Origin of the sequence: Paenibacillus antibioticophila (assembly GCF_000455265.1) — a bacterium.
In the GTDB taxonomy this organism is placed as follows: Bacteria; Bacillota; Bacilli; order Paenibacillales; family Paenibacillaceae; genus Fontibacillus; species Fontibacillus antibioticophila.
This window is the reverse complement of the sequence record NZ_HG005143.1, coordinates 237,362-295,032: the sequence shown is the minus strand read 5'-3', so window position 1 is coordinate 295,032 and position 57,671 is coordinate 237,362. Positions and strand designations below refer to the sequence as shown.

At 49.9% G+C, this 57,671-nt stretch carries 49 protein-coding genes and 1 pseudogene (1 of these 50 cut by a window edge); 39 read left to right on the top strand and 11 right to left on the bottom strand.

The window, feature by feature from the left end; genetic code table 11:
* The 4 genes and pseudogenes from TX85_RS24045 to TX85_RS28275 form a co-directional block, all read left to right on the top strand.
* On the top strand, window positions 1-1,219 hold the 3' portion of the coding sequence (locus TX85_RS24045; protein ID WP_049895220.1) for a CdaR family protein. 179 nt of this gene lie to the left of the window's left edge; the window shows 1,219 of its 1,398 coding nt (coding positions 180-1,398); its start codon lies beyond the left edge, outside the window; the stop codon is at window positions 1,217-1,219.
* A gap of 24 nt (window positions 1,220-1,243) precedes the next feature.
* Window positions 1,244-2,584, top strand: a complete 1,341-nt coding sequence (gene glmM, locus TX85_RS24040) for a phosphoglucosamine mutase (protein ID WP_044482450.1) — start codon at window positions 1,244-1,246, stop codon at window positions 2,582-2,584.
* An 842-nt stretch (window positions 2,585-3,426) separates the two neighbouring features.
* On the top strand, window positions 3,427-5,259 hold the full coding sequence (glmS, locus tag TX85_RS24030) for a glutamine--fructose-6-phosphate transaminase (isomerizing) (RefSeq protein WP_044482448.1): 1,833 nt from the start codon (window positions 3,427-3,429) through the stop codon (window positions 5,257-5,259).
* Window positions 5,260-5,334: 75 nt separating this feature from the next.
* Window positions 5,335-5,562, top strand: a pseudogene (locus TX85_RS28275) (GNAT family N-acetyltransferase); the annotation flags it as partial.
* Between the two features lie 233 nt (window positions 5,563-5,795).
* On the opposite strand, the gene TX85_RS24025 reads toward TX85_RS28275, so the two are convergent.
* On the bottom strand, window positions 5,796-6,305 hold the full coding sequence (locus TX85_RS24025) for an SRPBCC family protein (RefSeq protein WP_044482446.1): 510 nt from the start codon (window positions 6,303-6,305) through the stop codon (window positions 5,796-5,798).
* Window positions 6,306-6,333: 28 nt separating this feature from the next.
* Window positions 6,334-6,663, bottom strand: coding sequence for an ArsR/SmtB family transcription factor (locus TX85_RS24020; protein ID WP_044482444.1), 330 nt, complete (start codon window positions 6,661-6,663; stop codon window positions 6,334-6,336).
* Between the two features lie 431 nt (window positions 6,664-7,094).
* Between TX85_RS24020 and TX85_RS24015 the strand changes: the two genes are divergently transcribed.
* The 5 genes from TX85_RS24015 (at window position 7,095) to TX85_RS23995 (ending at window position 10,266) form a co-directional block, all read left to right on the top strand.
* Entirely contained in the window at window positions 7,095-7,526 is a 432-nt protein-coding gene (locus TX85_RS24015; RefSeq protein ID WP_316244908.1) for a VOC family protein, read from the top strand.
* A gap of 139 nt (window positions 7,527-7,665) precedes the next feature.
* The gene (locus TX85_RS24010) at window positions 7,666-8,145 is read left to right on the top strand and encodes an SRPBCC family protein (protein WP_044482441.1); all 480 of its coding nucleotides are present in this window, start codon (window positions 7,666-7,668) and stop codon (window positions 8,143-8,145) included.
* Between the two features lie 162 nt (window positions 8,146-8,307).
* Window positions 8,308-8,709: an NAD(+)--rifampin ADP-ribosyltransferase gene (arr, locus tag TX85_RS24005; RefSeq protein WP_044482440.1), complete on the top strand. Its 402-nt coding sequence runs from the start codon at window positions 8,308-8,310 to the stop codon at window positions 8,707-8,709.
* Window positions 8,710-9,030: 321 nt separating this feature from the next.
* Window positions 9,031-9,513, top strand: coding sequence for an SRPBCC family protein (locus TX85_RS24000; RefSeq protein ID WP_044482439.1), 483 nt, complete (start codon window positions 9,031-9,033; stop codon window positions 9,511-9,513).
* Window positions 9,514-9,585: 72 nt separating this feature from the next.
* Window positions 9,586-10,266 (top strand): hypothetical protein, encoded by a 681-nt coding sequence (locus TX85_RS23995; protein ID WP_044482438.1) that lies wholly within the window; start codon window positions 9,586-9,588, stop codon window positions 10,264-10,266.
* 120 nt (window positions 10,267-10,386) lie between these two features.
* Here TX85_RS23995 and TX85_RS23990 read toward each other — a convergent pair whose 3' ends face one another.
* Together TX85_RS23990 and TX85_RS23985 are read right to left on the bottom strand one after the other, a co-directional pair.
* Complete coding sequence (locus tag TX85_RS23990; protein ID WP_044482437.1) at window positions 10,387-11,724, bottom strand: ATP-binding protein; 1,338 nt, start codon at window positions 11,722-11,724, stop codon at window positions 10,387-10,389.
* Window positions 11,721-12,434, bottom strand: coding sequence for a LytR/AlgR family response regulator transcription factor (locus TX85_RS23985; protein WP_044482436.1), 714 nt, complete (start codon window positions 12,432-12,434; stop codon window positions 11,721-11,723). Before TX85_RS23985 ends, TX85_RS23990 begins: the two co-directional genes overlap by 4 nt.
* Window positions 12,435-12,678: 244 nt before the next feature.
* Here TX85_RS23985 and TX85_RS23980 point away from each other — a divergent pair, with 244 nt between their 5' ends.
* From TX85_RS23980 to sstT, 9 genes are all read left to right on the top strand, one after another.
* Entirely contained in the window at window positions 12,679-13,290 is a 612-nt protein-coding gene (locus TX85_RS23980; RefSeq protein WP_044482435.1) for a hypothetical protein, read from the top strand.
* Between the two features lie 32 nt (window positions 13,291-13,322).
* A complete protein-coding gene (locus tag TX85_RS23975) occupies window positions 13,323-16,265 on the top strand; it encodes a glycoside hydrolase family 3 protein (RefSeq protein ID WP_049895218.1) in 2,943 nt (980 codons plus the stop codon).
* Window position 16,266: 1 nt separating this feature from the next.
* The gene (locus tag TX85_RS23970) at window positions 16,267-16,689 is read left to right on the top strand and encodes a hypothetical protein (RefSeq protein WP_044482434.1); all 423 of its coding nucleotides are present in this window, start codon (window positions 16,267-16,269) and stop codon (window positions 16,687-16,689) included.
* A gap of 17 nt (window positions 16,690-16,706) precedes the next feature.
* Window positions 16,707-19,094, top strand: coding sequence for a glycoside hydrolase family 2 protein (locus tag TX85_RS23965; protein ID WP_044482432.1), 2,388 nt, complete (start codon window positions 16,707-16,709; stop codon window positions 19,092-19,094).
* Window positions 19,091-19,714: a hypothetical protein gene (locus TX85_RS23960; protein WP_044482430.1), complete on the top strand. Its 624-nt coding sequence runs from the start codon at window positions 19,091-19,093 to the stop codon at window positions 19,712-19,714. Before TX85_RS23965 ends, TX85_RS23960 begins: the two co-directional genes overlap by 4 nt.
* A gap of 19 nt (window positions 19,715-19,733) precedes the next feature.
* Window positions 19,734-20,750 (top strand): glycosyltransferase family 2 protein, encoded by a 1,017-nt coding sequence (locus TX85_RS23955; RefSeq protein WP_044482429.1) that lies wholly within the window; start codon window positions 19,734-19,736, stop codon window positions 20,748-20,750.
* 158 nt (window positions 20,751-20,908) lie between these two features.
* Window positions 20,909-21,832: a ketopantoate reductase family protein gene (locus tag TX85_RS23950; protein WP_044482428.1), complete on the top strand. Its 924-nt coding sequence runs from the start codon at window positions 20,909-20,911 to the stop codon at window positions 21,830-21,832.
* 138 nt (window positions 21,833-21,970) lie between these two features.
* Window positions 21,971-22,207 (top strand): FAD-dependent oxidoreductase, encoded by a 237-nt coding sequence (locus TX85_RS28270; RefSeq protein ID WP_392391863.1) that lies wholly within the window; start codon window positions 21,971-21,973, stop codon window positions 22,205-22,207.
* A gap of 103 nt (window positions 22,208-22,310) precedes the next feature.
* Window positions 22,311-23,552 (top strand): serine/threonine transporter SstT, encoded by a 1,242-nt coding sequence (gene sstT / locus TX85_RS23940; RefSeq protein WP_044482426.1) that lies wholly within the window; start codon window positions 22,311-22,313, stop codon window positions 23,550-23,552.
* A 72-nt stretch (window positions 23,553-23,624) separates the two neighbouring features.
* On the opposite strand, the gene TX85_RS23935 is transcribed toward sstT, so the two are convergent.
* A complete protein-coding gene (locus TX85_RS23935; protein ID WP_044482425.1) occupies window positions 23,625-24,350 on the bottom strand; it encodes a type II toxin-antitoxin system prevent-host-death family antitoxin in 726 nt (241 codons plus the stop codon).
* A 319-nt stretch (window positions 24,351-24,669) separates the two neighbouring features.
* Here TX85_RS23935 and TX85_RS23930 point away from each other — a divergent pair, with 319 nt between their 5' ends.
* The 14 genes from TX85_RS23930 to TX85_RS23870 all read left to right on the top strand — a co-directional run bounded on the left by TX85_RS23930 (window position 24,670) and on the right by TX85_RS23870 (window position 41,891).
* On the top strand, window positions 24,670-25,227 hold the full coding sequence (locus TX85_RS23930; RefSeq protein ID WP_044482482.1) for an RNA polymerase sigma factor: 558 nt from the start codon (window positions 24,670-24,672) through the stop codon (window positions 25,225-25,227).
* The gene (locus TX85_RS23925; protein ID WP_044482424.1) at window positions 25,220-26,539 is read left to right on the top strand and encodes a hypothetical protein; all 1,320 of its coding nucleotides are present in this window, start codon (window positions 25,220-25,222) and stop codon (window positions 26,537-26,539) included. Before TX85_RS23930 ends, TX85_RS23925 begins: the two co-directional genes overlap by 8 nt.
* Before the next feature lie 459 nt (window positions 26,540-26,998).
* The gene (locus TX85_RS28110; protein WP_316244907.1) at window positions 26,999-27,136 is read left to right on the top strand and encodes a hypothetical protein; all 138 of its coding nucleotides are present in this window, start codon (window positions 26,999-27,001) and stop codon (window positions 27,134-27,136) included.
* A gap of 265 nt (window positions 27,137-27,401) precedes the next feature.
* Window positions 27,402-28,370 carry a LacI family DNA-binding transcriptional regulator gene (locus tag TX85_RS23920; RefSeq protein WP_044482423.1) on the top strand — a complete coding sequence of 323 codons (969 nt, stop codon included), beginning with the start codon at window positions 27,402-27,404 and terminating at the stop codon, window positions 28,368-28,370.
* A gap of 154 nt (window positions 28,371-28,524) precedes the next feature.
* Window positions 28,525-29,478, top strand: a complete 954-nt coding sequence (locus TX85_RS23915; RefSeq protein ID WP_044482422.1) for an ABC transporter permease — start codon at window positions 28,525-28,527, stop codon at window positions 29,476-29,478.
* 12 nt (window positions 29,479-29,490) lie between these two features.
* On the top strand, window positions 29,491-30,387 hold the full coding sequence (locus TX85_RS23910; protein ID WP_044482421.1) for a carbohydrate ABC transporter permease: 897 nt from the start codon (window positions 29,491-29,493) through the stop codon (window positions 30,385-30,387).
* 132 nt (window positions 30,388-30,519) lie between these two features.
* Window positions 30,520-32,142: an ABC transporter substrate-binding protein gene (locus tag TX85_RS23905; protein WP_044482420.1), complete on the top strand. Its 1,623-nt coding sequence runs from the start codon at window positions 30,520-30,522 to the stop codon at window positions 32,140-32,142.
* Between the two features lie 28 nt (window positions 32,143-32,170).
* Window positions 32,171-34,636 carry a PfkB family carbohydrate kinase gene (locus tag TX85_RS25620; RefSeq protein WP_049895215.1) on the top strand — a complete coding sequence of 822 codons (2,466 nt, stop codon included), beginning with the start codon at window positions 32,171-32,173 and terminating at the stop codon, window positions 34,634-34,636.
* Window positions 34,633-36,933, top strand: coding sequence for a GH32 C-terminal domain-containing protein (locus TX85_RS23895; protein ID WP_044482419.1), 2,301 nt, complete (start codon window positions 34,633-34,635; stop codon window positions 36,931-36,933). Before TX85_RS25620 ends, TX85_RS23895 begins: the two co-directional genes overlap by 4 nt.
* A gap of 1 nt (window position 36,934) precedes the next feature.
* Entirely contained in the window at window positions 36,935-38,599 is a 1,665-nt protein-coding gene (locus TX85_RS23890; protein ID WP_044482417.1) for a glycoside hydrolase family 172 protein, read from the top strand.
* Window positions 38,596-40,026: a glycoside hydrolase family 32 protein gene (locus TX85_RS23885; RefSeq protein WP_044482416.1), complete on the top strand. Its 1,431-nt coding sequence runs from the start codon at window positions 38,596-38,598 to the stop codon at window positions 40,024-40,026. The genes TX85_RS23890 and TX85_RS23885 overlap by 4 nt, the downstream gene beginning before the upstream one ends.
* A 175-nt stretch (window positions 40,027-40,201) precedes the next feature.
* Entirely contained in the window at window positions 40,202-40,768 is a 567-nt protein-coding gene (locus tag TX85_RS23880) for a TetR/AcrR family transcriptional regulator (RefSeq protein ID WP_044482415.1), read from the top strand.
* Window positions 40,769-40,947: 179 nt separating this feature from the next.
* Entirely contained in the window at window positions 40,948-41,274 is a 327-nt protein-coding gene (locus tag TX85_RS23875; protein ID WP_233500852.1) for an Asp23/Gls24 family envelope stress response protein, read from the top strand.
* Entirely contained in the window at window positions 41,271-41,891 is a 621-nt protein-coding gene (locus TX85_RS23870) for a GNAT family N-acetyltransferase (RefSeq protein WP_044482413.1), read from the top strand. The genes TX85_RS23875 and TX85_RS23870 overlap by 4 nt, the downstream gene beginning before the upstream one ends.
* Before the next feature lie 118 nt (window positions 41,892-42,009).
* On the opposite strand, the gene TX85_RS23865 is transcribed toward TX85_RS23870, so the two are convergent.
* From TX85_RS23865 to TX85_RS23840, 6 genes are all read right to left on the bottom strand, one after another.
* Complete coding sequence (locus TX85_RS23865; RefSeq protein WP_044482412.1) at window positions 42,010-43,008, bottom strand: LacI family DNA-binding transcriptional regulator; 999 nt, start codon at window positions 43,006-43,008, stop codon at window positions 42,010-42,012.
* A 43-nt stretch (window positions 43,009-43,051) separates the two neighbouring features.
* Complete coding sequence (locus tag TX85_RS23860; protein WP_044482411.1) at window positions 43,052-44,140, bottom strand: glycoside hydrolase family 172 protein; 1,089 nt, start codon at window positions 44,138-44,140, stop codon at window positions 43,052-43,054.
* A gap of 21 nt (window positions 44,141-44,161) precedes the next feature.
* Complete coding sequence (locus TX85_RS23855) at window positions 44,162-44,995, bottom strand: carbohydrate ABC transporter permease (RefSeq protein WP_044482410.1); 834 nt, start codon at window positions 44,993-44,995, stop codon at window positions 44,162-44,164.
* 1 nt (window position 44,996) lies between these two features.
* Complete coding sequence (locus tag TX85_RS23850) at window positions 44,997-45,872, bottom strand: carbohydrate ABC transporter permease (protein ID WP_044482409.1); 876 nt, start codon at window positions 45,870-45,872, stop codon at window positions 44,997-44,999.
* A gap of 106 nt (window positions 45,873-45,978) precedes the next feature.
* Entirely contained in the window at window positions 45,979-47,328 is a 1,350-nt protein-coding gene (locus TX85_RS23845; RefSeq protein WP_044482408.1) for an ABC transporter substrate-binding protein, read from the bottom strand.
* Between the two features lie 66 nt (window positions 47,329-47,394).
* Complete coding sequence (locus TX85_RS23840; RefSeq protein WP_044482407.1) at window positions 47,395-48,858, bottom strand: glycoside hydrolase family 32 protein; 1,464 nt, start codon at window positions 48,856-48,858, stop codon at window positions 47,395-47,397.
* A 258-nt stretch (window positions 48,859-49,116) separates the two neighbouring features.
* Between TX85_RS23840 and TX85_RS23835 the strand changes: the two genes are divergently transcribed.
* From TX85_RS23835 to TX85_RS27885, 7 genes are all read left to right on the top strand, one after another.
* Window positions 49,117-49,989 carry an ROK family protein gene (locus TX85_RS23835; RefSeq protein ID WP_044482406.1) on the top strand — a complete coding sequence of 291 codons (873 nt, stop codon included), beginning with the start codon at window positions 49,117-49,119 and terminating at the stop codon, window positions 49,987-49,989.
* 68 nt (window positions 49,990-50,057) lie between these two features.
* Window positions 50,058-51,665: a response regulator transcription factor gene (locus TX85_RS23830; protein ID WP_044482405.1), complete on the top strand. Its 1,608-nt coding sequence runs from the start codon at window positions 50,058-50,060 to the stop codon at window positions 51,663-51,665.
* 9 nt (window positions 51,666-51,674) lie between these two features.
* Window positions 51,675-53,456: a cache domain-containing sensor histidine kinase gene (locus TX85_RS23825; protein ID WP_044482480.1), complete on the top strand. Its 1,782-nt coding sequence runs from the start codon at window positions 51,675-51,677 to the stop codon at window positions 53,454-53,456.
* A 189-nt stretch (window positions 53,457-53,645) separates the two neighbouring features.
* Window positions 53,646-55,052 (top strand): ABC transporter substrate-binding protein, encoded by a 1,407-nt coding sequence (locus TX85_RS23820; protein ID WP_044482404.1) that lies wholly within the window; start codon window positions 53,646-53,648, stop codon window positions 55,050-55,052.
* A 174-nt stretch (window positions 55,053-55,226) separates the two neighbouring features.
* Window positions 55,227-56,075 carry a carbohydrate ABC transporter permease gene (locus TX85_RS23815; protein ID WP_044482479.1) on the top strand — a complete coding sequence of 283 codons (849 nt, stop codon included), beginning with the start codon at window positions 55,227-55,229 and terminating at the stop codon, window positions 56,073-56,075.
* The gene (locus TX85_RS23810; protein ID WP_044482403.1) at window positions 56,072-56,905 is read left to right on the top strand and encodes a carbohydrate ABC transporter permease; all 834 of its coding nucleotides are present in this window, start codon (window positions 56,072-56,074) and stop codon (window positions 56,903-56,905) included. Before TX85_RS23815 ends, TX85_RS23810 begins: the two co-directional genes overlap by 4 nt.
* A gap of 30 nt (window positions 56,906-56,935) precedes the next feature.
* A partial coding sequence (locus TX85_RS27885) for a glycoside hydrolase family 172 protein (protein ID WP_233500851.1) occupies window positions 56,936-57,671 on the top strand: 736 nt, incomplete at its 3' end.

The window sequence follows — 57,671 nt, the reverse complement described above, 5'->3', positions numbered from 1 at the left end:
TGTCCTTTATGACCTAGAGCCGGATAATGTAACCATGGAAGTAAAGGGGAAGCGCACAGATCTGACGATGAGCTTTTCCGATTATCGGGTGAAGCTGGATCTGAAAAATATAGGACCGGGAACAACGACATTGCCGCTTTCGCCGGAGGTTCCTCCCGGAGTCACGCTAATCTCCATGTCGCCTTCTTATATCAAGGTAACTATCGAGGCGAAGGAAACGATTGAAATGCCGGTTACCATCGTGACGAAAGGCACGCCTGCAGAGGGCATGCAATTGGGCAGTCCTGTACTGACGGGAGCAGATCATGTGAACGTGACCCTTCCGCAGAGCGAGCTGCAGGAGATCCATAAGGTGCAAGGAACGGTTGATGTAACGGATCTGACGGAGTCTGTAAAAGGCAAGACGGTAAAGCTAACCGCATATGATAAGCATGGGCAGGAAATGAAGAATGCGGAGATCGAGCCGGCTTCTGTAGAGGTCGATGTTCCGATCAATAAGCTGTATAAAAGCGTACCGCTAGAAGTGAATCATACGGGAAGTCTGCCAGCGGGCTATGTTCTCTCAGGGATCAGTACCGATGTGGAAGGGGTGGCTCTATACGGCCCCAAACAAAGCCTGGATGCCATTACCTCTTTTCCGGTGACGGTGGATCTGGGACAGTTCGTCGGGACCAGTGAGACGAACTATACGGTGAATCTCGCGCCTCCCGAGGGGATTGATGCAATTGAGCCCACCACGGCGCAAGTAACGGTGAAGATCGAGCCGGCAGCCAGCAGAACGATTGACAATATTTCGGTGAATCTGCTAAATTTGAGCGAAAGCCTGGAGGCGAAATTCCTCAATGCTGCAGATCAGCACATTTCGTTAACCGTGCTTGGCTCACAGGATCAACTGGGAAGGCTTGGGACAGAGGACATTCTCGCAACTGCTGATCTATCCGGTTTGGTTGCAGGCACACATACTGTCCCCATAGCGATCAAGCTTCCGGATTATATCGATTTGGCTGAGCCGGGCTACAACCATTCTATTCAAATTGAATTGACCGAGATTGCAGATCCGGCCGCGACGGTTCCGGATGACCCGAATGCGGAGACAGGAAATGGCGGTGCCGACAATTCTGTTCCTCCAACGGAGCCTGCGGATAATACTGAGACAGATACTCAGGATGACGGGGGAACTGCGGGAACAAACGGAACGCAATCGGAAAGCAAGCTATAGGAACAACACTGAAGGAGTGTAATTATGGGGAAATATTTTGGAACAGATGGAGTCAGAGGGATTGCAAATCAAGAGCTAACACCAGAAATGGCTTATCAAATTGGCCGCTGCGGAGGGTATGTGCTGGCTGGCCAGGTTCCGAAGCCTAAGGTCGTGATTGGGATGGATACCCGGATCTCCGGCGTTATGCTGGAATCTGCCCTTGTGGCAGGCATGCTCTCGATTGGAGCGGATGTCATCCGGATCGGGGTTGTCTCTACTCCGGCAGTGGCTTATTTGACGCGCTTGCTGAATGCATCGGCGGGAGTCATGATCTCGGCCTCGCATAATCCGGTGGAGGATAACGGAATCAAGTTCTTTGGAAACGACGGCTTCAAGCTGTCGGATGAGACCGAGCTCTTGATCGAAGAGCTGATGGACAAGGAGACAGACGAGCTGCCGCGGCCAATTGGCGCTGATCTGGGCTCAGTTACGGTAGATATCGAATCCAAATTCAGATACCTTGATCATTTGAAGACAACAATCTCCCATTCCTTTGAAGGGCTAAAGATTGTCCTTGACTGCGCGAACGGGGCAGCCTATGAGTTGGCTCCGCAATTATTCAAGGAGCTGGGCGCCGAGGTGTACAGCATTGGCTCCGAACCGAACGGGCTGAATATTAATGATCACTGCGGCTCGACCCATCCGGAGAAGCTCAAGGAAGAGGTCAGACGACTTGGTGCCGATATTGGACTGGCATTTGACGGAGATGCGGATCGTCTGATTGCGGTTGATGAGAATGGCGAGGAAGTTGATGGCGACTATATCCTCTGCATTTGCGGCGATGCGATGAACCGCGCAGGCAAGCTGAAGGACAGCACGATCGTCTCGACGGTGATGAGTAATTTCGGCTTCTATAAGGCGACCAAGAAGCTGTCGCTTAACACGCAGCAGACAGCGGTTGGAGACCGTTATGTCATGGCTGAGATGATTCGCGGCGGCTACAATCTGGGCGGAGAGCAGTCGGGCCATGTAATTTTTCTGGATTATAATACGACTGGGGACGGCATTCTGACAGCGATTCAGCTGGTTGATACGATGAAGGCGGCCGGCAAGCCGCTTAGCGAGTTGAAGAAGGTCATGAAGCAATATCCGCAGGTGCTGGTGAATGTGCGGGTTCAGGATAAGAGCAAGTATGTAGGCAATACAGCGATTGAGGAAGCGATTGTGTCCGTGGAGCGCCAGCTTGGCGATAACGGGCGGGTGCTGGTTCGTCCTTCCGGGACAGAATCCCTGATTCGCGTCATGGCTGAAGGACCGGAACTGGCGGAGCTTGAGCAACTGGTAGCCAGCATCGTTTCGGTTGTAGAGAAGGAACTAGTTTAAGTTGAACTAGTAATTGCGTATGCAGTGGGCAACGTGTAAAGTGTGCCTTCGATCACTGTTGTTCACGGATTTCTTGATTGAATGAAAGTATACACTTATGCCCTATTCTACGCAGCTTCTTTAATTCAACTTATCTAGTTTAATGTTGTATTTGAAAAATTGTGAGCTGCCGTTCTCTGAGGAGAAGTGGCAGTTCTTTTTTTGTGTAAGGTGGGGCGGGGAGAGAAAGGTTGAAGAAGGACGTGCTTTTTAACTTGGTTTAGGGTAAAATCAGTGAGTATGCATGAAGATGAGAAGAGACGAATTGCCAAACCTTCCTCAAGTGCATATAATAGACATTATTCAAGAAGCGAAAGTGAGGATCGTGAGGTAACTGCAAGTTAAGCGCCAGAGCTTGATTTCGCGCGTGAAGCTGATTCGGAATACTGTCATAGGCAAATTGTGCGCAACCTCAGGGTTGACGCAAGATCCGAACGGAGAGAGCGGCAAAGGCAAGCTGACGAGGTGGAGGTGTTCGAATTGTTCGGCGGGGGCCTCCCGGTGATTCATCACATCGTAACTGTAAGGACAAAAGGAATGGGCGACCGTTCTGCCAAACCTTTCAGGCTGATGACCTTATTAAGACGTAATTATTTCATGAGTGTGGACAGGAGTGCGGGAGAACCGCGGTGTACGGAGAAGATGGACATTCATGAGCGATATTTTAGGATTGAGCTATGTTATTTGTGATGAATTCATAACTGAATAGACCTGTCTCTGTGGACCGTGCGAGCGTCTTCCGCTTCTTTCCTCCTGTCCTGAACTTTTAAAATTCGGAGAGAATGAAACGGAGGATATAAATTATGTGCGGTATTGTGGGATATATTGGGGACAGAGATACACAGACGGTATTGCTGGATGGACTTAAAAAGCTGGAGTATCGGGGATATGATTCGGCGGGAATCGCGGTATATACCTCGAAGGGGCTGCAGGTAGCCAAGTCGATCGGACGTTTGGCCAACCTGGAATCCAAGCTGGACGGTGCCCCGTTGGAGGGAACGGCCGGAATCGGTCATACCCGCTGGGCAACCCATGGCAAGCCGTCGGATGTGAACTCCCATCCTCATACGGACCACACCCAGAAATTCTCGGTGGTGCATAACGGTATCATTGAGAATTACCTGGAATTGAAGGAAGAACTGATCGACCAGGGATATGTATTTGTATCCGAGACAGACACAGAAGTTATTTCCCATTTGGTTGCACGCGAATATAAGGGAGATATTGTTAAGGCTGTCCAAAGGGCGATCAGCTTCATGCGCGGCGCATTTGCGCTTGGCGTATTAACGGAGTATGAACCGGACCGGTTGGTGGCTGTGCGTCAAGCGAGCCCTCTGATCATCGGGATTGGTGAAGGCGAGAACTTCATCGGCTCCGACATTCCGGCGATTTTGAAATATACGCGTAGAGTTTACATTTTGAATGACGGGGAAATGGCGCTTCTGACTAAAGACGCTGTCGAATTGATGACCATCGAAGGGAATTTTATTTCTCGGGAAATGATTTCTGTCGAGTGGGATGAAGTGACTGCGGAAAAAGGCGGATTTGACCATTTCATGCTCAAGGAAATCCATGAGCAGCCGAAGGCATACCGGGATACGATGCTTGGCCGGATTGATGAGAAGACGCATAAGGTGGTCTTCCCGAATCTGAATATGACGCCGGAGTATATCCGCTCGATTCGTCAGATTCACATCGTAGCTTGCGGCACAGCATATCATGCTGGGCTCGTAGGCGGCTCGGTCATTGAGCAATTGATCCGTGTGCCGGTGTCGTTCGAGGTCGCTTCGGAGTATCGTTATCGCAATCCGATCATCACCCCGGATACGCTCGTTATCGTAGTGAGCCAATCCGGTGAAACAGCGGATACCTTGGCTGGACTTCGTGAAGCACAAGCCAACGGTGCGCATGTTCTGGCCATCACCAATGTGGTGGGCAGCTCGATTGCACGCGATGCGAACGATGTTATCGCTACGCTGGCGGGTCCAGAAATTGCTGTAGCGTCGACCAAGGCATATACTTCGCAGATTATTGCGTTCAATCTGCTTGGCCTGTATATGGCGGATATCCGCGGAACGATGGAAGCCTCGGAAATTGCACATGTCATTGCAGCCATGCAGTCGCTGCCCGAACAAGTGGAAAGCCTGCTTGCCCAAAGCGAATCGATCAAGGCATATGCCGAGCATATTTCCAAGCATGAGCATCTGTTCTTCATCGGCCGCGGTCTGGACTATGCGGTAGCGATGGAAGGCTCGCTCAAGCTGAAGGAAATCTCTTATATCCATTCCGAGGCTTATGCTGCGGGTGAATTGAAGCACGGAACCCTGGCCCTGATCGAGGAAGGCATTCCAGTCATCGCCCTGGCCACCCAGGATGCCTTGCTGGAGAAGACCGTCAGCAACATCAAGGAAGTGAAGGCACGCGGCGCCGAAGTGATGGCCATCACCTATGAAGAGCATGTGGCAGACCTGATGCGTTCAGTCGACCAAGTCTTCGCGATTCCGAAGACCCTGCCGCTCTTGATGCCAGCCTTGTCCGTTGTACCTCTGCAGCTTCTGGCTTACTACGCATCTCTGGCTCTAGGTCATGATGTCGATAAGCCGCGGAATTTGGCGAAGAGTGTGACGGTGGAGTAGGGGAGAGAGCCTGGTTGGGGTGTTGCTGAAAAAATTTCAAATCAATTAGGTGAATATTTTTAGGTTGCCGAACAGAAAGGTAGAATTATTGGATATACGCACGGAGTTATTCAAACTTCCCAGTATCCTATATTTCCTTTAAACTCTCGGTTTCTGGAGATTTATGAAGTTTATATTCATCCTGATTATAGGGTGGATGGTATTGGGCTTCAATTGGTCGATTGCATTATTGCTGAAGCTGAATCAAACGGTGTTTATGAGCGGCACGGGTTCAAAATGTGGTATGTACAAATGTATCGTTAGACATGTATTTGAATTTGCACAATAAATAAGCCGTTACACTAATGGGAGACGTTAAGTTCAACCAGAACAGGGAGCAGGTCGCCGCGGCGCTGCTCCCTGTTCTATTGAAAAACGGGCTGATTAGTTCAAGTGTAACTATCCATAATGAAAACCGGTATGGCGCAAAACGTGACAAACCGCCCTTCTGCATTGCCGAGAGGGCGGTTTGTCGTGGTTTGCGGTTATTATTTCACTTATTGAGCGCTCTGCAGGTGCACTTCCAGACGATCCCAAGTTTCCGTGATGCCTTGCTCCATGCCCATGTCAAGCACCTGTTGCAGTGCTTCAACGGATGCGTAAGTCGCTTGGTTGATTAGCTTTGTTTTGCCTTCGAATTCCACGAACTGAAGGATGACATCCGTTGAAGGCATATCTGCCGAAACATTGCCTTCGCTATCGGAGAAGTAGTCGGTGTATTCGATCTGCTCGTTCGTTGCGATTGCCTTGTAGATGGCTTTACCCCAAGACTCCATGCCGTAGAAATCGCCTTGCGCCTTGTCTTCGCACTTCATGCAGTAATGCCAGATGCCGCCCGGGCGGAAGTCGACGTTGCATACTGGAATGGACCAGCCGCTTGGCCCCCACCATTGCTTCAGATGCTCCGCTTCGGAGAATGCTTGGAATACAAGCTCGCGGGGAGCGTTAAAAACGCGTTCCAGAGTCAATACGTTTCCTTCTACTTTGCTCAACATTTTGTTTGTCATTGTTTGTTCCTCCTCGAATTTTGGGTCCTTATTCTTTCGGGTTCACTTGCAGTTGCTGCAAATATCGCTCTAAGTTGTCGTAACGCTCGTTCCAGATCCGACGGTAACGCTCCAACCATTCATCAAGTTCTTTCAAAGGCTCAATTCGAAGCTTGTAGTTCCGCCGATTTGCTTCCGCTTCGACTTCCACCAGGCCGGCTTCCAATAGGACGCGCAAATGTTTGGACGCTTGGGGCTGCCTTAGTTGCAGACTCTCCGCGATCTCGCCCACGGATAGAGGGCCGCCCGCGAGTAAATCTACGATGCGTAATCGATTCGGCTCTGCCAGAGCGCTAAACGTCGATGTGCTATCCGTCATTCGGTCTATCACCTCGTTTTTAGCAGTGCCTCTTGCTTACATTTACAATATACCTCAATCGGAATATTCCTGTCAAGGAATATTCCGATTTATTTATGTACCAAAGTAAGCTACACAAGATTGAACTAACGGGTACGTTAGTTGAATGACAACAGCGGCAGTCTAATACTTTATTTTCATCGAACAGTTGTGAGAAGCAAATAAACTCGTATCAGTGATCCCAAACTCGTATCAAAGCTGAGCATATCCAGGATTATTTTCTGACATTTGCTCGGCTTTTCAATTGTTTCAGGGGAAAGGGATTAGGGGATAGGGAAGGGAAATGCAGGTTCTTTCTCGAATCTTAATTCAGAGTCTTTACTCAGGATTCCTGTTTCCTAAGGTGCGGGAGCGTTCTTTTTAGATAGAAGGTATAATTTAATCATGAAAGCTTGATTTCGAAATATCCAAGAGAGAAGGAAGGAACTGAGGACATGATTCTTAAAGCGGCCCAACTTACGATTCTAGTGAAAGATCAGGAGGAAGCCAAACAATTTTATACGGAAAGGCTTGGGTTTGTTGTAATCTCGGATATGGAATTTGGTCCGGGATCGCGATATCTAGCGGTCGCTCCGAGAGAGAGTAATGAAACGTTATTTGAACTTGTAAAGGCGGATACACCAGACCAAAGAGCTTTGATAGGCAAACAGAGCGCTAATCAAGTCCTGATCATGTTTGAAACAGATGATATCGAAGGCGACTACTTTGAAATGAAAGAACGTGGTGTCGTGCTCCACGGAGAACCAACCCTAGTTCCGGGAGGAAAAGGAGTCGGTTTTGAGGATTTGTACGGTAATCAATTTGACTTGTTTCAAGCGGAGTAATCGATACAATTACACGAATTGCGAAACATAAGTCGTGAGACAGTCTGAACAGTTTCTATGTCAGCGTTTCTATGATGTCGGCGTAATGGTCTATTATTTGAAGGCTATTATGAATACGCAACTTTGGAGGGTTGAAGTTATGACAAATGAGTCGAGTAAGAAGAGAGTTGACACTGCTTCGAGAATCATCAAGGCAGCAACCCAAACTATCTATAAGGCATTCGTGGATCCTGGGGCTTTGGTTTTGTGGCTGCCACCGAAGGGTATGAAGGGCCATATATTTGAGTTCGACGCTCGAGTCGGTGGAGCCTATCGAATATCTCTATCTTATATCGGAACGGACCATTCAATTGAAGGCAAGACCTCGGAAAATACTGACGTTTCCAAAGGGAGATTCTTAGAGCTCATCCCGGGAGAGCGAATTGTATGGTCGGTAGAATTTGAGTCTGAGGACCCCGTCTACCCCGGAGAGATGATCATGACATGGACCTTAACAGCTGTTCCGGAAGGCACCAATGTTACTATCGTTTGTGAGAACGTACCCGAAGGAATTCAGAAGGAAGATCACGACGTTGGTTTGAGGTCCACTCTGGAGAATCTTGCCGAATACACCGAATAATAGGTCGAGAAATTTATAGTATCCACATACTAACGGAGGCGTAGTTCAATAAATTGGCTTTTATCACTTTTGAGCAACGTTATTGATGCGGATTCTTACGCTAATGTGCAGATTTCATGGTAAAATCAGATTTATCCTACTGAATTTGGGGGTGGTGGCGAGATGGCTGAAATTCTTGACAACGGTCCTTTTTATCATGGGACACGAGCAGATTTGCAGATAGGAGACTTACTCACAGCTGGTTTTCGCTCAAATTACAATCCCGATGTTGTGATGAATCACATTTATTTTACAGCTTTGCGTGATGGGGCTGGGTTAGCTGCTGAGTTGGCAAAAGGCGATGGTGCACCCCGCGTGTATCTCGTTGAGCCGACAGGTGAATGGGAAAATGATCCAAATGTGACGGACAAGAAATTTCCAGGTAATCCGACGCGATCATATCGCAGCAAGGCCCCATTAAAAATTGTTGGCGAAGTGAAGGATTGGGTGCGACAAACGCCTGAACAGCTAGCAGTTTGGCGAGAACGTTTGGCGAAAACAGATAAAGGCGAGATTCTAAATTAGACTAACTGTTAAATGGCGGCGGCAGTCTATCGGGTCTTGGTTTTTGCTGCATTTGTTAGGGGTTAGTCTAATGCTTTATTTTCACCGAACAGTTGCTGCTTATAAGAAAATTAAAGTTGATTCAAAACAACAAAGTCGGTTGGTAATGCTAGTGTATTACGATTAATATGTTAGAGAAAAAGTGCCAGAGCGCTAGTTCACAAGTGAACTGGCGCTCTGTATTTTATAGGACCCATCACTGATCGCCTATAATAAGGTTTAGTAATTAAGGGGATCTGGGCGATAATACACTAAGGGAATTATTGAAGGAGGAGTAACTATATGCTGGCAGTAGTAGAGAAATTTAAAGGCGGCTTTATAGCCGCCTATAACCGGTCACTGCATTATTCAGTTGAAAAGGTGTGGTCCGCATTAACCGAGAATGACAAACTTGAAAAATGGATGCCTAACCTCCAAGTTGTAGACCTTCGACAAGGCGGGAAGATAAAGTTCAATATGAACGATGGAACGGGGAAATCCTTTGACATCTCGATTGAGGACTACAAAGAACGGTTCTATTTACAATACGAATGGGGGCAAGGGTGGGTTCGCTTCGAGTTATTTCCCAATGACGATGGTTGCCTATTAGTCTTAAAGGAGTTTATTCCTGTCTTAAGTGACCATACCTCTATAGATCTAGCCGGATGGCATGTATGTCTCGATATGCTTAGTAGTTTACTTGATGGTCAATTTATGGATTTTCCAAAAGGCGAATGGGAAGAATGGCATCAGAGGTATGTAAGTGTAATCAATCAGTTAAAGTGAATTCAATATTCATTTCGGGTAATGAAGAGTATCGTAGTCGGAACTAAATTGCATCAAGAACGGAGGCTCGTCATGATGAAGAAAGTTTATTTTGCGATGCTCATTCTACTTGTGCTTGTTTTATCTGCTTGCCAAGGAACGGATCAGACTCCATCGAACAACTCTGCGCACCCTGGACAAACGAACAGTTCGAATACAGGAGATTTAAATTCAGATAATCGAAGTAACGAATCAGGTAACGAATCAACCAATGAATCTAATAATGGGAATGCAGCAAGTCCTGATAACACGAGTGATTCTCGCCATGAAGAAGAAGGGCTGGTAAAGGAGACTCAGTATTCAAGCAAAGAAGAAGCTGTTAATGCCATAGAGAATTATTATGAAATTGAACAAACGAATGTGGATCTGGGACATGGGATTAAAGGACATGCTGAAGGTGCGGCAGGACATCAATATATTTCTTGGAATGAAGGAAAATGGTTGATCGAAGTTAACTTTCCCAACGACCCCGAGTATGCTGTAGACGATTATGATAATGGGGAAGCTATGGCTAAAACCATTGTAAGTTATTTAGAGGATCATTTTCTGCCTCCGCCGGATGAGCGCGGCAAGATACAAGTCAATGGCTTCCGTGAGCATCCCGAGACAATAATCCAATGGCAAAAAGGGAACAAGGTTTACGTAATTGACCAAAAAACAGCAGATCCGCTTGAAACATTGCAAATAGCGGTTGAACATGCGGATAAGAAGTAGTCTGCCATACTGCTTCTAGCTAGGCGGCACAAGAAGAGAAGTCTGTGAAAGGTTTTCTCTTCTTGTGCCGCCTTTTTCTATATATAATAGCGCCCCCCATAACTTAAAGTGCTCGTATGCTTACAATTTAGTATTAGGAAAATAAATATGAAGAAAAAAGATATCATCCTCTGTATGGAATGACAGGGTCCCATTGTACTGCTGGGCGATATGACGCATGCTTTTCATGCCATAGCCATGGTGGTTTTTATCTTTCTTGCTGGTTTGAGGCAGATTATCTATAATAACGAGTTCCGCATTAAAATAATTTGTAACATGTATAGCCGTGATGCCATTTTCTTTCCCGATCCAAATCGAAATTGTTCGTTTCTTCTCATCTGTAACCGATTGAACGGCTTCCAGAGCGTTTTCAATTGCATTGCTTAGCAGTGAATACAAATGACTTGGCGATATGAAAGATAAGCACTGACCATCAGCCATGCATGTCATGTCGATCTGATTCTTTTCGCAAAATAGCTTTTTCTTATATAGAATGACATCCAGAATATCGCTGCCGGTTTTAATGTTAGTGTCATACACCTCAATGGCTGCATTCAAGGCTTCTATCTCCTGGATTGTAAGCTTATAGCTTATATTTGAAAGTTGTTGCCGAAGATCGTGACACTTCATATTAATGATTTCAATCTCACTCTTCATGTTGTCGAACTGCTTTTTTTCTGAATAGATCAGCTCGTCCATAATCAGCAATTCCCGTTTCAGCTTACTTGCCTCTAATATTCTTGTCCGCAGTAATAAAGTAAGTAAACCGTAAAGGATCGAAAAGGCTCTAATTATAAATACAAGGGTGTCGTTATTGCCTTCAAATGAACGGCTAAATGAGTTGAGCAATACGGTCACCAATATAAAGGATAGTGAAAAAAAGAGTATTAGCTTTTGATTTGCCCGATCATGCTCATGGACTTCTTTTCGGCGGAAAATCAGGGCTAGGATGAGGCTGAGTGAAAAGTGGACCAGAAAATATATGGTCCAATCTCTTAAAGGGACAGTATCTCTAAAAAATGAATGAGTCTCATAAGGGTTGTTTTTAACCATCAAGATAAGCAGTTCATATAAACGACCCACAATCATTTGAATAGCTATTCCACCGACGAGGCAGAGCAACAGCTCGGAAAGCGCTTCCTTAAAAAGGATGCATAAAGCAGCCAATACGAACAGGTACATAAAAATATTAACTATTCCAGTCAATAGATAAGGGTGAAGAGAGTTAATAGATGCTACTAAAAGTATTAAGGGTAAGGTGAACGGCAAGATGATACATAACTTTAACCCGAAATTCTTTGTCTTCTGAAAAGGCAGCGTCAGGATCAAGGTATAGAAAATAAATTCAACCAGACTGGAGGTGCGGATAATTAACTGTTTTGACTCAATACCAAGGAAATCAAAAATAAAGGTACTCATAGGTTTTTCTTACTTACATAATCCATCAGTTTTTGAACAAAGGCTTTTTTTCTAGGCTGACTTATTCGCAATTCCTCGCCGTCCAGCATGACGTTATATCCTTGTATTCTCTGGACATAAGCAAGATTTACAAGATAACAATTATTGCATCTGTAAAAATGAAACGGCTGGAGCCTTTTCTCAACGGACGACATCGTTGCATACTGTCGGAACTCACCCTCTGTAGTGTGATAGACGACGTGATGCCCTTCGGTTTCGACGTAACGAATATGTTTAGGGTACACCTTTTGAATGCCATCGACAGTAGAAATCAAGATGCTGCTATTAGGCTGCTCATTCAATTTATTGATTGCACGAGACATTTTTAATGCAAAGTCAAAATACTTAACAGGCTTCACCATGTAATCAAGGGCCTCAACTTCATAACCATGAACAGCGTATTGGGACAGGTTAGTTATAAACATAATAATTACCTCCTTGTCCAATTCTCTAATTTTACGAGCGGCATCCATTCCATTCATATAAGGCAATTGAATATCCATGAAAACGATATCAAAATTTGGGGTGTAATTCTCCAATAGTGCAACTGCTTGCCGGAAATGTACTATGTTTAAAGAAAGGCCTCTTTCATTTGCAAATTTCTCGAGGTAACTCTCTAATAAGAGGGCTTGGTTATTGTCATCCTCCACAATAGCGATTTGGATTATCATTCTTCACCTCTTCGTGGTAAATCAAATTCATTCTCACTATAGGAAGCTCACTTCTTTTTGTCAATAAGACAACCCCCAGTTATCACAGACTAAAAAAAAACCGCACAAACTAAAAATGATGAACAGAATTCTCTGGATTTCTATGAGAGTATGTCAGGAATCACATTTACGAATCACGATCCCCTAAAATGAGGTGTGTAATCGCGGAAGCGCATTCAAAAATTTACCAAAGGGGAAATAGACAATGAAGAAAAGAACACTCAAAAGAATCACTACGATGGTATTGGCATTAACCATGGCGTTTGGCCTGGCAGCATGCGGAAAGGAAGAAGCGAAGGGACAATTGACAGGTTATTATGCTTCTACATCAAACGTTGCATTTATGAGTGCTTATCCTGAACACACCTTTAAGCAAGCAACCTTCGGCGTGCAAAATATTGAGACATTCTCGGACAACACATACTGCCTGACAGACACGGAAACCTTTTATTCCGGGGCCTTGGAATTCAATGATAACGGCAAATACGATGTTGTACCAAGAGGAGCAAACATCACTAAATATTACGGAACCTACACAGCGGCAGATGAAGGCGGCTTGGTCACGCTGGTGCTATCCAAACCTACAGCCGTTATTTCGAACAGTTCCTACTCCGCAGGCGCTAATCCGGTTGGTTATGTAAATACGAATGCATGGACAGATGCAATGGGAACGGCCGTTGGCGGCGATGGTCCAGCCTTGTCTGCTGAAGAATATCTGGAATCGGTGGCCTTTCCCGAAACAACAATCATAGTTGACGCTGCAAAGACCAGCTTTGATTACATCGCATTTACAGATGGTGAGAGTGCGGCCGAATAACACAACCAGCTATGCGTGAGGAGGCAATATCATTGAGAAATAAATCGAATTTGTGGCGTGGATTAACATCAGTAACGGCTTTCCTCTTAATCTTTAGTATTTTTATGACTCAATTACTGCTAAGTTGGAGCGGTCAAGTCAACGTCTTTCTGAATGTTAAAATGCCTGTCATAGAATCAGATGCAAGCACGATGCACTATAAGAGCGATTATGAGCTCTCTGATGCAGGCTTGCAGCAGATGCTGGCAGATTCCGACAAGCACGATGTGCAAACCATGGAGGAAGGCACGGTCCTGTTAAAGAACGATCAGGCTGTGCTCCCATTAAGTTCTGAAGAACGCAGCGTTACTTTGTTTGGCCGTGCAACTGCAGATCCTGTCTATAGCGGCAACTCCGGCGGACCAGGCATGGATGAAAAGCGCCAGGTCAGCCTGTACAATGCATTGAAGGAAGCAGGATTCAGCATCAACGATAAGCTCTTCGATGCTTATAAAAGCAGTGAAGTCTCCAGAATCAAGGCTGCACCGGATTGGTTTATCGGAGAAGTCGACAAGAGCTTCTATACCAGCGACCTGCAAGCTACGTACCAGGATGACTTTAATGATGTGGCGATTGTCATGCTGTCTCGTGATGGCGGCGAAGGCAAGGACTTGGCCACATCCGATCGAGATGGAATCTCTCATCTCGCGCTTCATGATACAGAGAAAGACTTATTGAAGATGATTAAGGATAGCGGTAAATTCGCAAAAACCATTGTGCTAATAAATAGTGCTTACGCGATGGAGCTTGGCTGGATTGAAGAAGAGGAGTATGGTATCGATGCTGCTCTATGGATTGGCAATCCCGGTCTAATAGGCTTTACTGGTGTTGCTAATGTGATTACGGGAAAGGCGGATCCTTCGGGCAGATTGGTGGATACCTTTGCAGCGGATTCGCTATCCGCGCCGGCAGTCAGAAATGCCGGTGATTTCAAATACTCGAATGATGATGGTCCTTACATTGTTCAGGCAGAGGGTATCTATCAAGGATACAAGTATTATGAAACAAGGTATCAAGATGCCGTCTTGGGATTGAATAACGCAGACAGCAGTGCAGGAGCATTTGTTAATAAGGATCGCTGGAATTACGCGGATGAGATGGTATATACCTTCGGGTACGGAAGCTCCTATGCTAATTTCTCTCAACAGCTAACCAGCCTGAACTGGGACCGGGAAGCTAAGACAGTTACAGCCACAGTTAAAGTAACTAACGAGGGCTACCCCGAGCAGTCGGCTTATACAGGAAAATCCAAGTCCGTAGTACAAGTCTATGCCCAGCTTCCCTATGAAAAGGGGCAAGCTGAAAAATCGGCTATCCAGTTGATCGGCTTTGGGAAAACCGGCGAGTTGGCAGCAGGTGAGTCGGAGGAGGTAACGGTCACCATCGATGAGTATCTCTTCGCGACCTATGATGCTAATGCTGAAAACGGCGCGGATCCAAGTCAGAAAGGGGCCTATGTCTTTGACCCAGGCGATTATTACTTTGCCATTGGAAATGACAGTCATGATGCCCTGAATAATATCCTGGCTAAAAAGGAAGGCGCTAATGTACAAGGAAAGCTGATTTCCGCAGATGGTTCTGTCGTAGAGGGTGATCCTGAGAAGGCGGTCTCGGTTCCGTTAGAATCACTGGATAATACAACCTATGCCAAGTCACAGCATACAGGCGAGATCGTATCCAATCAATTTGAGGATGTTGATTATAACTACTATGCCGAGGATGCGGTTACTTATTTAACGCGCAGCGATTGGAATACGTATCCTAAATCTTATACAGATCTCGTTGTAACCGATGAGCTTAAGGATGTCCTGTATAACCAGAAGTACGAAAAGCCAACGGATGCACCCGCCTATGACAGCTTTACTCAGGGGGCAGAGGTGACCCTCAAGCTGCTTGATATGAAGGATGTGCCATTTGAGGATGATGAGACTTGGAATAAGTTCCTTGATCAGTTAACAATCAGTGAGCTAAGCGCGACCATTGGCGAAAACTTTGGCCAGCCGGCCGTCGAGTCGATCAATAAGCCGGCAAACAAAAACACGGATGGCCCTTCAGGCTCACAAGCCAATTATTTATATGGCGGAGGTCAACCGGCGACGGCTCACGTCAGTCAAATCGTCGCAGCCTCGACCTGGAATCAGCCATTGCTAGCGGAACGTGGGAATTTCATTGCGGAGGATTGTTTGTTTAGCGGCACAACACAACTATGGTCGCCAGGGGGCAATCTGCACCGTACCCCGTTCAGCGGACGCAACTTTGAATATTACTCCGAGGATAGTATTCTGTCTTACATTTTAGGGGCCAACCAGGCAAAAGCGATGCAGGCAAAGGGATTGACAGCGGCCATCAAGCATTTCGTAGCCAATGATCAGGAAACGAACCGAAATGAGCTTTCGACATTTATGACAGAGCAGGCATACCGCCAAGGACCTTTAAAAGGCTTTGAGGGTGCCTTTACTGAAGGCGGGGCACTTGGTACGATGATGTCCTTCTCCCGGATTGGAGCGCGTTTGTCTTATGCAAACTATGCCACGATGACGCATGTTCTGAGAGACGAATGGGGCTTCAAGGGAGTAACGATTACGGATTCGGTCAAGGGTAATCCGAATATTCCAACGATCGAATCGCTTGTTGCAGGTACAGACACTTTCAATGCCGATACCAACCGGGCCAGCGAGGTTCATAAGTATCTCGCCAGCAAGAAGGACGGATTTGTCTTACAAGAATTAAGAAGAGCAAACAAGCACTTCTATTATTCATTGGCTAATTCCAGTCTTCTAAATGGGCTTACGGATGAAACCGTGGTTAAAGGATTCGTACCATGGTGGCAAACCTTGCTTAAAGTTGTTAATTATACGCTTGGCGCACTGTTGGCAACCTTCGGATTCTTTTTCATAAGAACCGGCATTCGAAGAAACGGAAAGGGAGGGAAATAAGATGGTCTTATTTAAAGATCGAACACTTGGTTTTTGGATTGGCTTCTTGGCCTCCTGCTTAATGATTGCAGCAAATATTGCGTTTATTATTTTTGATTACGGCGACCGTACATTTTCCTTTATAACCTTTGGTCTCATTATCGCCGGTTTTCTAGGCGAGCTGTTGGTATTGCTGAAGAACTTTTATTTTGCACCCTTCCTGTCATCCGTCTGCTTCGGTGCAGCCCTGTCCATGCATTTCTATTTAGGATTTCCAACCTTATCGGATGTGATGAACGGCGTTAACTTTATCGGGGGCAATCCTCAAGCTGTTGTAGTCTTTGGGACTTTGTTTACTATCGGTACGATTTCTTCGTTGATTTCCAGCTTTATGGAGCAGTCCAAATCCGGGGGAAGAACCGAAGCCATTAAACTTGCAAAATGACAAATGGAGATAAATAAATGAAGAAAATAAGTATCTGTGATGGATGGAGCTTTGTAGAGAACATTACTGATGAATTCTTTGACTTTATGGGAGAGGGGACAGCCGTAAGGCTGCCCCATACTTGTAAAGAGGTGCCAGTGCACTATATGGAGGAAAGCACCTGCCAGATGATCTGCGGCTATCGGCGGTATTTGGAGGTTCAGCAGGAATGGAAGGGCAAGCGGTTGTTTCTTCAGTTTGACGGTGCGGCTCATGTGGCCGAGGTCTTTGTAAACGGCGAGAAATTGATAACCCATAACGGGGGGTATACCGCTTTTCGGGTTGAGGTCACGGATCACTTAATCTATGGGCAAGAAAATCGGATCGTCGTTCGCTTGAATACGCGGGAAGATGCAAATGTCCCTCCCTTTGGCCACGTCATTGACTATATGACCTATGGCGGACTCTATCGTGAAGCGTGGCTGCTAATGGCAAGTTCATCCTATATAGAGGATGTTTTTGTCCGCACGCCGAAACCGGACCAAGTGCTTATTGACGTCCTTATCAATCAGCCAGACTCCAACTGCTTGCTGGAACTGACGGTCTTGGACCAGGAACAGCGCGTAGTCGGAAATAAGAGCGTGATGCTGTCCGAGCCAACAATACGCGAGTGCAAGGTTGAGGTCAAAGACAGCCGTACATGGAGTCCGGAATCTCCCTATTTATACAAATTGGAAGCGGTGATCAGGAACCGGAATAACGAAATCATTGATGAGTGCAAGGTTCACTTTGGATTCCGGCAAATCGAATTTCGCGGCGACGGGTTTTATCTGAACGGGAAGAAATATAAGATCCGGGGGCTGAACCGCCATCAAAGCTATCCTTATGCGGGATATGCCATGCCTGCCTCGATGCAGGAGGAGGACGCCCGGATTTTGAAGGAAGAGCTTCACGTCAACGCTGTCCGCACGTCCCATTACCCGCAGTCCCAGTATTTTCTCGACGCCTGCGACCGTTTGGGGCTGCTTGTATTTACGGAGACGCCGGGGTGGCAGCACATCAAGGACGATGAGGAATGGAAGCAAATCGTCTGTGACAATGTGGAGGAGATGATATTGCAATACCGCAACCATCCCTCGATCATTCTCTGGGGCGTTCGCGTTAACGAGTCGCAGGATGATGATGCTTTGTACGCAAAGACAAATGAAATTGCTCGTCGCCTGGATCCTAGCCGGCAGACAAGCGGCGTGCGCTTCTTATGGAGAAGCAGTCTGTTAGAGGACGTATATTCCTTCAATGATTTCTCCCATACGGGAAAGAACGGCGGATTGCTGCCTAGGTGGCTGATTTCGCCGAATAAGCAAAAGGGATATTTAATTTCGGAGTTTAATGGACACATGTATCCGACCAAGGCAACGGATGATCCGATGCATCGGCTATCCCATGCGATGCGCCATGCCAATGTTTTGAACGAGGTTTATAAGAAGGAAGATATTGCAGGTGCCTTTGGATGGTGCATGTTCGATTATCAAACCCACGGCGATTTTGGATCGGGTGATCGTATTTGCTACCATGGCGTGATGGATATGTTCCGCAATCCCAAGCTTGCCGCGAAGGTCTATGCAAGCTTTTCAGAGGATGCTCCCGTCTTGGAAATTGGGTCAGATATGCATATTGGCGATTACCCCGGAGGGGCAGTTGGCGAGAACTATATTTTCACGAATGCGGATAAGGTTCGCCTTTATAAGAATGAGTTGATGATCAGAGAATTTGAGCCTGTGAATAAAAAATATCGATATTTGCCGCATCCTCCGATCGAGCTTTACGATACGGTTGGTAATGTGATCGAAGTAGGAGAGAAGTATTCTCACAAGAAGGCTGAAGCGATCAAGGAGTGCTTGCTAGCGATTCAGCGGTTCGGTACCCAGTTGCCTCCAAAGTACATTTTTAAAGCGTTGTGGGTTATGGTTCGACATGCGGTATCCCCGATTGCATTTTACCGTATATTCTTCAAGTACATTGAGAATTGGGGCGCTTCATCACCCGTCTATCGATTTGAAGCGATTAAAGATGGAGTTGTGGTGGCTGAGAAGGTGAAAGCTTCAAATGCAAGCCTTCATCTGGAGACCACAGTCAGCCATGACTTGTTGATGGAGTCGGATACGTATGATGTTGCTTCTGTTCGAATCAGAGTAGTAGATGCTAATGGCAACAATGCCACATACTCGCATCTGCCGCTTTTCCTTAAAGCAGATGGAGCTATTGAGATGATCGGCCCGGACTGTGTAACGGCAGAAGGGGGCATGTGCGGGACGTACATTAGAACAACAGGGAGAGCTGGTGCCGGGAAGCTGATGATCACTTCGAATCAGACCGAATCAGTGGAGTTAAACTTCAGAGTTGACTTAGAGGAGCAATCGGAATGAGCAAGACAGATGCAAAAGGAATCGGGAAACTATTGAGAATATGGCACAATTTCCGTGAAAAACATCCTGGCAAGGCGGAGTTCTTTGTATTCTTCATGTTGAGTAATGGGATCACCGTCATCCAATTGATACTCATGCCGATGCTTAAGGCGGTTTTTGAGCAGACAGATCTTCTGAATGTAACACTTCAAGTCGGTCAGATTGGTCAAAATTTGGATGGGAGCCCGTACTTTATTTTTGATTATGCTGCAGGAGCATTGAATAGTGGAGGCGGGGGCGGACTGGCCTATTTTCTGGCAGTACAGATTACCCTTGGAATTGCCCAAGTGATTAACTTCTTTGCTCAAAGAAATATTACATTCAAGTCGACCGGAAACATCTGGACTGCTGCTGGTTGGTATGTCATTGCCTATATTCTGATTACGATTGGCGCAGCAGTACTTCAAGGATTCTATAAGGCACCGATTTACGAATTGCTCATTCATACCTGGGGACTTGGTAAAACAGGGGAAACCTTGGCTGATCTTATCTCTATGCTCATTAATTGTGCGGTTTCTTTCTGGGTTTATTATCCGATCCTGAAGATTATTTTCAAGCAGAAGTCGAGTAAGCAGTCTTAGCAGTAAAGGTTGTGGAATTATGAAATTACTGTCCGTAGTCATCCCTTGTTATAACTCTCAAAGTTACATGAGAAAATGTGTTGAGTCTCTGTTAGCGGGGGGAGAAGAGGTAGAATTACTTATCGTTAATGATGGGTCTGTAGATGAAACAGCGCAGATTGCTGATGATTATGCAAGACAGTATCCAACGATTGTGAGAGTTATTCACCAAAGCAACGGAGGACACGGTGAAGCGGTAAATACCGGGCTCCGAAATGCAACAGGCATATTCTTCAAGGTTGTAGATAGCGATGATTGGGTAGATTGTACAGCATATTTAAAGATCTTAGAGGTGCTCCGCTCCTTTAAGGCACACAGTCAGTCCGTTGATATGATGATCAGCAACTTTGTATACGAGAAAGAAGGGGCAAGGTTCAAGAAGGTTATGAAGTATAGTAATGTGCTCCCTGAAAATAAGATATTTGGTTGGGATGAAGTAAAGCAATTCCATAAGGGCCAATATCTAATGATGCATTCTATCATCTATCGGACCCAATTGTTAAGGGACTGCAGACTGGAATTGCCCAAGCACACCTATTATGTCGATAATCTGTTTGTATATAAACCGCTTGCGCAGGTGGAGTATTTATATTATGTCGATGTGGACTTCTACAGATATTTTATTGGCAGAGAGGACCAGTCCGTCAATGAGCAGATGATGATTCGCAGGATTGATCAACAGCTCAAGGTAAACAAGCTAATGATTGATCAAGTGAAGCTTCATGAGATCCGACATTTGAGGAAAAAACAGTATATGCTGCATCACCTTGAGATTGTGACGGTCATCTCCGGCATTTTACTTATCCGCTCGGGAACTCGTGCTAATCTGGATAAGAAGAGTGAGCTATTACAGTATGTTAAAAGTGAAAATACCGAATTGTACCATCATCTGAAATATGGGCTGCTGGGTAATTTGATCAACCTGCCCGGCCGGTTCGGCCGCAGGATATCAGTTGGCGCATACAAGATAGCTCAAAAAATGGTCGGGTTCAATTAGCCTGCACATCCATTTCCATATCTGTCTGTAATCCGATGCAAAGAAGTGGGCACCCAAGCCGATAATAAATATATGGTAAACTAACTATAGTAGGTACGAGGTCTAACGTGCATTCTTTGGTTCGGTTGATAGGGACAATCTGGGATGGAGGCAGGAAAATGCGTATATTGGTGCTTGGAGCAGGCGGAGTAGGCGGTTATTTTGGCGGACGGCTTGTAGAAAAAGGGGCGGATGTTACTTTTCTGGTTCGAAGTCAGCGTAAGAAGCAGCTTGAGGAGGAAGGCTTGGTTATCTCCAGTATTAACGGCGATTTTAAGTTTCGCCCTGTGCTGATCACGACAGAGGATTCCGATACAGCGGGAGCTTATGACTTGGTGTTGTTCTCAACCAAAGCGTACCATTTGCAAGCAGCAATTCAGGATCTAAAGCCATTTATTGGCGAGCAGACCGTCATTCTGCCGTTGTTAAACGGGGTAGCGCATTATCCGGTACTACAACGCGAGTTCGGGGAGGACAAGGTCATCGGAGGGCTTTGCTTCATTGAGACAACCTTGAACCGTGAAGGTCATATTGTGCAGACAAGCAAGGCAGATATTGTAAGGTATGGCGAGTTCGAGAATAAGCAGACCGACCGAATCCAGCGGATTGAGCAGGTGTTAAGCGGGGCATTGCCTTCCTTCATTCGTAGTGAATTTATTGAACAAGATATTTGGCATAAATATTTGTATATAGCCACGATTGCCGGTGTGACGACCTTGATGCGATCCGCACTCGGTCCGATCCGTGAGAGTAAAGGCGGGCGGGATTTTATTCAGCATTTATTTCAGGAAATTGAGGGAATTATGCTTGAGCATGGGGCTCCGTTAGATCATGATATCGTGACCAAGCATATGCAGACGATGGACAAGTCCTCGGATGAAATGAAATCCTCGATGCTTCGGGATATGGAGAAGGGCCTGGATATTGAAGCAGCGCATCTGCATGGATATTTGCTAAAGCTGGCCGGGGACTATAGCATCGAGGCTCCCTTTCTTCAGGCAGTCAATCAGAACCTGCTCGTGTATGAAGGAGCAAGAGTATAACGCACTTTTCTAATAATCTGATTCAAGGCGGGTACCTGCGGGTATTCGCTTTTTTGTTTAAGCCTCCCTTTAGTCAAACTGGGGGTTCAGGAAAGCTTATAGCTAAAAGTAAGAATTTATAGATTAACATTTTATACAATGAAGCGTTGTATCGTGAGCGGCGCCGGTATTTTAGGCGCATCAACGGCTTACCAACTGGCCAAGGAGGGGGCGCGATTCTACGGAGCCTTGATCAAAGAGCTGGAGCTGGAGGGGGAGCGCGAAACCGGTGGAGCCCCGTTGGCTCAATTGATGTTAGGACGGAAGACGGAGGTGCGTTTGGAGGAATTACGGCTTGGAGAAAGCTCTAATCCCATCATCCGGGGACATTTGTGAAAAGTAATGCACAAATGTTTCCACCTGGAGGACAGATGTCCGTGAAGCGTGGTATACTATCGCTATGTTTTTTAGGTGACATCTAAACAATCGGGGGAGAAACATGAAGGCAATCCTACTCAAATGGAATCAAATCAGTCTAGTTAAACGGATTTTTGCAGGTTTGGCGGCCGGCATTCTCTTGGCGCTAATCGTCCCGCAAGCCAGCGGGATCGCATTGCTCGGTACGTTGTTCGTATCCGCCTTGAAGGCCGTAGCGCCGGTCCTCGTGCTGCTCCTGGTCATGTCCGCCATTGCCAACCATCAAAAAGGGCGCCGGACCAACATGAAATCGATTCTTGGCCTTTACGGCACGAGCACGTTTCTGGCCGGTTTGAGCGCCGTGGCGGTCAGCTTTCTGTTTCCGGTCAGCTTGTCTATGGCAGGGGCGACGACGGAGATGACCCCGCCCGGGGGCATCGTCGAAGTGCTGAAGGGGCTGCTGTTCAAAGTGGTGGATAACCCTGTCAACGCCCTGATGGAGGCCAATTACATCGGGATCCTGGCTTGGGCGCTCTTGCTCGGGGTTGCGTTGAAAGGCGCCGGCGATCACACGAAAAGCATGCTCACGAATGGGTCCGACGCCGTTTCGCAAATCGTCAAATGGGTGATCCAACTGGCGCCGTTCGGTATTATGGGACTGGTGTTCGAATCGATTACCGTTAGCGGACTTGCCTCCCTGCTGGGCTATGGAAAGCTGCTTCTCGTTCTGGTCGGATGCATGCTGTTTATTGCGCTGGTCGTGAATCCGCTCATCGTCTACGTCCACCTTCGCCGCAACCCTTATCCGCTCGTGTTTAGCTGTTTGAAGGAAAGCGGGCTTACGGCGTTCTTCACGCGAAGCTCGGCAGCTAACATTCCGGTCAATATGCGTTTGTGCGAAAAACTGGGGCTGGACAAGGACACGTATTCGGTTTCCATCCCTTTAGGTGCGACGATCAATATGGCAGGGGCGGCGGTGACAATTTCCGTCCTGACGCTGGCGGCCGTGCATACGCTGGGGATCCATGTCGACTTCGGTACGGCGCTGATACTGAGCCTACTGTCGGCGATATCTGCAGCCGGGGCATCCGGCGTGGCCGGCGGTTCGCTGCTCCTCATCCCTCTGGCATGCAGCTTGTTCGGCATATCCAACGATATCGCCATGCAGGTCGTCGGGGTCGGCTTCATCATCGGCGTGATCCAGGATTCGTGCGAAACGGCGCTGAATTCGTCGTCCGACGTGCTATTCACGGCAACTGCGGATTATGCGAAGAAACGCAGGGAAGAGGGGCTTCCGATCTTAGACACGGTGAGCTTGGATTGAACTATAGGGGCTGGCGAGTAATCGCCAGCCTTATTCATTTGAAAGCCGTTTCTCCAATTCATCCCAACTGAATCAAGCAATTAAATCCTGGATCGATACTTGCAAACCCGGGTAAAGCTGAGAGGTCACATGCGCATCCCCGGTGTTCGAGAATACGGTCATGTCCGCAATATTGCCGTCTTCCAGCGTGTATACGATCACGAGTGCTTTCATTGGATCGATGATCCAATATTCCTTTACACCGCATACGCTGTACAAATCCAGCTTCTTGATCATGTCCTTGCTCCGCGTGGAGGGGGACAAGACTTCAACGACCAATTGGGGAGTTCCCTTGTATTTGCCGTTGGCGTCGATTCGATCCTTGTCGCAAATCACCACGAGATCTGGCTGTACGACGCAAGTGTTATTGTCTTCCTTCTCCAGAGTAATATCAAGCGGGGAAGTCAGAGGTGTACATGGCTTTCCTTTAAACCAATTGTAAAAAGTGCCATGGAGTTCATTTATGGCCAGTTGGTGCTTGAAGGAAGGAGAAGCGAGATTATACACGATGCCATCGATCAACTCGTAACGTTGCTCCGACGTCTCCGTCAGCTCGAGGAATTCCTGATAGGATACCCATTCGCCCCCGCCATGATAGCTCGCTGCCTTCTCCCTTAGCATGGATAAACCGGCTCCGGCAATCGCGTTTAATGTGGCTACGTCCTTACCGTTTCGCGTAACGATAATTTCCTCGCCAGCTTCCGCAAACTTTAAATATTTTCCGAAATTATTCTGTATGTCAGTTGAAGTCACTCGCATGATTCTCGCCTCAAATTAGCTAACTTATGATTTTATATTAGCTAAATAAATTGCGAGAGTCAATAGAGGATTAGCTATTATGTGCAGTTTCCCGCTGCCAAAAACAAACAACCCTGCAATCTTCACTGGAAGATTACGGGGTTGTTCCTGATTGGGAGAGAGATGAGGGAAGCAGCGCCCATCCTAGATGAATATACGATAGTTTTGTAGGATGATTGAGGCGGGGCCGAAATCCCTGCATTATTTTTGGTGAATGGGGAACTTTCGTTGCATTTGAAGAGTCTGTTTAGGTGAAGGGGAGGAGAAACACTTGAGGGAAATGCAGTTGCAGCCTCCGGCGGAGCCGAGCATTTTGGATATTCGGGGGCTTATGGAGTCGTACGGGGAGGATGTTTGGAATTATGCTTACGTTATCACCCGGAATACGTATACGGCGGATGATGTCGCGCAGGATGTATTTATCAAAGCCTACCGGAGTCAGACTTCCTTTCGAGGGGAGGCTTCCGTCAAAACCTGGCTGTTGAGAATCACGCGGAATACCGCCCTTTCTTATCAAAAACGGGCCTTCGTGCGCAAAGTGGTGCTGTTCGGCGATCGTTCACCAGGCGGCGAGCCGGACGGGACGGCTTTCCCGCCGCCTTCGCCGTCTGCCGAATCGGAATTCTTGGACCGGGAAGTCGCGGACGAATTGTGGCGGCAGGTGTTAAAGCTGCCAAGCCAATTTCGCGATCCGTTGGTTTTAAGCGTGCATTATCAACTGTCCATGGAGGAAATAGCCGCGGTAACCGGCCTCTCGCCAGGCACAGTAAAATCAAGGATTCACAGAGCCAAAAAGAAGGTTGCCTCCAAATGGAAGGGAGCGGATGAACATGAATGAATGGAGACCGGATTGGAATCGCCGATTGGCCAGACCGCCATTCAAGCAGCGGCGTTTTCGAAACGATCTGATGGAGCGTGTCGAGAACAAGTTGCGGGTGGCGGAAGAGAAGCGCGATCGGAAAGCATGGATTACCGCGGCATTGACGGTCACTCCCATCCTACTCCTGGCGGCGGGAGGCGGGATCTGGTTTGCACAAGTTGAGCCGTCTTTGCCCGTTCCGGTCCAAGGCGTTCAAGATGCAGGCGGTGAAAGTGGAGAAACGTTTCGCTCAACTTTCAAGCGTAGGGCCGGGGGGGATTTCGAATGGTGGAATTCCGCGGAAAACGCAGCGAAACAGGATAGCGACCGCACGATCGTGACATTTGTTAAAGCGCTGATGCAGCGGGAGCTGGGCGTTTGGGGCGGCCCGACGCCGGACATCTGGAACAACCCCGAGGTCAAGCAGCCGCTGGAGCGCTACGATGTGTCCAGTCCGTGGGTGTATGAAGTGTACGTCGATACGACCATACCCGTTGAGGAAAAAAATAAGGAAAAAACCATTTATCGGCTTCGTCTGCTGCTGCGGGATTCGGTCCCCCTAACGTATCAGGAAATGATTGATGTGCACGTTCGCAGCGATAACCACAAAATCGGGCACATCGAACAAGTGGAAACGGACGAAGCCGGAATGTCGCTTGAAGCCTATGCCAGAGAAAATCAGGGAAAGGAAGTCCTTTTGAAGGAGGAGCCGGCACTAGATCTAAAGATTACGGGTTCGCTAAGACCGAATGCAAGCATGATTTATCCGATCCGCGTCCGTTATGGCGGTGCGGAAAGAACATTCGACGATTGGGACAATGTCGACAATGAATCCTATTATCCGCAAGTTTCCATGCTGCAAACGGGCGACGGGGAGGAGGAGGTGTTGGCCGTCATCTTGACCCGCGGATACGGTACCGGGGTTTATGAATCGACAGTGAAGCTGCTAAGACGCGATTTAACCGAAGTGTCCGCGGCGGATCCGGTGCTGGTAGCGAGCTCCAAGCTTACCTCAACCGTGACGGCGGAGGAAGGCAAGCGAACATTCCAATATACGCTGGGCGGCGAAACGCGCACGTTCGAATACAACGAGGATGACGCCGGCTTATGGCTGGACCAACCGGGTCTCGGCAGCATCATTCGCTATTTCTTTGAAGGGAATACCTTGTATGCGTCGGTGCCGGTCCAGGTATCGCCGGCCGAATTCCCGGTTACAATCCGTCTGAAATACAAATATGACGGAGCGGTCTTTGTCGTGGAGGATGTAACATTTGAGGATGACCTCCATTAACTTGCGAAAGGACCTCAATTCTCCGGTGTGGCGGGGAATTTGAGGTCCTTCTTCTTGATTGCTCCTATCTGCCTCCAGCCTCTAACGCTTGCCACAGAGCTTAAATACACTTAAATCATCGCCCTGCGATTCTAACGCTTACCAGCGAGCTTATATCGCTTTTTTGCTCCCGAAAACATGGATTTCTGACGTAATAGAGTGTCTCAGCGTCGTTAGAATTTTGATAACGTCGAATTTGCCATAATAGCGTTTATCATCAGCGTTAGAGGCAATTCCCCGGATTTCGGAAGGCAGCGGGAGTGCAAGAAGGAGATGCCGACAGAGGATTCCGCCCTGAAAATCGTAGTGGGGGAGATCGAAACGCTGAGGATGAAGCGGTAACGGGAGTTGCCCCACCGCCGGACGGTCACGCCGTCTCCCGGATCGCCGGACGATTCTGAATATTGCGGAATATCTCGAATGCAACTCCGACGAACGCAACGATCTGCTTCTGGTTGCCGGTATCTTCCGATTCAACCCGAGTCTGAAGGACGTGAGTTGATTCCCATTCGCTTCAAGCAAATGTCGATTTCCGCCGGCAGCCGGGTGTATCCGTAAATTCAGCCTGTCGGCCGATGCCGCCGCGCGGCAAGTGTTTGCGGAGTGGGGCTGTCCAGCGGAGTGCGAATTCTTCGTATAAAACTAAAACGCTTCCAAATAAATATTGAAACGTTTCCAACTCGGTGTTATGATAATAACCATAAAAGTGCGAGTTCAAAAAGTCAATTCAAGATTTGACGTCGAATCCTCTCCCTGAACTGCTTCGTCATGGGAAGACGACTTTTTGAACAACCTCTAAAAGAAAGCATAAGTGGGGGGTTAGATGCCAAGCATTAAAGATGTGGCTAACTTAGCCGGTGTAGCCGTGGGAACCGTATCCCGCGTCATTAACAATTCGGGCGCCGTCAAACCCGCGACGCGCAGAAAAGTAGAGGAAGCGATCCAGGAGCTGAATTATATTCCGAATGAGATCGCCCGGAATTTCAAAATGCGGAGATCCAAGATGGTCGCCCTGCTGCTTCCGAGCATCTGGCATCCTTTTTTTTCCGAGCTGGCTTATTACATCGAAGACGAGTTGGATCGCGAAGGGTTTAAGCTCATGTTGTGCAACAGCGGAGGCAAACCCGAGAAGGAACTGTATTATCTGGATATGCTGCAGCAAAATAAAGTGGCGGGTATTGTCGGCATTACGTACAACGATATCGAAGATGACGTGAGCAACGATATTCCGATTGTCAGTATCGACAGACACTTTAGCAAGAAGATCACTTGCGTCACTTCCGATAATTATGAAGGGGGACGCCTGGCGTTACGGGAGCTGGTCAAAGCGGGTGCCCGAAAGCCGGCTTTTCTCGGCAGCGTCACTTCCGTGTTCAGCGAAACGATGAACCGGAGAGAGGGTTTCATCCATGAGGCAAAAGCGATGGGCGTCGATTACGCTGTGTATGAGAAGCCGGATCCCGTTATCGACGACGATGCCTATTTTGGAGAGTTTCTGGATCAGCATCGCGAAGTGGACGGCATTTTTGCCATTACCGATATGTTTGCCGCCAAATATATCGAAAGAGCAGGCAGGCGGGGGATTCGCGTTCCGGAGGATGTGAAGGTTATCGGATATGACGGGATTCAGGATCATCCTTATTTTCACCCTCTATTGTCAACAATCAGACAGCCCGTAGAGGAGATGGCGCGAACGTCGATCAGGCTGCTGTATCAAAAGATGGAGGGCCAAACGTTGGAGCGGGAGGTGTACCGTCTTCCGGTTATGTTTAGACAAGGCGAAACGACCTGATTGCGGTACGAGATCACAGGAAAAACATCATATGCACGGTGCTTACGCTTTCCGGGTTCGGCGGATGATGTTTTTCTCATGATAAATTGGAAACGTTTCAATTATAATTGGAAACGTTTCAAATACATGACTTTTGCGTAGAAGGGGTGCATCAATGGTGAATTCAAGTGATTCCGGGGCAGATCAACCCATGGTCAAGGTGAAACACAAGACTTGGACTCAGATCAAACGCAATTACCAATTGTATCTGTTTTTGCTGCCGATTATTCTGGTCTATCTCGTATTCAAGTACTATCCCATGTACGGCGTACAAATTGCGTTTAAGGATTTTTCGCCGAGCCAGGGGGTTTGGGGCAGCGAGTGGGTAGGGTTTAAACATTTTATTGACTTTTTTGATTCCTATAATTTCTGGACGATCATCACAAATACCCTATCGCTCAGTTTCTTGTCGCTGTTGTTTGGTTTCCCGGCGCCGATTATCATCGCGATCATGCTGAACCAGATGCTGGGCAAACGATATAAGAAGTTTATTCAAACCGTGATTTATGCGCCGCACTTCATTTCTACCGTTGTGCTCGTCGGTATGCTCAGTGTCTTCTTATCGCCGAACAGCGGGATCGTCAACCACATCATTGCCTTGTTCGGAGGCGAGCCCATTCTGTTTATGGCGGACGAAGGCTGGTTCCGTCCGTTGTACATCTTGTCGGGAATATGGCAGGAAACCGGTTTTTCCACGATTATTTACCTGGCCGCGCTCGCGGGGGTCAATCCCGAGCTGCATGAAGCCGCGATCATGGATGGTGCAAGCAAATGGAAGCGGGTATGGTATGTGGATATTCCTGGCATTCTGCCGACGATCGTCATTTTGCTGATTCTTGCACTGGGGAACATCATGAGCATCGGGTTCGAGAAAGCGTTTTTGATGCAAAACGATCTGAACTATGCCGCTTCCAATATTATTCCGACCTATGTTTACGAGTTGGGGATTCAGAAGGCACAGTACAGCTTTTCGACGGCGGTCGGACTGTTTAATTCCGTGATCAACATCATCTTAATTGTCACTGTCAATCGGATCGCAAGGAAACTGACCGAGACCAGTCTGTGGTAAGGGGGGATCACTTTGAACCAATTATTGAAGAGAAATAGCAGAGGGGACGCCTGGTTTGACATCATTAATATTGTCTTGCTGACTGTCATCATGCTGCTTGTTTTATTTCCGCTGTATTTTGTGCTGATTGCTTCATTCAGCGATCCGAATCTGATTTATTCGGGAGAAGTCTGGTTCTATCCAAAGGGGTTTACGCTGGATGGCTATGAAAGGATATTCAATGATTCCTCCATCTGGATCGGGTATGCCAATTCTATATTTTACGCAGGGTTAGGCACCTTGATCGGAGTCGCCGTTACCGTGTTTGCGGCTTACCCGCTTGCCCGCAAGGATTTGGTCGGGAGATCGGCGATCATGTGGTTTCTGATGGTCACGATGTTTTTTAGCGGCGGGTTAATTCCCACCTATTTATTGATCAAGGACCTGCACATGTTGAATACCGTCTGGGCATTGGTCATTCCCGGGGCCGGCGGGGTATTCAATGTCATTATCGTAAGAACGTTTTTTCAGTCGTCTATCCCGGATGAAATGTGGGAAGCCGCTTCGATCGACGGTTGCTCGAACAGCCGGTTCTTCTGGAGCATTGTGCTGCCTCTGTCCAAATCCATCATTGCCGTTATGGTGTTGTACCATGTGGTCGGTTTCTGGAACGGTTTTTTCGATGCCTTGATTTATTTGAACGACGAGGCCAAGTACCCGCTTCAGCTGGTGCTGCGCAATATTCTTGTCCAGAACCAGGTGAACTCCGGCATGATGATCGATGTGGAATCCTATGCGGCCAAAATGCGCGTTACGGAATTGATCAAATACGGCGTGATTATCGTATCCAGCTTGCCGCTTTTGATGTTATACCCGTTCCTGCAGAAGTACTTTGTCAAAGGCGTGATGATCGGCTCGATCAAGGGGTGAGGTTGGCCTCGACGATTGAAAGGGGGGATGTGCAGCGACAATATCGGCGCAGGGCATCCAGATCTGCTTCAGAAGCAACTTTTCAAGCAAGGATTCCAATGAGTGATAGTTCAAAAGGGAGGTTATGTAAACATGAAGTCTTTATTTAAAAGCGCAGGTATTCTTATTTTGGCGGGAGCATTTGTATTAAGCGGATGTTCGGGCGGCGGCGGATCGAAAAACGCAGCGGAGAAACCGGATCAGGAGGCAAATTTCAATCCAACCGGCCTGCCGATCGTGAAGGAGCCGGTAACCTTAAAGATGGTGTCTCCCAAAGCCGCATTGGCGCCGGAATATTCCGAAATGGAAATTTTCAAGCGTCTCGAAAAGGATACTAACGTGAAAATTCAGTGGGAGAACATCCCGGATACCGACTATGCCGAGAAGAAAAATTTGTTGGTGGCCAGCGGAAATTTGCCGGATGCTTTTTACGCGGCCGGATTCTCGGACTATGAGCTTGTCAATTACGGGAAGGATGGAACGATCATTCCGCTGGAGGATTTGATCGATCAATACGCACCCAACTTGAAAGCGCTTTTCGAACGCAGACCCGACATCAAATCGGCAATCACGGCGCCGGATGGTCACATCTATGGACTGCCCTCCTGGGAGGAGAATAATCTCGGGACCAACCCCTTCTTCCATGTGATCAACAAAGCATGGCTGGATAAGCTGGGGCTGAAAATGCCGGAAACCCTCGATGAGTACACGGAAGCGTTGGTTGCCTTTAAAACGCAGGATCCCAACGGCAACGGCAAGGCCGATGAAATCCCGTTAAGCTTCATGCACATGCAGTGGTGTATGGATATCGGCGGCCTATTCGGAGCTTTCGGACTGCCGGATAACATGGAGCATCGGATCGTCCGCGACGGAAAGGTGATCTTTACCGCTACGCAACCCGAATATAAAGAAGCTTTGAAATATTTTCATGAAAAGTGGTATAAACAAGGCCTGATCGACCCTGAGTCCTTCACCCAGGATGCCGCGCAGTATCTGGCTAAAGGCAAAACAACGGACGAAACGCTTGGCTCCTATATTTGGTGGGAAGTCGAGGAGGTTGTCGGGACAGACAGAAGCAAGGATTATGCTTTGCTGTCTCCGCTCAAAGGCCCTAACGGCGATCAATTGATCGGCCGCGGCAATGGAGGCGGTCCGGCACGCGGCGCTTTCGCGATCACTAAAGTCAACCGTTATCCCGAAATCACCATGAGATGGATCGACCAGCAGTATGAACCTTATATGGCGGCTCAAATTCACTGGGGCCCGCTGGATGTCGTTTTCGAGAAAGACGCTAACGGGAAATTGGTAAACCTGCCGCTTCCGGAGGGAACCTCCGCCGGTGAATTCCGGCAAAAAGTGGCTCCAGGTGCAGGCGGTCCCGGTGTCATTGCGATCGAAGATTTGGGGAAAGTCGTGGATTTGGAGCCTCGGGCCCAGCAGCGTGTGAAGGACTTGGAGAAGTACTACGATCCGTATATGGAAAAGGAGAACTATCCGAGCATCTTCTTCAACCCGGAAGAATTGGACAAAATCAACAAGATCGAGCCTGAATTGCTCAAGTATGCGAACACGCAAAGAGGCAAGTTTATCGTGGATGGCGGCGTCGATGAGCACTGGGACAGCTATGTGAAGACGCTGGAGAAGATGGGCTTGAATGAATTGATGGAGATTTATCAAGCGGGATTGGACCGCTATAACGAAAATTTAAAAAAATAAGCGATTCATGGATAGGTGGGGAGAAGCTGTGCTTGATGTAATGACCATCGGGGAAGTGTTGATCGACTTTACTCCGGCAGGCCGAACGGCGGAAGGCAATGAGCAGTTTACATGCAACCCTGGAGGCGCTCCGGCAAACGTTGCGGCTGCACTGGCCCGTTTAGGAGCGAGCGCGGGGATGATTACCAAGGTTGGAAAGGATCATTTCGGAGCGCTGCTTCACGAGACTTTGCTGAACAGCGGTGTTGACGTATCCGCACTTTCTTTAACGGACGAAGCGAGTACAACGCTGGCCTTCGTCCATTTGGATGACGACGGAGACCGGTCGTTCAGCTTCCATCGGAAGCCGGGAGCGGATACTTTCCTGCGGCCGGGTGATGTCCCGTTCGATCGGATTGAAAAGTGCCGGATCCTGCATTTCGGGTCACTGTCGATGACTCATGAGCCGTCCCGCACGGCAACGAAAGAAACGGTTGCTAAAGCGAAGGAAGCGGGAGTCCTGGTGTCGTTCGACCCGAACATCCGATTTGCGTTGTGGGAGAGTAAAGAGGAAGCAAAGCAACACATTCTCTGGGGCTTGAAATATGCCGACATCCTGAAAATATCGGAGGAGGAGCTCAGCTTTATAGCGGGGACAACCGATGTGGAGGAAGGTTCGCTGGTGCTGCGGCAACAATTCGGCATTCCCTTCATCGTTGTTACCTTAGCGGAAAAAGGCTGCTATTACCGACTGGCGGATACTGACGGATATGTGCCTGGTTTTCGGGTGAAATCCATCGATACGACGGGAGCTGGCGACGCATTCTTGGGCTGCTTGCTGTATCGGATTCTGGACAGCGGAGTCCCATTGCATCTGCTGGAAGAGCAGCAAATCATCGGTATGCTGACCTTTGCCAATGCCGGCGGTTCGATCGTTACAACACGGAAGGGAGCTCTTCAGTCTATGCCAACCACAGAGGAAATTCATAAGCTGCTCGAGACAAATACACGGAACGAGGATAAGTACAAACCGGGGTTTCACTTTTCGCCCCCGTCGCATTGGATGAATGACCCGAACGGTTTAGTATATTACGAAGGCGAATATCACCTGTTTTATCAGTATCATCCCTTCAGCAGCAAATGGGGGCCGATGCACTGGGGACATGCGGTAAGCTCGGATTTGATCCATTGGGAGCACCGGCCGATCGCTTTGTTCCCGGATGAGCATGGAGCCATTTTCTCCGGGTGCTGCGTGGTGGACTGGAATAACAGCAGCGGACTATTCGAAGGTTCGCATGGTCTGGTCGCGATCTTCACCCATGCGGACACCTGCCCGAAGACAGGGCAACCTCGCCAGCGGCAAAGCTTGGCTTACAGCCGCGACAAAGGGCGAACCTGGCACAAATACGAGGGGAACCCGGTTCTCGCCGAGGAGGACCTGATCGACTTTCGGGATCCGAAAGTGTTCTGGCATCCGCAAAGCGAGCGGTGGGTGATGGTGCTTGTGGCGGGGGACCATGCCCGGTTTTATGGATCGAAAGACTTAATTGAATGGACGCTGACCGGCGAATTCGGCAAAGGGGAGGGATCGCATGACGGCGTGTGGGAATGCCCGGATCTCTTTACATTGCCGGTGGGTGACAGCGGGCGGTCCAAATGGGTGCTGATCATCAGCATTGGGGATAACCCCTCCGTTCCGGAAGGATCGCGCACGCAGTATTTTATCGGCGAGTTCGACGGAAATACGTTCATCAATGACAATCCGGCCGATCGGGTCATGTGGCTGGATTACGGCCGAGACAACTATGCGGGCGTGACCTGGTCGGATATGCCCGAGCAAGACGGGCGCCGCGTGATGATCGGATGGATGAGCAATTGGAAATATGCCAATGAGACGCCAACCGGAGCCTGGAGAGGCGCTATGACGTTGCCTCGGGTCTTGTCGTTGACGAGCCGCGGCGAGGGTGTGGTGCTGACGCAAATGCCGGTGCGGGAAGTCGAGCAACTGCGTAAGGCTTCGGTGAGCCGGGAGAACGTCACGGTGATGGCGGAAACTCCGTTTACGCTGCAGACGAGCGGCGATCTCCTGGAAATTGAAGCGGACATCGATCTCCGGTCCGGGAACGGAGTTCAGATCCGATTGAAATCCTCCGGAGAGAGTGAAACGAGGATCGGTTATGATGCTGAGCGCGAGTGGCTATTCGTGAACCGCTCGAACTCGGGCTTGACCGAATTCCATCCGTCGTTCGCTTGCGAGCATGGAGCCAGACTGGCACCGGTCAATGGAAAAATTAAGCTTCATATCTGGCTGGATCGCAATGCGGTTGAGGTATATGCGAATGAAGGACTCGTTGTGCTGACGGATCAGATTTTCCCCGATGCTCCGATCGAGCGTGTTTCGGTAAGCACAGGCTCAGGGCAGGTTATGTTGAACTCATTCCATCTTCATGAGCTTAAGTTCGTTCCTTTTCCTAACGGTGCCGAAGAAAAGCCTTCAAGGGGGAATGAAGCATGAGCCAGGTACACGACAACGACAATCGGGGGCTAATGATGTATTGGGCTTTCGACGAAGGAGGGGGGGACAGCGCTCTGGAGAGCCTGTCTCAATCCCGGGATAATATTCAATACGTATTGAAGCAAGCGGAGTTTGCCGAACCGCGCGATCCGCAATGGAGACAGGGCGTAATGGGCAGCGGGCTCCTGTTCGACGGATACTCGACTTATGTTGCCCATTCGTTAAAGGAGGACGATTCGGACGAGGAGGCGGCATATCTTTCAGCGCTGAGCATTGGAGTATGGGTTGCGCCCCGTTCGTATGAATGGGGGGAGGGAGGCAAGCTGGCTGCGATCGTCAACCGCTACAACAGGGAGAGCAAGCAGGGATATCTGCTTGGCATGTTCCGTCACGGCGCTTGGTCCTTTCAACTTGGGCTCGAGAGCGGCGAATGGAAAGAACTTTGGTCCCCCGACGGCTATGAACTGCCCAAAAATGAATGGTCTTACGTAAGTGCGGTGTTTGATGGGAACCAGGGCGAAATGAAGCTGTATCTGAACGGCAGCGAAATCGCTTCGGCTTCCTTGCCGCAAGGTTCCCGTCTGGCCGAGGCGTCGGGCACGGAGCTGCTCATCGGCAAAAACAATCACAGCAGCCGGTTGGCGAGAGCCTTCAGCCTGCACATGTTCAGCGGAATGATCGATGAGCTTAAGATCTATCATCGGGCCTTCAGCGTGGAGGAGGTAGCCGCCGCTTATCGGGAAGTGCTGAATACGACCCATGGAGGCGTCCATCCGCCCATAGAATACGATGAGATCAAGCTGGACCGAACGCCGTTGCTGTCGGACCGGCACCGGCCGCAATACCATGTCAGCCCGCCGGCCCATTGGATGAACGAACCCCATGCGCCCATCTATTTTGAGGGGAAATATCATTTGTTCTATCAGCATAACCCGCTGGGGCCCTTCTTTCATCATATCCATTGGGGACATTGGGTCAGCGAGGATCTGGTGCATTGGCGCGACCTTCCCGTAGCGCTTGCGCCGGAGAAGGATGGACTTGCGCCGGACGGGATCTGGTCGGGCAGTGCGACCTATGATGCGGACGGCCTGCCGGTCCTGTTCTTTACGGCGGGAAATGACAGCGCTTCGCCAAACCAAAGCGTGGCGCTTGCCCGTAGCACTTATACTCAGGATGGAGATTCGGATCTGGTTCATTGGGTGAAGCATCCGGAGCCTTTGATTGTGCAGAAGAAGGGCATGGGCGCCTTCGGCGATTTCCGGGATCCCTTTGTTTGGAAGGACAATGACGGCTGGTATGCCCTGGTCGGATCGGGAATCGAAGGCGGCGGCGGGGCCGCCCTGGCGTTCGCCTCACAAGATATGCTGAATTGGACGTACAAAGGCCCGTTTTATCAAGCGGATCTGCAGAAGTTTCCTTATCTTGGCCCGATCTGGGAGCTTCCCGTCTTTCTTCCTCTTGGTGCCGACAAGCAAGGGGTGGACAAACATCTTCTGTTGGTCAGCCCGGTGGGAAAGGGGGCGGATGTGGAGGTGTTCTATTGGATCGGGCAGCTCGACAAGGAAAATCTGACCTTCGTTCCCGATCAGGAGGAGCCGCAATTGATCGACGTCGGCGATTTCCACTTTACCGGCCCGAGCGGAATGGCGGATCCGAAAACCGGCAGAAACATCATCTTTACCATCGCCCAAGGCGACCGGACGCCCGAGCTGGAGTATCAATCGGGTTGGGCCCATAACGGCGGCTTGCCGCTCTGCGTCTATTTGCGGGAAGACGGACGGCTGGGAATCGAGCCGATCCAGGAATTGCAATCGCTGCGCGGGGAGAAGCGGCTGTCGCTTCGGGACAAGTCGCTCGCCGAGACGAATGCACGGCTCCGGGAGATTCAGGGCGACATGCTCGAGATTCAATTGGAAATCGAGCCTGACAGCGCCCGGCAATTCGGAATCAAGCTTCGGCGCACCCCGGACGGAGAAGAAGAAACGCTGCTGTATTACGATGCGAAGCAATCGATGCTCCTGGTCGACCGGACGAAAACGACGCTGCATCCGGGGGAAAGATGCGGAGGGATCCAGGGAGGCAAGCTGGAGCTGGCGGGCGAGAATTTGAAGCTTCACCTTTATCTGGACCGTTCCATGGTCGAAGCTTATGCCAACGGTCTGAAAAGCCTGACGACCCGGGTATATCCGAGCCGCAAGGATGCTATGGGGCTGGAGATCTGGGGAGACGGCGATCTGATGGTAAGGTCGCTGGAAGTATGGGATATGCAGCCGATTTGGCAAGAAGGGAGAGCCTGACATGAATTCAGCAGAACCACAATCTTATTCCTATCAAGACCTCGTGAAGCGATTATATGATCTCGAAGCGCTGGCGATGCCGCCGCAGGCCGGCGAGAAATCGGGGTGTTTCTCAAGCTTTGACCGAAGCTCTGCCTATAATGCCGAGACGGGTCTGTACGAGAACTGGGGAGCCAATGATGACGGAGGAGGCTTTATTCGCAAAGAAGAAGACAGCATTGTCGCCATGGAGCTTGACGGACCCGGCGTGATCTGGAGAGTGTGGTCCGCGCTTCCCGAAGAGGGGCATATTCGGATTTTTGTGGATCATGCCGATACCCCCGTGATCGATCAGCCTTTCCGGGATTATTTCGAGAAATTCAATCAAGAAGGACCGCCGGCCAATTTTCCGAATCTGTCGCCTACGTTATCCCGAGGCAGAAACTGCTTTATTCCGATCCCTTTTCAAGAACATTGCAAGGTGCTGCTGGATAAAGGCTGGGGGGCTTACTACCACATCACGTATACCATCTTTCCCGCCTGGTTCAGGCTGCCTTCCTTTGACGGCAGCTTCGACAAGGAGTCGGCCATTGCGTTGGCTGAAGCTGACCGGGTTTTACAGCAAAGGGGAACCCGTTCTTTTGTGAAAGAGGAGGGGCTATCTGACGAAACCATTACAGTAACCGTACCGGCAGGCGGTAAAGCCGTGCTGTTTGATAAACAAGAGGCCGGCGCGATCTCCATGATCCGGATCAGAACGGACCTTGGACGAAAGAGCGAGGAACAGCAGCGGATGTTGGCCAGACAATTAACCCTATCAATGAAATGGGACAATGAGACAACCCCTTCGGTATGGGCCCCATTGGGCGATTTTTTTGGCAGCGCACCGGGGATCAAGCCGTACCGTTCTCTGCCCCTGGGGATGAATGAGCATGAAATGTACAGTTATTGGTACATGCCGTTCTCGGAAGGTGCGAGGATTGAAATTGAAAACGAGGGAACGGAAGCATGCGAGCTTCAGGCGGATATCCGGTATGCACCGCTGCCTAAATCTCACGCGGAAAATCTTCTGCGTTTTCACGCCAAATGGCACAGGGATCAATATTTGGATCTGGATGCGGAGCGCTTCAACGAAGAAGGGGATCGCTGGCCGGATTGGCCTTTGCTGCTGACGAAAGGCCGGGGAAGATTCTGCGGTGTCCACCTGCATGTAAACAATACCTGGGAGAGACCGGCTGAGGAGGCCGAAACCTGGTGGTACGGGAAATGGGACCGAAAAACAATCGACTGGTGGTGGGGGGAAGGAGACGAAAAGTTTTTTGTGGATGGCGAGTCCTTTCCGTCTACGTTCGGAACGGGCAGCGAGGACTATATCGGTTATGCCTGGGCGGCCGAACCGCCGTTCCCGATGTTCGACAGCGCTTACGCCTGTCAGCCGTTTATCGAACCGGATGCGAACGGACATACCTCGGTCAGCCGGTTCCACATTGGTGACAATATCTCTTTCATGAACTCTTTTGAAGGATATATCGAGAAATATAAAGGGAATCATTGGGGGGCCAACAACCGCTGTTTGTATGCCGCTACCGTTTACTGGTACCAGGAGCGGGGGACAAGCGATGCGTATAGGCCTATTTCGTTGAATGACCGCTTGGACCACTTGAAACTTGGGGAGGAAGGAAGATGAGAGAATTTTTCTATCGGCCGGACAACGCTTGGGTCGGAGACGTAATTCCCTATTATGAGGACGGGGAATTTAAGCTGTTCTACTTGCACGGCTGGCGGGAAAATTACCAGGAAGGTCTTGACCATGGCTGGTATCTGGTCGGAACGAAGGATTTTGTGAATTATCGGGCGGACGGAGCCTGTAAAATCCAGGGCGGCACCGGCCATGTTCTGAAGGTGGATGGGACCTATCATATGTTCTACTGCATCTTTCCACCGGGCAAACAGCTGGTCTGCCATGCGGTCAGCAGCGACTTGAAGACGTGGGAGCCGATTCCGGAGCATACCTTTGCCGCAGATGACCGCATCTATGAGCTGTCGGATTGGCGTGATCCGTTTGTGTTCTGGAACGAGGAGGAGGGCCAATACTGGATGCTGCTTGCGGGGATGGCGAAAGGCCCGACGAATCGAAAAGGGTGTACCGCGCTGTTATCCTCCAAGGACCTGAATACCTGGGAGTACCGCGAACCCCTCTATGCGCCGAATTTGCACGTAGGGGCTCATGAATGTCCTGACTTATTCCGGATCGGGGATTGGTGGTACTTGATCTATTCATCTTATACGGGACGGTTTGCCACCTTCTACCGGATGAGCCGTTCCCTGGAGGGACCGTGGCTGACCCCCGGGGAGGATACCTTCGACGGCCGAGCTTTCTATGCGGCGAAATCGGTGTCCGACGGGGAGAAACGTTATTTGTTCGGATGGAATCCCACGAAAGACGACGATTTGTTCGATTGGAATCCGCCGAAATCCCGAGGCAAGGACTATCATACTTGGGATTGGGGCGGGAACCTGATCGTCCATGAAATCGTTCAGCGCCCTGACGGCACGCTTGGCGTGAAAGTGCCGGATACGGTGGATGCGGCATTTTCGCAGCCGCTGCCCGTACAATACCAAGGGATTGCGGGAGAGTGGACCGTTGCGGATCAATCGCTCTCGTGCGACTCGCCATATGGCTTTGCCGGCTGCACGAGCCGGGAAGAGCTGCCCGAGCAATGCAAGATTTCAGCCCGCATCTCCTTCTCCGGGGAGACTCAAGGGGTTGGATTGATGCTCCGAACCGAAGACACGTTGGATGAGGCCTATTACGTTACCCTGGAGCCGCAGCGGAATCGCCTTACGTTCCGCGGGAAGATCATGCAATCGGAAGAAGGGGGAAAGACGTTCCCGTATGAGGTTGAATTGGAGCGTCCGATTGAGCTTGATCCGGGTCGTCCTTACGAGATCAAAGTGTTTATCGACGGAACGATCTGTGAAATTTACGTGGATGAGAGCATAGCGATGAGTGCGAGAATGTATGACATTCCGCGGGGCAAGCTTGGCTTGTTTGTCAGTCAAGGGCATGCCGGGTTCGAAGAAGTACGGATTGATGCCAGATTGGTGGGGTAAAAACAGCCCGGGTCGGTAAATAAGCGATCCGGGCTGTTTTGCGTCAAGAAGCTTGGCTAATGGGAGCATAGTATGTATTTTCTGATGGTTAGTATATCCATCCGATATGGTATACTATCAAGTGATCAATCTCCAAATCAGATCCATACATTGCTCATTAAGAGGTGTAACAGGTATGAAAAAAGAACTGACGTCAATCAAGCAGACGCGGCTGAACACTATTTTGGATGAAGCGACCAAGCTCCTAATCAAGAAGCCGAATGCTTCCATGCACGAAATTGCCGAATCCGCCGGAATCGGTATCGCAACGCTGCACCGGTATGTTGAGAGCCGGGAGCAATTGATGATTTTCTTGGGGCTTCGTGCGATCGAGGTCGTCAGCGAGACGATGAAAGAGATTCGGCTGGATGAAGAGAACTGTGAAACCTTCATTCCGGAGCTGATTGAAGCCTTGATACCACTCGGAGACAAAATTTATTTTCTGGCCCATGACGCTGCTGTCAATTATAATCGGGAGATTGAGGAAGAGGATCAGAAATTACGGGAGCCTGTGCTGCGTGCGGTCGGTTTGCTGCAGCAGAAGGGGTATTTTCGCCAGAATGTAGACAAAAACTGGATTGTCAATGTCCTGTATTCACTTCTGTTCCTGACTTGGCAGCAGGTCGTAGACGGGGATATTGCCAAAAATTCCGCAGCTGCCTTGGTTGTGGATACGTTTTATCACGGATTTAAGAGGCATTAAAAGACAGTTTTTCTACGTATGGCTGGCGGTCTCCCTTGGGGAGAAAGTTGACTGACGCTCTATAATGATATAATTTAGTATCAAAAGGTTTGTTTTACTATCACTTAATCGCGAAAAACCATCTATTTGTTTTAATTAAATCTTGAAAAGTGGGGATGTGCATGTTCATTCAAAATGCAATGGGAAAAGTCAATATTTCAAAACAAATAATCGCCAAGATTATTGGCATAGCTGTACATGCAACTAACGGTATCATATGCACGTCAACCGGAGTTGTCGGGAATATCACGAATTGGTTAGGCGGGAACCGTATACAAAATGGAATCGAGTTAAAGGAAACGGACAGGGGATTGGATATTCACTTATGCGTAACTGTCCAACACCGGTTGAAAATGCCGGAAGTCTGCAAGATACTGCAATCTAATGTTCGGGAGGCCGTTGAGAAATTTACCGGATTAAGCATCGGCTCCATCAATGTAACTATTGTGGGGGTATCCGTCAAATGATCTCGGTAGAAAATGCAACCACCATCCTAAAGGCCGATGCACGGTCGGCGGTCGGTGCCAGGCTTAATCAAATGGCGTTGGAATATATGGCGTACACATTAGCCGGGTCCGAGAAGAAGAGCGTCGTTTCCGGTACTTTCCGCAAGCTGTGGAAGGGGAGTGAGAATCGCTTTAGTCATCAATATGCCTTTGAGGCCAGAGCCAACGGACAGACATTAGGAATGATCACATGTTATCCGGTCCCGGTGTTGAAACGCCTTGCATGGCCAACCTTTAAACAACTGCTTGCTCATCGAAAGTGGGAACTTATTGGATATAATCTTCAGCATGTTAAATCACTATATTCAATGATTACCATGAAAGAAGGTGAAGATGACGAATTCCATATCGGTACAATCGCCTCCTTACCGGAAAGCAGAGGTTTGGGTATGGGTTCGCGGCTACTTGCGTTTGCGGAGGAACAGGCCATTTTACAAGGATTTATCAAATGTTCCCTGACTGTAAAGAAGGAAAACGAACTTGCGTTTAAATTATATAACCGTATCGGCTACCAAATTACGGGGGAAATCAACAAGCCTGCTTTTTCGTTGTACCGGATGGTTAAAGTGCTTGTGTGACAGCATGGAGGGGGCTAGACACACCTTAGCTATACACCAAATGACAAAGCAACGAGCAAGGGTTCTTATATCCCCTGCTCGATCTTCTTGTATAGTCTTCCTTAAGCACATTCGCAAATCAGCTAGTTCGCCGCACCATCAGCTCCGTCGGAAATACTTCTTCAACCGGAGCGACTGGCTCCCCGTCGGTTTCAATCGACTTGATCATCAGCTTGGAAGCGGCTGCGGCCAATTCGTTGATAGGGTGGCGAATGGTCGATAAGCTCAGCAGTTCGGAAACGGTCGGCATATCATCGATGCCTAACACGGCGAGTTGTTCCGGGACGGCCAGCTCCAAATCCTTGCAGGCCTTTAAAGCCCCGATGGCGGAAATATCGTTCAAACAAAACAACGCCTGAGGCAGTTGGTTGCTTTGAGCCAGGTTCACCACGGTATCGTATCCGAATTTCTCCGTCATATCGCCCGTCAACACGGTCGTCAGCCTGCCATGCTGCTGCAGGGCCTCGCTCGCTCCGTTCAGCCGGTCGTCGAATCCGGGAACCTGTCCGTGCGGATACGTCAAAATGATCAAATTGTCATAGCCGCGGGACAACAAGTGGTTCACCCCGGTTTGGCCGCTTTGGAAGTCGTTGACGCGCAGCACGTGCGCTCCATAGGACAAATTGTGGCGTCCTACCGTAATGACCGGCACGCGCAGATCCATCAATTTAGGCATGAATTTTTCCGTTTCCATCGTTGCTTTGACGATAATCCCGTCGACCATCTGGACGTTCATAAAGATTTCTTCAAAGTCCAGCAGGATGATTTTATATCCCAAGGCCTTTAGCTGCTGCTTGATGACTTTGGCGAAGTGGAGAAAGTATAAGTCTTCAAAATAACCGTCTCCGTCATAGATACTATCGGACAACACCAGCCCGATCGTATGCATTCTGCCGGTAATCAGGCTTTTGGCCACAGGGTTGACTTGATACCCCAGCTTTTTGATCGAGAGACGGATTTTCTCCCTTGTCCCCGCACCCATTTTCTGAAAGTTGCCGTTTAGAAAATGGGAGACCGTCGCGGGCGATACGCCCGCGTCTTTGGCGACTTGAACCAAGGTAACCCTTTTATTCGTCATGTTCAAACCTCTATTTCTTTATGTTTTACGAAGTTTCTCTGAGTTAACGCGGGCGTCTGTCCAGCACGCCGGGCAGCTCGGGGAACACTTGATGCGGCTCGGTCTGATACCAATAGGATACGGAGCTCACGTCGTCGCTTCTTTCGAACAAAGCTTTCCCGTCATGTCCGATCTGTTGAACCGTGACCCGCAAATCCTCCTCAAACAAAATGGGGTCAAGTATATGCCAACGATAGAAGCCGCGCATCGGACAAGCCGCTCCATCGTAAATATGCGCTCTTGTCGTATCTGTTACCGCAAAATACGGAAAACCCATAAATGGGGTGGAGTACGTCTGCTCATGAACCGGGTTGCCGTTGTCGGGTTTTACAAATCCCCAGGCGCCGCCGAAGTAATCCTCTGCTCCCGTACCGCAAATCGTCGGCCAATCCCGGTCGCCGTCGAGGTAAAATTTCACTTCCCCTTCGCCGTACCAGTAGCGGGACAAGGAGGTCCAGGCCATATAGGTGCCGATATATTTCCCTCTTCCTTTAATTCCATCAATAATCGTATAATCCTGCTTTAGCTTGGTCGGATTTTCCCGGCGGAATTGAGCGTGGAAATATTCCGTATCCTCCGGAAGCTCATCGACCAGCATGTAATCGAATTGATAAAAGAAGGCCTCAATTTCCTGAGGATGTTCATTCGTAATGGTTACTTTGGCCGCCTTTCTAAAAGGCATTGCAAAGTAACTGTTCATGCCGCCGACCGGATTGACCACAATCGGCATGGAGTTGACGACCGCTCTGTCGCCAAAGCCATTGCAGAAGAAATCGCCTAATGGAACTTCCACGGACGGGGCTTCCTCACCGTCCCAATACATCCGCAGCACCAGGTCGCGTAATACGAACCAGCCGGATTCGGTCTGATCGGTTACGGTCATCCAGATATGCTGGATGATGCCGGGACCCTCGATATCGACGAGCGTCGCGGTCTCGCCCTCAGCGAGCGAGATGAAGGCCTTGCCTTTCCGGGCCACTCCCAACGGGCCGGCCGCTTGTCCGCCTTCGCCCTTCAAGCCGTGCGGATTTTCCGCGGTGATCGCTCTGCTTCTTCCTTTTATTCTACCAAAAAGCTGATTCATCGATTGCATGGGTATCTCTCTCCTTGTCTCTTATCCTTTGACTGCACCGTCGGACACACCAGCCATCACGTACTTGTTCAGGAACAGATAAGTGATGATAATCGGAACAATGCTGATACAGATGGCCGCAAACGTCTGGCCCCAATCCGTCGCGCCGAACGCCCCGATAAAATCCTGGAGCCCGACGGCGATCGTTTTGTATTGCTTGTCATTCGTAAAGGTGTTGGAAAAAATAAAATCATTCCAGATGAAGATGAAATTGATTGAGGCGACCGTGACCGTCGTGTTGATGGTCAGCGGCGAAATGATTTTATAAAACACCTGATAGATATTGCAGCCGTCGATGGTGGCGGCCTCAATCAATTCATTCGGTACGTAGCTGTAAAAGCTGGTGAAGATCAAAATCGACAACGGCAGGGCAAAGCCGACTTGCGGCAGAATCAATGCCAGGTAGGAGTTCAGCATCCCGTAGTCTTTGTACATAATAAACAGCGGGATTAAAGTCACCTGAATCGGGATCATGATGCCGATCGTAAAGAACAAAAGCAGCTTTGAATTCAGTTTGAAATTCATTTTGACGAGCGCAAAACCCGCTGTTGCGCTGAGGAAGACAATCAGTGCCAAACAGCTGAAGGTCACGATAGCGGTATTTTTGATATACAGCAGCAGGCTGCTTTCACTGAACACGTCGGCGTAGTTGGCGAAAGACCATACGGTGGGCAGCGAAAACGGCTTGGTCGTCAACTCGATGCTCGACTTGAAGCTGGACAACAGCAGCCAGATCACTGGATAAATTTGCACGATCAAAATCGCGATAACGATAAAATACAGCAGGAAGGATAAGGCCGTTTTTTTGGATCGCATATTATGCGCCTCCTTTCCTGGAATTAAAGATACTCCGGATGATCAGGACGGCAAGCAGGCTTTCGAGAACGATAAAGACAGCGATCGCGCTCCCGTAACCGTATTGGATCGTGGAGAATGCTTTTTTGTACATATAGGTCGTGACCAGCTCGGTCGACGAACCCGGCACGCCGATGATATAAGGGATATCGAAGCCGCGCAGCGCGCCGGTGGTGCACATGATCAGCGCCAGACTCAGCACGTGCTTGATGCTCGGTAGCTTGATATAACGGATTAACTGCCACCCGTTAACGCCGTCGATGGTGGCGGCCTCCTCGATTTCTTTCGGGATGGCGATCAGCGCCGCGTAAAAGATCACCATGTACATCCCGGTAAAACGCCAGCCTTCGGGAATAGAGACGGCGATCAATGCGGTGTGCGGGTCGGATAACCAGGCGTTTTGCAGATGACCAAGCCCGATCCACTCCAGAAACATGTTGAGCAGGCCTAGCGGCTGCAAGGAATAGAAGTTGCGGAACATCTGGGCGATGGCGACGGTGACCACGACAGCCGGCAAGTAATATAACGTTCTGAAAACGCCGGCCCCTTTTTTGACGTACGAGAGCAACAGCGCGAAAAACAAACCGATGAACACTTGCATCAACACGACGATGACAACGTAGATCAGATTGTTTTGCACGGAGTTCCAGAAGTAAGGGTCTTGAAACATTTTGATATAATTGCCCAGCCCGATGTATTTGGCGTCCTTAATGCCGTTCCAATCTTGAAAGCCGTAGTTCAGCGACTGGATGATAGGAACAAACACAGTCCCCAAATAAAAGAGCAGGGCGGGAGTGACAAAGACCAACCATGCCTTCTTATCTTTGAGTACATTCATGTGGAATCTCTCCATTGATTCAGATTGACAAACTTAGGAGGAAAAGTCCCCGCCCGGACCATAGGCGGACCGGGCAGGGGGACAATTTGTATCAGCGCGGACTGATTTAGTTGCCCGCGTTTTGGGCGATAGTGTCGTCGACTTGTTTGGCGAACTCTTCCGGAGTCATGCCCCCCATGGCCAATTTCATGATCAAATCGCTCATGACGGAGTTCGTATTGGCATCCAGCAACGTATCCCAAGGCTTGGCAAATTCCGAACCGTAGTTGTCCATATCCTGTTTGATCCGCAGGAACAGCTCGGAGAATTGGGACTCGTCTTCAATCGTGAATTTCAGCGGGGACATCTGCTGTTTAGCCACGTAGACGTCGCTGTAATTGTTCAGGACGAAGCTGAGGAAGTCCTTGGCGGTTCCTTCAAATTTGTCGGCGGTCGCCGCCAGGCCGATCCCGCTGTTGCCGAAAAATTCGTTATCCGGCGTTTTGGCTCCTGTCATCGTCGGCAGGTAGAAGTAGTCGACGTTCCCCTTCATGTTATCCGGCAGATTTTCGTCCACGAAGGACGGAATTTCCCAGGTGCCCATGCGGTACATGGCAGCTTCGCCGTTAAGGAACATGTTGAGTGCAGTCGTGTAATCCGTCGTGGCGAACCCTTGCTGGAAGTATTGGCCGATTTCGGAGACGAAGTTCGCTGCTTGCATACCGGTTTCGTCGGCCATTTTAGCCTCGCCCTGGCTCAGATTGCGGGCAAATTCGTTCCCGGTGGCGCGGAACGGAATCATCGCCGCATAGCGCAGCACGGGCCAGACATCCACGCCGTCAACGGCGATCGGAGTGATGCCCTTCTCTTTAAGTGACTTGCTGACGGCAAGCATATCGTCAATCGTTTTCGGAACAGATAGATTATTGTCCGCGAAGATTTGCTTATTATACCAAGTCATCTCCAAATGATATTCCAAAGGGAGAAGATACAGGCTGCCATCGGGCAGCTCCTGGTATTTCAGCGCAGGTTCATAGAACTGATCATACAGGCCCTGCTCGTCCAGGAATTGCTTCATATCAACCAGCATGCCGGCTTCCGCCAGTTCCTGAGCGTAGGGATCGGCGTCCGTATCGATAAATTCCGGAACCTCGCCGGAAGCGACGAGCGTTCTCAGCTTGGTCAAATACGAAGGTCTGTCGGCCGTCACCTGGATATCCAGCTTGAATCCGGGATGTTCCTCGGCATAACGGTCCGCCAGCTCCCGAACGGTTTGCACGATCGCCCCGTTCTCTGGCCGGGCTGTCAGCCAGGTAATCGTTTTACCCGTGCTGACTGCGGATGAATTCCCCTGATCCTTGGCGTCGTTTCCGGTGTTCTTGTTCGCTGAGCCTCCGCAGCCTGCGAGAGCGGTTGCAAGCAAAGCGGAAATAACGATAAGAGAGAAGAGCTTAAACTTTCGGTTGTTTTTTGCCATTTCATAACCCCCATTATGGATTTATCTTTAAAAATCTCATGGAGAGACTTTTAAATTCGCAGTAGATTAACGCATTTCCGCCGTCTTGATCTTGATGTCTTGAACTTTAACGGTACCTTCATTGGCATAAAAACCAAGGTAGCCGGTTTGGAAGTTATAGATCCGCGTGGTCATCGCGACCATATCGTTAACGTAAAGGCATAAAATATCGTCCTCTAAAATCAGCTTGACGTGGATTTGTTCATGCTCCGCAAAGCGGAACGGACGCTCCAATTCGATCATTTGCGGTCTGTCGCCGGCGATTTGCCATTGGAAGAAGCCGGGCTCGGTTCTGGGCCACATATCGAAAGCAATCCGGTTGTGGAACGGATCAAATTTGATGAAATAGCCGGTGTCGAGCGCCTTGTCAGTGCGCAGCGCGATGCCGAAATCCTTGACCTCACTCCAGTCCGTAAACGCGGCTTCGATCAGAACCTGGGCAGGAAGATCATTCAAGACCCGGTAAGCCAGTCCATCGGGAGAAGCCAGTTCGAAGCGGCGGCCGTCCTGGCGGCAGTTGCTTTCCGCTTGAGGAAGGAGGTCGGTCTCGGTATTAAAATGCTCATAGATGGCTTGGGGCATCCTGACGAGCAGATCGCCGCCATCATTTTGGTAAATTTCATGCACGACCAGGGTTCCGGCCCATTCCCAATCGTTGTAATCGTTCGCCCCTTTCTTGGAAGGGACCCAGCCGAACGCGTACCTTTGCCGCCCGTCCGAGGCGGTCTTCGCCGCGTAAAATCCTCTGCCGTCAAAGGTGTCCGGGATCGGGGAAGTGTACTGACCCTCGCTGCTCTTGCTCTTCTTATAATGCGTGACGAACTTCTCGCTGAACGTCGAGTAGACCAGGTAATGCCAGTCTCCCATTTGAAAATAATCCGGACATTCCATCGTGATATACTTGTCCGGATCGTAGAACGGTTCGCGATAACTCCAGTTCACGAGATCATCCGAAGCGAGGAGGGCGATGCAACCGCCTTTTTTCTCGGAGGAGTTCATTAACCTGGAGGTCACGAGCATCCAGTACTCTTGCCGTTCGTCGTTGAAAAACACGAACGGATCGCGCCAATCGAACTGCTCGTAGATCACCCCGTCGCCATACAGCTTGAAATCGGCATCCTTCGTCCAATGAATTCCGTCGGTGCCGGTGGCCTTCAATACAACCTGCAAGGGCTTGCCGTCTACGCTGAACTCGGCGTTGGGATTGTGCCCGGTATAAAAAAGGTGGTACAAGCCGTCTTGGTCCTTGATCACGGAACCGGTATAAGCGTTGCGGTCCGGCTCGGTTTCGCCGCCGTTTGGCAGCGCGACCCCGTAATTTTCAAAATCCAGGCCGTTTTTGGTGGTGATCAGGTTCCACGTCGTATGATTTCCGTAATCGCCGCCTGCTCTTTGATCATGAAGATAGTAGAGCTTATACTCTCCACGGTCATAGAACGGAATGACGTCTCCAACCCATCCGTCTTTCGGTTTGTAAAATACTTTTTTCATCTTGTCATCTCCATTTAGTAAAACGTTTTACAAACACATAATAGCATAATTTATTTTATTGTCAACGGTTACATTTCAAGTATCAATGAGTTACATTGTTAGAATTCATTATATACAAAAGTTATTATGGTAAAACGTTTTTCAACATAGTAAAATAATGTGGAAGCACTTTCAGTTAAAGCGTATGCTTCCGAAGCGAGTTTTGCCGAAGAACATTCAGGAAGTAACGCTCAGAAAACTTTGAGGAGGAATTAATTTATGCGAATCGGTGCGATTGAAGCGGGAGGCACGAAATTTATATGCGGGGTCGGAAATGAACAGGGGGAAATTCTCGAACGGATCAGCTTTCCGACGGAAGCGCCGGAGACCACGTTGGAGCAAGCGGTTGCGTTTTTTCGGGACAAGGGCGTTGAGGCGATCGGTATCGGGTCCTTTGGCCCGATCGATCTGGATCGTTCCAGTCCCGCCTACGGGCGGGTGACCACGACGCCGAAGCCGGGATGGGCAGGGTTTGACTTCGTCGGGTATATGAAGCGCTTCTTTCCGGTGCCGGTCGGTTTCGATACCGACGTGAACGCGGCGGTTTTCGGCGAGGCGAAGTGGGGCGCGGCCCAGGGACTGGATAGCTGCGTTTACTATACGATCGGGACGGGCGTCGGCGTTGGGGTGTATGCGGAAGGTAAATTGGTGCACGGTCTGGTCCATCCGGAAGGGGGGCATGTCTTGACTCGTCGGCACCCGGAGGACCCTTTCAAAGGGGTTTGTCCTTTTCATGGGGACTGCCTGGAGGGGATGGCCAGCGGACCCGCAATCGAAAAGCGCTGGGGAGTAAAAGGAAGCGAATTGCCGGATGATCATCAAGCATGGGAGATGGAAGCTTTCTATCTGGCGCAGGCCCTTTCGGGAGTCATCCTGCTGCTGTCGCCGAAAAAAGTGATTCTCGGCGGCGGGGTCATGCATCAGAAGCAGTTGTTCCCGTTAGTCCGCAAGCTAGTGGCCCGGAACTTAAACGGCTATGTGGTGGCTCCGGACATTCTTGACGAAATGGACAATTACATCGTGCCCCCGGGCCTGGGCGATAACGCCGGATTATGCGGTGCCCTTGCGCTCGGAATCGAGGCTGCTAAATAGCGTTTCTAACACCGTTGTTTTTTCTTCATGCCGAGTTTCTATCTTGACTGCGAAAGGGGAGGGATATGATGTATCACGTGCTGGTAGCGGACGATGAGCCGCGCCACCGCCGCGGCATCGCGGAGATGATCAAGACCTATCGGCCGGATTATCGGTTGTTTATGGCCAGGGACGGAGGGGAAGCCTTGCGCATTGCCCTGGATAACCGGATTGATATTCTTTTTACGGATATTCGCATGCCCCATATGGACGGCCTTGCGTTGATCGAGCAATTACGAGCGCGCGGCGAATCGATGAAAATCGTCATCCTCAGCGTGTACGGGCACTTCGATTACGCCAGGCAGGCGCTTAAGCTCGGCGCGTTCGATTACTTGCTCAAACCGCTGGAATCCAAAGATATCGCGGACATGCTGGACAAGCTGGACGCTGCGATCGAAAAAGAACAGCTAAGCGTTCAAGACCGGGTGCAACTCAAGGAGAAGCTCAGTTCGGCCATCCCCGTCTATGAGCAGCATCTGTTTAGCCTTTGGCTGCGTTCGGCCGCGAATGAAGACCAGCTTCGGGAAATCGAACGGCGGGTGCCGCAGGGACAGGCCGGATTCGTCCTCGTTGCCAAGTTTTCCAGACCCGAGATCGATGAGAAGTATCGGGGCGAGGAATTCGCGGAAGTGAAGACCAGCCTCAAGGGTTGGATGAGCCAAGTGACCGAACCGATCGGTCCGGCTCTATCCTTTTACCTTGACGGTGACGAGCCTATGCTTGTCTCCGTCATTGCACCCGCGCATTCCCTGGAATGGCTGATGAAGAGAGAGGCTGAGCAGTTAATCCGATTCATCGAACAGATTCGCCAGGAATTCGGGCTTACTCTATCCATCGGCGTGGGTGACGGCGTCGCTGATCTATATCGCGAAGCGCCCCGTTCCTTCAAGCAAGCTTTGCATGCGCTGGACTACGCGTTTTACTGCGGCGGCGGGAAACTGATCGTCAATTACGAAATCGCTTACAATCCGTCCAAGCCGTCGCTGGAGTTGATTCCCGCCGATACTGGAATCGCGGCCGCCGTGGCGAACCGGGACCGGGAAACTGCGCTGGAGGCCTTGAACTTGTTGATCCGGCAGCTGTTGGATGGCGACTACCCTTCTCCCGCTCACTTGAAGCACAGCATTCTGTACGTGCTGGTGAACCTGGTCAAAGCCAGCGAAGCGTCCATACGGAGCGAGGAAGCCGGCAATTTCATTTCCGAGATGGAATTTCAGATTCCCGCTTGCGCCACGCTTGAGGAAGTCAAGGAGAAAGCCGGCTATTATTTGCATCGGATCATCGATAGTATCGAGAGCCGGAAAAATAACAAAAACGAGCGGATCATTGCGATGTGCAAAGCATATCTCGCGGAGCATTACATGGAAGACCTGTCGCTGGAGCATGTCGCCAAACGGTTCTTTTTCAGCGCCGCCTACTTCAGCAGCTTTTTCAGGGCGCATACTTCGATGACATTTACCGAATATTTGCTGCGGCTCCGAATGGATAAAGCCAAGGAAATGCTGAAGGACGGGACCCGAAAAATTTCCGAGGTTGCCCTAAGCGTGGGCTTCAGGGATGCGGGGTATTTTACCCGGATCTTCAAGCGGGAAACCGGCCTGTCACCGGAGGAATTTCGTAAGAAGGACCTGTTGTAGGTGACGCCCATGAGACTGAAAAACAAGCTGGTTTTATCCTACATCGTTTTGATAACGCTTCCCCTCGCGACCTTAGGGGCAGGTGCTTTCTATGCCAGCAAAAATATCATGCTTAGGCTGGCCCGGGACAATGTGACGGAAATCGTGCACAAAAACAATCAAATTATCGACGAACGGTTGAAAATCATTCAGGACGACAGCCTTTCCCTGATGGTCGAATGCGACCTGTTCCAAATTTTTAGCGGCCCCGCGCCTGCCCAAAGCGAACTGCTCGCGACAAATAAGCGGGTTACGGAGATTTTGAACCGTTATTTCTCGCAATCCCGGGATTTGTATTCGGTGGAGCTTGTAACCCGCGCCTTCGTATACGGAAGCAAAGCGCGCAATACGTATCCGCCGGACCATTTTTACGAGTCCGGGCTATATCGGCAAGCCGCCGAACAGAAGGGGCGTTTGGCCTGGGTGCCGACGTATAATTACAGCTTGATGCATCAATTGCCGGATTTGGCCAGCGCCGATATCGAATACCGGTATTTATTTTCCGCCGTGCGGCAAATGAATCCTTCCTGCGTTCGGGGCGACACCATCGTGCGGGCTGGGGAAGGGGCGGAGAAGCCGATTCTGGTGATGAATTTCCGGGATCATGTCTATGCCGATATTTTCCGGAACAGCGTTCAAATCGAGGGTGCGGTTTTTTTGGTGACCGGCACGGACGGCACGATTATTTCCCATGCGAACGCGGAACTCGTCGGAGATCAACCAAGCTTGCCTTGGCTGGGCGAAGTGCAAAATCGCGGCAGCGGATCTTCTTACGTGACGGTGGACGGAAAACGAATGCTCGCTTGCTACGCGACATCCGCCATCACGGGATGGACGTCGGTTGTACTCATTCCCCCCGGCGCGTTAACCCAAGATATCGCGCAGACGATCACCTTCTTTATCCTGACTCTTGGCGCATCGCTGCTGCTGCTTTCACTGCTGTTCGCCTACCTGATTTCCATGCGGATTACCTCGCCGGTCCGCAAGCTGCTGCTCGCCATCAAACGGGTCGGCGGCGGCGACTTCAACGCCAAAATCAAGGTGGAGGGAAAGGACGAGCTGGGGCATGTGCTGATGAAGTTCAACAGCATGAACGAGAAAGTGAAGCAGCTGATCGACGAAAATTATGTGGCCAAACTCCGGGAGCGAGAAACGGAAATTCTGGCGCTGAACATCCAGCTTAACCCCCATTTTTTGTACAACACGCTGAATATCATCAATTGGATGGCCGTTTACGGCGAGAAGGAGCAGGTCAGCCGAATGTTGGTCAGCTTGTCCCGCATGCTGCATTATACGACGGACAACCGCAAGGATTCGATGCCGCTGTCCGAGGATATCGGGTGGCTGCAGGATTATATCGTCATCATGTCCAACCGGTTCGAGCATCGCTTTCGGGTTGATTTCAACATCGAGCCGGAACTGATGGAAGCCAGCGTACCGAAGCTGTTCCTGCAACCGCTGGTGGAGAATGCGATCATTCATGGCTTCCGGGATATGGAAAGCGGCGGCCTCATTACGATCTACGGACACAGGCTTGGGGACGATATCGAGTTCTGCGTGGAGGACAACGGCAGCGGGATCGAGCCGGAACGCTTGAAGGAGGCGCTGGCCGAGAACTCCTCCCACATCGGGATCCATAACGTCGACAAACGGATCAAGCTGCTTTACGGCGAACGATACGGCATCGACATTGAGTCCGTTCCGGAGCTCGGCACGCGGGTCAAGCTGGTGATCCCTTATGGAAAGCCTTAAAGAGGATGGTCAAAAAGTCGTCTTCCCATGATGAAGCAGTTTCAGGGAGCGGAATCGACGTCGAATCTTGAATTGAGCGAAAAATCGTACAGGAAACGAAAAAACGTCCCATAGGCTTTCACGGGCGGCGCTTTTACAATGAGAGCAAGCGGCTGCAGCGCTTACACTGAAAATCGGGGGGAGCATTCCATGACAAACAGAACGGGAAAACGGAAGGTAACGTTTATTCTCCTAATGAGCCTGGCGTTATTTGTAACCGCTTGCGGAACGGGAGGCGGAAGCTCGCAATCGAACGCTGGCCAGAACGGCGGAGATAACGCGGGGGCGAATCGCGAAGAAAAGGTAACGTTAAAATTTACTTTCTGGGGCAGCCCGGAGGAAAAGAAAGCGGTCGAATCGGCCATCCAAGCCTTTGAGCAGAAGAACCCGAACATCACCATCAACCCCATGCACATTCCGGGCACGGATTTTCTGCAGAAGCTCAATGCCATGATCGCCGGCAACGAGGCGCCGGACATCAGCTATTCGGCCGCCTGGAAATTGAAAATGGGCGAGGAAGGGCTGATCCACAACTTCTTCGATTTAATGAAAGAGGATCCGAGCATCAAGAAAGAGGATTACCTGGAGTATGCCTGGTGGAACTGGGACAAGGACCAAAGCGCCGGACCGTATCAGGCGTCCGTCGTCCCTTCCCTGATGTACAACGCGGATATGTTCAAGGAAGCGGGAGTGGAGCTGCCGCCTACCAAGGCGGAAGAGGCGTGGACCTGGGAGGAGTTCGTGGACGCAGCCAAACAGCTGACGCTCGACCGGAACGGCAATCATCCGGACGATCCGGGCTTCGATCCGAAGAACATCAAGCAATACGGCGTTAAATTTAGCCTCGGCTGGTCGTCTTATATGCCGATGGTTCTCTCCAATGGCGGGGATTACTTGACGGAGAACGGCCAGGAATTCGGGTTGTCCAAACCGGAAGCGACCGAAGCGCTGCAAAGAATAGCCGATTTGATTAACGTGCACCACGTCGCGCCATCGCCGGTTCAGGCCAGCAGCATTCCCGCTCCGGCGACCGCCTTGCAGTCCAAAAAAGTGGCGATGATCATCGACGGCAGCTGGAATCACCTCGATTTGAGCAAAACCAACATCAACTGGGGCGTTGGCGTGCTGCCGGTTATCAAGGACTACAAAACGTTCTTCCTTGGCGGTTCCCTGATTATTTTCAAAAGCTCGAAGCACCCGAAGGAAGCTTGGGAATTCTCCAAATTCCTCACCGATCCGCAAAACGTGCTCGATTTGCACCAAGGTTTGTGGATGCCGCAGCTCAATAAATGGTACGAGGATCCGGAATTGATCGATGAGTGGGCGAATGAGGAGTTGCCTGGAAGACCGGCCGGCTTCCAGGATGCCGTGATGCGCTCCACCTATGAACATGCTGAGCCGTCACCGGAAAACAACGTCAAAAACTTCGTCGAAATTGATGCTGCGGTCGCCGCGGCTCTGGATCAGGTGTGGCTCGGCGAGAAAACGGCCGAGCAGGCCATGAAAGTAGTGGAGACGATAGTGAAGCCGCTGGTGCAGGGCACTTATTTGAAATAACGAAGCGCTGTGCGGAGCAGTCGCCGCCGCATACCCATTGCCAGCGGCGGCCTTCGCCAGGGCGTTTCGACGGAGGGGGACTTGCTTGTGGACACCATCTCTGCCCGGAGCGGGAATCGGTTGCGGAACAAGCGCCATACCAATCGAAGAGATCTTTACGGCTGGCTGTTTGCCATGCCGGCGATTCTGGGCTTGCTGATCTTTACGCTCGGCCCGATGATATACAGCCTGTACATGAGCTTTACCGATTACACCGGATCGAATTCGCCGACCTTTACCGGTCTCGACAATTACAGACGGATGTTCAGTGGCGAGGATCCGTATTTTTACAAGTCGCTGGCCGTTACGTTTTACTTCGTTATCCTTAGCGTGCCGACCGGCATCATTTACTCCTTTCTGCTGGCGATTCTCCTGAATCAGAACGTCAAAGGAAAGTCGATCTTCCGTACGATTTTTTATCTGCCTTCGATCGTGCCGATCATCGCCATTTCATTTATTTGGCTGTGGCTGCTCAATCCCGATCTCGGCCTGGCCAACGAGCTGCTGCGCTCGCTGGGCCTGCCGGGCAGCCAATGGATTTTCGGCGAGAAATCGGTCGTTCCTTCTCTGGCATTAATGAATTTGTGGACGACGGGCGGAACGATGATTATTTTCCTGGCGGGCTTACAGGATATTCCCCGGTCGCTGTACGAAGCGATTGAAATGGACGGCGGGTCGAGGCTGGCCAAACTGCGGCATATTACGATTCCGATGATGACGCCGACGATCTTCTTCAACCTAATTATGGGCATCATCAACGGCTTTCAGGTGTTCTCGCAGGCTTATGTCATGACGAACGGCGGCCCCAATAACGCCAGCTTGTTTTATGTGTTCTATTTGTACAGGGAAGCCTTCCAGTTCTCGCGGATGGGGAGCGCCAGCGCGATTGCCTGGGTGCTGTTCGTGATTATTATGGTGTTGACGTATGTCGTGTTCAGGACATCGAATAAATGGGTTTATTATGAGGGGGATGGCGCGCGATGAGAGCCAAGGCTTGGTTTGAAAAAGGGCTGATCTATCTGGTGCTGGCGGCCGGTGGGATCTTCAGCCTGCTGCCGCTGGTATGGCTCATACGCAGTTCCTTGATGAATATGGGCCAAATTTTCGAGCTGCCGCCCGTGTGGATTCCCAACCCCGTTCAATTTTCCAATTACAGCGAGGCGCTGACCATCCTGCCTTTTGGCCGGTATTTCGTGAACACGGTGATCATCGTCGTCTTTTCGGTGCTGGGGGTTATTGTGACCAGCTCGATCAGCGCTTACAGCTTTGCTCGAATGAGATGGCGGGGCCGGGAACTTGTATTCGGCCTGCTGCTGTCCAGCATGATGCTGCCGTACGCGGTTACGCTGATCCCGACGTTTATCGGTTGGAGCAAAGTGGGATTAACCAATTCCTTCATCCCGCTGATCGCTCCGGCTTGGTTTGGCGGCGGCGCGTTCAACATCTTTCTGCTGCGCCAGTTCTATCTCAGCATCCCCCGGGATCTGGATGAAGCGGCATACGTGGACGGAGCCGGTCATTTGCGGATATTCCGTTCGATCATCCTGCCGCTCACCAAACCCGCGCTGATCGTCGTCGGTTTGTTTTCCTTTTTGGCCGCGTGGAACGATTTTCTCGGTCCGCTCGTTTATTTGAGCGACGAAACCAAATATACGCTGGCTCTCGGGCTGCAGCAATTCAAAGGCATGTATTCGGCCGAATGGCATCTGATGATGGCGGCGGCCACCGTGGTGCTGCTTCCGGCGATTATCGTCTTTTTCATCGGGCAGCGTTATTTCATCGAAGGGATCACGTTAACGGGGATTAAGGCTTGATTTGGAATGCGAGGGAGGAGAAGAGGAAGTATGAACGAGTTATATTTGCGTAAAGAAGGAACATCCCGCCGGCAATCGAGCTGGGATCAAACGGGCGGTAACCGGGACTTTTTCGTGATTGGGGCCGGGCAAACCGCGGCGATTGCGGAAATCGCCGGTTCGGGCGTGATTCAGCATATTTGGATGACCATCGCGGCGAAGAACAAATACGCGTTCCGCAAAGTATTGATCCGGATGTTTTGGGATGACGAACAGGAACCAAGCGTGGACTCGCCGGTCGGCGACTTCTTCGGCGTCGGGCACGGCGTGGCCAGCCACTATGTGTCCGCGCCGCTTAATATGATCACGACCCAGGGCGTGATTGAAGACAAAGCAGCGATGAACTGCTTTTTTGAAATGCCGTTCCGCAAGGGAGCCCGGATCGAAATCGTCAATGAGTGCGAGGACGAAATGGTCTTGTACTTTTACGTGGATTATGTGGAAAAAGCAGTGCCGGACGACAGCTTCTACTTCCATGCATCCTGGCGCAGGGAGAATCCGACACAGGGATTGGTGGACCTGTCCGCACTGAAAGCGGAGCACGATCAGCAGGACAAGGCTAATTACTCCGACCAGAAAGTATATGAGCTGAAAAATCTGACCGGAGACGACAATTACGTCCTGCTTGATGCGGTTGGGGAGGGCCACTACGTGGGCTGCAACCTGAGCATCGACCATCTGAACCCGATGCCGGGCTTCAGCTGGCCGGGGGAAGGGGACGACATGT

What these genes read in the sequence shown, in the direction of transcription:
- TX85_RS24025 (WP_044482446.1), bottom strand. Translation starts at nt 6,305, where the DNA reads ATGACAAACAAAATGTTGAGCAAAGTAGAAGGAAACGTATTGACTCTG.
- TX85_RS23980 (WP_044482435.1), top strand. Translation starts at nt 12,679, where the DNA reads ATGAAGAAAAGAACACTCAAAAGAATCACTACGATGGTATTGGCATTA.
- TX85_RS23995 (WP_044482438.1), top strand. Translation starts at nt 9,586, where the DNA reads ATGATGAAGAAAGTTTATTTTGCGATGCTCATTCTACTTGTGCTTGTT.
- TX85_RS28110 (WP_316244907.1), top strand. Translation starts at nt 26,999, where the DNA reads ATGCAACTCCGACGAACGCAACGATCTGCTTCTGGTTGCCGGTATCTT.
- TX85_RS23815 (WP_044482479.1), top strand. Translation starts at nt 55,227, where the DNA reads ATGCCGGCGATTCTGGGCTTGCTGATCTTTACGCTCGGCCCGATGATA.
- arr (WP_044482440.1), top strand. Translation starts at nt 8,308, where the DNA reads ATGGCTGAAATTCTTGACAACGGTCCTTTTTATCATGGGACACGAGCA.
- TX85_RS23880 (WP_044482415.1), top strand. Translation starts at nt 40,202, where the DNA reads ATGAAAAAAGAACTGACGTCAATCAAGCAGACGCGGCTGAACACTATT.
- TX85_RS23935 (WP_044482425.1), bottom strand. Translation starts at nt 24,350, where the DNA reads ATGCGAGTGACTTCAACTGACATACAGAATAATTTCGGAAAATATTTA.
- TX85_RS23915 (WP_044482422.1), top strand. Translation starts at nt 28,525, where the DNA reads ATGGTGAATTCAAGTGATTCCGGGGCAGATCAACCCATGGTCAAGGTG.
- TX85_RS23990 (WP_044482437.1), bottom strand. Translation starts at nt 11,724, where the DNA reads ATGAGTACCTTTATTTTTGATTTCCTTGGTATTGAGTCAAAACAGTTA.
- TX85_RS23905 (WP_044482420.1), top strand. Translation starts at nt 30,520, where the DNA reads ATGAAGTCTTTATTTAAAAGCGCAGGTATTCTTATTTTGGCGGGAGCA.
- TX85_RS23985 (WP_044482436.1), bottom strand. Translation starts at nt 12,434, where the DNA reads ATGATAATCCAAATCGCTATTGTGGAGGATGACAATAACCAAGCCCTC.
- TX85_RS23820 (WP_044482404.1), top strand. Translation starts at nt 53,646, where the DNA reads ATGACAAACAGAACGGGAAAACGGAAGGTAACGTTTATTCTCCTAATG.
- TX85_RS23925 (WP_044482424.1), top strand. Translation starts at nt 25,220, where the DNA reads ATGAATGAATGGAGACCGGATTGGAATCGCCGATTGGCCAGACCGCCA.
- TX85_RS24020 (WP_044482444.1), bottom strand. Translation starts at nt 6,663, where the DNA reads ATGACGGATAGCACATCGACGTTTAGCGCTCTGGCAGAGCCGAATCGA.
- glmS (WP_044482448.1), top strand. Translation starts at nt 3,427, where the DNA reads ATGTGCGGTATTGTGGGATATATTGGGGACAGAGATACACAGACGGTA.
- TX85_RS23835 (WP_044482406.1), top strand. Translation starts at nt 49,117, where the DNA reads ATGCGAATCGGTGCGATTGAAGCGGGAGGCACGAAATTTATATGCGGG.
- TX85_RS23825 (WP_044482480.1), top strand. Translation starts at nt 51,675, where the DNA reads ATGAGACTGAAAAACAAGCTGGTTTTATCCTACATCGTTTTGATAACG.
- TX85_RS23950 (WP_044482428.1), top strand. Translation starts at nt 20,909, where the DNA reads ATGCGTATATTGGTGCTTGGAGCAGGCGGAGTAGGCGGTTATTTTGGC.
- TX85_RS23960 (WP_044482430.1), top strand. Translation starts at nt 19,091, where the DNA reads ATGAGCAAGACAGATGCAAAAGGAATCGGGAAACTATTGAGAATATGG.
- TX85_RS23920 (WP_044482423.1), top strand. Translation starts at nt 27,402, where the DNA reads ATGCCAAGCATTAAAGATGTGGCTAACTTAGCCGGTGTAGCCGTGGGA.
- TX85_RS23870 (WP_044482413.1), top strand. Translation starts at nt 41,271, where the DNA reads ATGATCTCGGTAGAAAATGCAACCACCATCCTAAAGGCCGATGCACGG.
- glmM (WP_044482450.1), top strand. Translation starts at nt 1,244, where the DNA reads ATGGGGAAATATTTTGGAACAGATGGAGTCAGAGGGATTGCAAATCAA.
- sstT (WP_044482426.1), top strand. Translation starts at nt 22,311, where the DNA reads ATGAAGGCAATCCTACTCAAATGGAATCAAATCAGTCTAGTTAAACGG.
- TX85_RS23965 (WP_044482432.1), top strand. Translation starts at nt 16,707, where the DNA reads ATGAAGAAAATAAGTATCTGTGATGGATGGAGCTTTGTAGAGAACATT.
- TX85_RS23850 (WP_044482409.1), bottom strand. Translation starts at nt 45,872, where the DNA reads ATGAATGTACTCAAAGATAAGAAGGCATGGTTGGTCTTTGTCACTCCC.
- TX85_RS23930 (WP_044482482.1), top strand. Translation starts at nt 24,670, where the DNA reads ATGCAGTTGCAGCCTCCGGCGGAGCCGAGCATTTTGGATATTCGGGGG.
- TX85_RS23860 (WP_044482411.1), bottom strand. Translation starts at nt 44,140, where the DNA reads ATGCAATCGATGAATCAGCTTTTTGGTAGAATAAAAGGAAGAAGCAGA.
- TX85_RS24010 (WP_044482441.1), top strand. Translation starts at nt 7,666, where the DNA reads ATGACAAATGAGTCGAGTAAGAAGAGAGTTGACACTGCTTCGAGAATC.
- TX85_RS23845 (WP_044482408.1), bottom strand. Translation starts at nt 47,328, where the DNA reads ATGGCAAAAAACAACCGAAAGTTTAAGCTCTTCTCTCTTATCGTTATT.
- TX85_RS23970 (WP_044482434.1), top strand. Translation starts at nt 16,267, where the DNA reads ATGGTCTTATTTAAAGATCGAACACTTGGTTTTTGGATTGGCTTCTTG.
- TX85_RS23830 (WP_044482405.1), top strand. Translation starts at nt 50,058, where the DNA reads ATGTATCACGTGCTGGTAGCGGACGATGAGCCGCGCCACCGCCGCGGC.
- TX85_RS23810 (WP_044482403.1), top strand. Translation starts at nt 56,072, where the DNA reads ATGAGAGCCAAGGCTTGGTTTGAAAAAGGGCTGATCTATCTGGTGCTG.
- TX85_RS23855 (WP_044482410.1), bottom strand. Translation starts at nt 44,995, where the DNA reads ATGCGATCCAAAAAAACGGCCTTATCCTTCCTGCTGTATTTTATCGTT.
- TX85_RS23955 (WP_044482429.1), top strand. Translation starts at nt 19,734, where the DNA reads ATGAAATTACTGTCCGTAGTCATCCCTTGTTATAACTCTCAAAGTTAC.
- TX85_RS23890 (WP_044482417.1), top strand. Translation starts at nt 36,935, where the DNA reads ATGAATTCAGCAGAACCACAATCTTATTCCTATCAAGACCTCGTGAAG.
- TX85_RS23885 (WP_044482416.1), top strand. Translation starts at nt 38,596, where the DNA reads ATGAGAGAATTTTTCTATCGGCCGGACAACGCTTGGGTCGGAGACGTA.
- TX85_RS28270 (WP_392391863.1), top strand. Translation starts at nt 21,971, where the DNA reads ATGAAGCGTTGTATCGTGAGCGGCGCCGGTATTTTAGGCGCATCAACG.
- TX85_RS23895 (WP_044482419.1), top strand. Translation starts at nt 34,633, where the DNA reads ATGAGCCAGGTACACGACAACGACAATCGGGGGCTAATGATGTATTGG.
- TX85_RS24000 (WP_044482439.1), top strand. Translation starts at nt 9,031, where the DNA reads ATGCTGGCAGTAGTAGAGAAATTTAAAGGCGGCTTTATAGCCGCCTAT.
- TX85_RS23840 (WP_044482407.1), bottom strand. Translation starts at nt 48,858, where the DNA reads ATGAAAAAAGTATTTTACAAACCGAAAGACGGATGGGTTGGAGACGTC.
- TX85_RS23865 (WP_044482412.1), bottom strand. Translation starts at nt 43,008, where the DNA reads ATGACGAATAAAAGGGTTACCTTGGTTCAAGTCGCCAAAGACGCGGGC.
- TX85_RS23875 (WP_233500852.1), top strand. Translation starts at nt 40,948, where the DNA reads ATGGGAAAAGTCAATATTTCAAAACAAATAATCGCCAAGATTATTGGC.